Source organism: Pseudomonas petrae, from assembly GCF_021728295.1.
GTDB lineage: Bacteria > Pseudomonadota > Gammaproteobacteria > Pseudomonadales > Pseudomonadaceae > Aquipseudomonas > Aquipseudomonas petrae.
In genome coordinates this window covers 115,343-172,491 of sequence record NZ_JAKJXE010000008.1, presented here as the reverse complement: position 1 = coordinate 172,491, position 57,149 = coordinate 115,343, and the positions used below count along the sequence as shown (strand labels likewise).

Genomic DNA, 57,149 nt, shown 5'->3' with positions numbered 1-57,149 from the left:
TGCAACACGTCGTGGGCGTAGTCCGGCAAACCGTAAGCCGATCCCGGCGGGCGGTGATCGGAGTGGCCATGCCCGGCCATGTCCAGCGCCAGTATCCGCAGCCCTTCAAGCTTGGGCGCCAGCCGCGCGAAACTGTTGGCGTTGTCCAGCCAGCCATGCAGGGCGATCACCGGAATGCCGTCCTGCGGACCGAACAGATGAGCGGCCAGCTCGATATGGGGCAGACTCAGGCGGATTTCTTCCACCGAGCAGGTCATGCGCGGGCTCTTTGAAGCGCGGCGTCAGCGGTCGCGCCGTCAGCTCTGGCCGTCCAGCGGGAAAACAGCGTTATGAGCATGTGGGCGGTGTCCTCGGGATGTTCGAGCGGGAACATATGCCCACCGGGCACAGAAAGATACTCGCCTTCACGCATGCTTTTGACCGACAGCGCATGGTGGCGCCGCACCACATCGCTGCTCTCGCCGCGCACCATCGCCAACGGCACCCGCAAATGACGGGCAAGGCCAGGGCTGGTGTGGGGCACGCTGCGGTAGATGCTGATTTCGGTCGCAGGATCGAAACGCAAGCGCAACCCGTCGCCATCGGCTTGCAGCCCGTGAAGCAGATACGCTTCGAAGCACTCGGGATCGAAACGCCGGAACAGCGACTTGCCGGCAAAGTAATCCCGCGCCGCCTCGACGCTGCTGAACACCTCACGACGCCCAAGCGTCCGGCCTGCTGGCGTGATGCGATCAATGAAACCGAAGCGCTTGGCCGCACGAATCATCCACTGATCGAACCGCGTCAGCACCGGCGAATCAAGCATGACAACGCCCCGGTACAACTCCGGATGACGCAACGCCGCGTGATAATGCAGCACGCCGCCCAGCGAATGCCCGACGCCCCATACCGGTTGGGATTGCTCGCGCAGATGATGAATCAACTCATCCACCAGCTCCGGCCAGTTGTCCGTCACCGGAAATTGCGGGTCATGGGCATGCTGCTCCAGATGGCGAATCTCGAACTCAGGCCCAAGCGCCGCGAACAACTTGCCGTACGTGCCCGACGGAAAGCCATTGGCGTGAGCGAAAAACAGAAGTTGAGCCATGCCGACGCATCCAGAGCAACCAGAACAAGCCGCGATTGTGCGCACCGCCCGACCGGGCGGCAATGACCGGAACTGCCATCGATGAGGCCACTCCGGTCATGGGGGTGTTTATCTGAGCGGGTGAGAGCCTACGACGGGGACGCGGAGCGTGGGAACGATCAGTCCCATTAGATCTCGGTTGCTCAAACCGGCCTCTTCCCGGCTAAAGCCGGTCCCACGAAACGCAGCGCGTGCAGTCCGAGAGCGTAGCGGTAACGCTGACCGTAGGACCGGCTTTAGCCGGGAAGCCCTTGATCTGCTTTAAAAGCGCTTTTGATCTTCAAACACAAAAAGTCCAGACACCGCCAAACGCGACTTGGGTGCAGGCTGAACGCAGGTCTCGCGGAGTGGGCCGAGCCGCATGGATGCGGCGAGAGCGCCGTCAGGACATGGATGTCCGTTCGGCGCGGGCTCACGGAGCGGGACCGGAGTGAAGGGACCCCGAGGAACGAGGGGCCAAGCCAGGAGCAAGCACCCTTGGTTACTTGGGGTGCTTTTCCAAGTAACTCGCCGAAGGCGAAACCCGAGGCCGTTAGGCCGACGCTCTTGATCTTCGCTCAACGCCCGGGCGGCTGCTCCCCATGAGGAACGACCGCCACCGTCAACCGGGAAATACAGCAGGCCTTGCCCTCCTCCGTCGTCAGACGAATATCCCAGACATGTGTCGTACGCCCGATGTGCACCGGGTGCGCCACCGCCGTCACCCGCCCACTGCGCACGCCGCGCAAATGGTTCGCGTTGACCTCGATCCCCACACAAAAAAACCGATCGTTATTGATCACCAGATAACTGGCCGTAGACCCCACCGTCTCCGCCAGCACCACCGACGCGCCGCCGTGCAACAAACCGTAAGGCTGATGAGTACGCTCATCCACCGCCATGCTCGCCGTCAGAGAATGATCGTCGACCGCTTCAAACCGAATATCCAGCACCTCACCGATGGTGTTCTTCTGCTTCGCATTAAGCGCGTCAAGGTCCGGAGGGCTACGCCATACACTCATGGTTCTTCCTTGTTATTGGAGGTTTGCACTGCATCTCACACTCAACAGCGGGGAGCTCAGAAACCGCTCACCGCCCCATCATTCAGCGTGCCGAACATCCACCAGTTCCATCGCGCCGGCAAGGGGCAAATCCGCCTCAAGCTGAGCGAGACTGGCGGTGTGCATCGGTTGCGCCTGCTGCAAGGAACCATGCGCCGCCAGCCCTATCAACGTGCCCACCAAAGGTTGATGACTGACCAGCAACACATTCTCCGCGCGGAACGCATCCAGCTGCTCCAGCACCTTGTGCGGGTTGCAGTCCGGCGTCAGCCACGGGACGGTCACAATGGCATCTGTAAACCCAAGCGCTTGACGGACCAGCTCGGCAGTCTGCTGAGCACGCACATACGGGCTGGCGATGATCCGCTGCAGCGGTTGACCCATCAAGTGAGCGGCGCTGCGCAGGACCTCTGCGCGGCCCTTGGCGGTCAGTTCCCGCTCGGCGTCCGTGGGCGCCTGAGGTTTCGCCTCGCCGTGGCGCAGAATCCAGACCTTCACGGTTTCGGCTCCTCGTCGGGCGGGGACGCCGGCCTAACCGGTGCAGATGGCGGTATGCCGGCAACCGCGTGCGACGTGTCGGAAACCACCGGCGGCGTTTCGGAAACCGGTTGCGTCGTCGCGGGAACCGGGGGCGGAGTGACAGGCGCCGGTTGCGGCGTGACGGGAGCCGGTTGCGACGCGGCAGGCGCCGGTTGCGGCTTAACAGTCACAACATGCGGCGCCTCGCCCTCAGGCGCACGCGGCGTTGGCCAATCGGCGAACGGCCATGGCTTCTGATCGGTGTGGAAGGTGCCGAAGCGGCCGATCTGCGCCAGGTACTGGCTCAGGCTGTCGCCGAACGACATCACGCTGAGGCTCGGCGCGCCGTTGAACAGGCGGTAAACCAGCTGCACCAGGACAGCCACCGCCAGCACCACTTCCGCCACTTGCCAGACCAGCACAAACAGCACCATCCACAAGATGCGCAGCAGGATCGATTCGTGTTGCTTGAGGTTTGATTCGTTCAAGAGCTTCTCCGTGTGAGGATCAGTTGAAATCACTGGTTGAAATGAAATCGACGTCGGTCTTGGGCTCGGCGCGCATCAGCAGCTCGATGACCTGCGCCAGGGTGCGGCCCTCGAACAGAATGGCGTGAAGCCCGGCCACCAGGGGCATGTAAACCTGCAATTCCTGCGCCTTGGCCTTCAGCACCTTGAGCGTGTTGACGCCCTCCGCGACTTCGCCCAGTCGGGTGACCGCTTCGTCCAGGCTCAGGCCCTGACCCAGAGCAAAACCGACCTGGTAATTGCGGCTCTTCGGCGAAGAACAGGTGACGATCAGATCGCCGACACCGGCCAGCCCCAGGAAGGTCATCGGATTGGCACCCTGACTGACCGCGAAACGGGTCATCTCCGCCAGCGCGCGAGTGATCAGCATGCTCTTGGTGTTCTCGCCCATGTTCAGCGCCACCGCCATGCCGGCGATGATGGCGTAGACGTTTTTCAGCGCGCCTCCCAGCTCGACGCCAAAACGGTCGGCGCTGGCGTACACGCGGAAGGTGCGACCATGCAGCGCGGCCTGAACCTGCTGACAGAGGTCCTCATCTTCGCTGGCGACGACCGTGGCGGTCAGGGCGTGTTCGGCGATTTCGCGGGCCAGGTTCGGGCCGGACAGCACGCCAATCCGCGCGGCAGGTGCGATGTCCTGAAGGATCTCGCTCATGAGCTTGAAGGTGTCGGCTTCGATGCCCTTGGTCAGGCTGACCAGCATCTTCCCTGCGAGCAGGTCGACATGCGGAGTCAGTACGCCACGCAGCGCACTGGAAGGCAGGGCGACGAAGACCAGTTGACTGTCCTGCAAAGTGGCGTGCAGGTCGGTGACCGGCTCGACGCCCTCGAGCACCTTGATGCCCTTGAGATAGCGCGGGTTCTCGCGATTGACGCGAATCGCCTCGGCCTGCTCCGGATCGCGCATCCACTGCGTCACCCGATGACCGTTGCCGGCCAACAGGTTGGCGACCGCGGTCCCGAAGCTGCCGCCGCCAAGGACCGCTATTGGTTGCTGCTGGGTCATAAAACAATCCATTCAGGGCCATCACATCTGGCGATGCGGGCATTATACGGAGCGTCAGGCTCGCGGCCAGCGGCAAAAGGTGCCCCCACGAACTTATAGCCGATCCCCCACTCTTGCCGAGGAAAATGCCCACAGCTCGGTTAAGATGCGCTCCCGAGATGAAAATTCCTCAACGGCGCCGATGAGCTATCGTCAGGTCGCTCCCGAAGAGATCCGTGACATGACACCAAGCGTCCACTTCCCGTGCCCCGTCAGGTTCCGTCATGCCTGAACATCGGCATAACCTGCGGCCCCAGACACCCGGAACCGCCTCGTGACAGCTCAGCGCGGCTGGAACATCAGCACCCGGACGCAAATCCTCAGCCTGGGCCCGGCGTTACTGCTGACCTTGCTGCTGATCAGCTTCTTTACCGTGGTGCGCATTCAGGACCTGCGACAGGAACTCAATCACACCGGGCAACTTATCGCCAACCAACTGGCTCCCGCGTCGGAGTACGGCGTCATCGTCGGCAATAACGCCGTGCTTGAAAACCTCATGAACGCCACGATGAACACGCCCCATGTGCGTTTTCTCGAAGTGCGCAACAGTGCCGGCAAGGTGCTGGTTCATGTCGAGCCCGCCGAGGAACAAGGGCATTCGCGGCAGATGGAAGTGTTCCAGGCGCCCATCCGCCTGCAGCCAGACAGATCCGCGCCGCTGTTTGAAAATGCCGACGAGGCCGGTTCCGATAACAACCCCAGCGTGCCGGTCGAAGGTTATCTGGGGCGGGTGCTGGTGGGCATGTCCAGTGACGCTTTTAATCAGCGCGAGCAGGAGATACTGCTGAAAGCGGGTGTGCTGGCGATGTTCGCCCTGCTGTTTACCTACATTCTGGCGAGGCGACTGTCGCTGAGCCTGTCCCAGCCAATCAGCGCCATGAGCGCCGCAGTGAAGGCCATCCAGCAGGGTGACTATTCTGCTCCGCTGCCCGTTGCGGACGATGCCGAGCTGGGCGATCTGGCGCGGCACATCAACAATCTGGCCCTGGGCCTGGAGAAGGCCAGCCGCGAGCAGAAGCAGGCGATGGATGAACTCATACGGACCCGCGAAGCAGCCGAACGCGCCAACAACGCGAAGTCAGAATTCCTGGCGATGATGAGCCACGAATTGCGCACGCCCATGAATGGCGTGCTGGGCATGTTGCAGTTGATGGAAACCACCAAGATGACCGACGAGCAGGCCGAATATGCCGCGCTGGCCATGGAGTCCACTGAGCACCTGCTGCGCGTCATCAGCGACATTCTCGATTTCTCCCGCTTCGAGCGCGATGCGCTGGAACTAGAGAGCATTTCATTCAACCTCGCCGACCTCATCAGCACCTCGGTTCAGGCGTTTACCCACAACGCACAGCAGCGCGGTCTGGCACTGGAACTCGATTTGCCGCGTTCGATGGAGGCCTTGCAGGTAAAAGGCGACCCGACGCGCATCCGGCAGATTCTGGTCAACCTGATCGGCAATGCGTTGAAGTTCACCGAATTTGGCAGCGTGCGGGTCGAGGCAGGTTTTACCCTCGCCGACCCGCACCACGTTCTGTTTACCTGCGCGGTGCGCGACAGCGGCGTCGGGATTTCTCCGGATCTGCTGGAATCGATGTTCGACGCGTTTCAGCAAGCGGACAACTCCATTTCCCGCCGCTATGGCGGCACCGGCCTGGGCCTGCCCATTGCGCGCAATCTGGCCGAGCGCATGGGCGGGTCGCTGCAGGCGCAGAGCAGAGAAGGACTTGGCTCCGTTTTCCAACTGCAAATCTCTCTGCAGCGGGTTCAACAGCCGGTGATCGAACCCGCGTCCGGCGCTGTGGATGAATTGCCCCAGAGCCGCAACGCCTGTGTGTTGCTGGTCGAAGACAACCCCGTGAACCGCACGGTGGTCGAGGCGATGCTGCGCAGCCTGGGTTTGCAGGTGAGCGTGGCGGCGGACGGCGCTGAAGCGGTGAACATGGCCAGCCTGGAAAGCTTCGCGCTGATCCTGATGGACTGCCGACTGCCGGTCATGGACGGCTATGAGGCCACACGCCGTATCCGACTGCTGCCGGGGCTGGCGACGTTGCCCATCATTGCGTTGACCGCCAACGCCCAGCACGGCGACCGGGACATTTGTCTGCAAGCCGGAATGAACGATTACCTGGCCAAGCCGTTCAAACGTACTGATTTACAGCAGGTTTTGCAGCGATGGTTGACCATTAAGGCATCTGCGACTGGCGGTAAATGATAAATTGCGGCAGTCTTGTGTGCCGATTCGACCCACGCCAACGCGCGGACGAAAAATTTCAGTGCACAGGTGTACATTCATTTCACCCGTGCTGTGACTTTCACTACAACGCAATAGTCTATGAGTAGGCTGCCAGCAGAGGGATGACCCGCTGGCCATATTGGGTAAGTAACGCCACACCCTGCCGCACAGGATTATCGAGGAGCTCGCATGACCAAACAAAACGCCTTTACCCGGGAAGATCTGCTGCGCTGCAGTCGCGGCGAGCTGTTCGGCCCAGGTAACGCGCAATTGCCCGCCCCCAATATGCTGATGGTTGATCGCATCACCCATATCAGCGAAGAAGGCGGCAAGTACGGAAAAGGTGAATTGGTCGCCGAACTCGATATCAACCCGGACCTGTGGTTCTTCGCTTGTCACTTCGAAGGTGACCCGGTGATGCCGGGTTGTCTGGGCCTCGATGCCATGTGGCAACTGGTTGGCTTTTTCCTGGGCTGGCAAGGCCTGCCAGGCCGCGGTCGCGCACTGGGCTCGGGCGAAGTGAAATTCTTCGGTCAGGTCCTGCCAACCGCCAAGAAGGTCACCTACAACATCCAAATCAAACGCGTCCTCAAAGGCAAGCTGAACCTGGCGATCGCCGATGGTTCGGTCAGCGTGGACGGCCGCGAAATCTATACCGCTGAAGGCCTGCGTGTCGGCGTCTTCACTTCCACTGACAATTTCTAAGGGTATTCGCATGCGCCGCGTCGTTATCACTGGTCTGGGCATTGTTTCCTGCTTGGGCAATGACAAAGACACCGTTTCCGCCAATCTGCGTGCAAGTCGCCCTGGCATCCGTTTCAATCCGGAATACGCCGAAATGGGTCTGCGCAGCCAGGTCTCGGGCTCCATCGATCCAAACCTGCCGCTCAAGGAACTGGTCGACCGCAAGACCCTGCGCTTCGTCGGTCAGGCGGCGGCTTATGCCTACGTGGCCATGAAGAGCGCCGTGGAAGACTCCGGCCTGACTGAAGAGCAGGTATCCAACCCACGTACCGGCCTGATTGCCGGCTCTGGCGGTGCCTCGACCCTGAACCAGATGGAAGCGCTGGACATCCTGCGCGAGAAAGGCATCAAAAAGGTTCTCCCTTATTACGTCACCCGCACCATGAGCAGCACTGTGTCAGCGTGCCTGGCGACGCCATTCAAGATCAAGGGTCTGAACTACTCCATCGCCTCTGCCTGCGCCACCAGTGCTCACTGCATCGGTACCGCCATGGAACAGATTCAGATGGGCAAGCAGGACATCGTGTTTGCCGGCGGTGGCGAAGAGGAGCACTGGAGCCAGTCGTTCCTGTTCGACGCCATGGGCGCGCTGTCCAGCAAACGCAACGACACGCCGGAACAGGCTTCCCGTGCCTACGACGCTGATCGTGACGGTTTCGTGATCGCCGGCGGCGGCGGCATGGTGGTGGTCGAGGAGCTGGAACACGCTCTGGCCCGTGGCGCGAAGATCTACGCCGAACTGGTGGGCTACGGCGCAACGTCCGACGGTTATGACATGGTCGCGCCAAGCGGCGAAGGTGCCATCCGCTGCATGCAGCAGGCGCTGTCCACCGTTGATGGCACCATCGACTACCTGAACACCCACGGCACCTCCACCCCGGTCGGCGACGTCAAGGAAATGGAAGGCGTCCGTGAAGTGTTCGGCGACAAGGCGCCAGCGATCAGCTCCACCAAGAGCCTGTCGGGTCACTCTCTGGGCGCCGCCGGCGTTCACGAAGCGATCTATTGCATGCTGATGATGGAAGGCAACTTCATGGCCGGTTCGGCGAATATCGACGAGCTGGACCCAGCCGTTGCCGACATGCCGATCCTGACCAAGACCCGCGAAAACACCGAGCTGAATCTGGTGATGAGCAACAGCTTCGGCTTCGGCGGCACCAACGCCACGCTGGTGATGAAGCGCTGGACTGGCAAGTAATTAGTCAGTTGCAGACAAAAAAAGGCGCCCTCCGGGGCGCCTTTTTTATGGGCGGGTGAAATGCATCAGCTCGGACCCGATTTTTGTAGGACCGGCTTTAGCCGGGAAGGCGTCAGGCGTCACACCGCAAAATTTGATGGCGACCCCACCGGCCTCTTCCCGGCTGAAGCCGGTCCTACAAAAGCACCGCGTGCATTCATTGGGATTGATGGCGGCCAAACCGGCCCCTTCCCGGCTGAAGCCGGTCCTACAATAGCACCGCGTGCCTTCAGTGGGACTGGCTTTAGCCGGGAAGGCGTCGGGTGTCACACCGAGAATGCTGCAACCAAGCCGTTCAGGTCGGTTGCCAGTCGCGACAGCTCGTGGCTGGCCGCGCTGGTCTGGTTGGCGCCTGCCGAACTCTGCAGCGAGATGTCGCGGATGTTGGTGAGATTGCGGTCCACCTCGCGTGCAACCTGTGCCTGTTCCTCCGACGCGCTGGCGATGACCTCGTTGCGTTCGGTAATGAGTGTAATCGCCGCAGCGATGTCATCCAGCGCCACCCCGGCGGACTGCGCCAGCTCCAGGGTGGTCTGCGCGCGGCTGTTGCTGCCTTGCATGGCGGCCACGGCCTGATCGGTGCCCTGGCGGATGTCGCCCACCAGCTGCTCGATTTCCTGGGTCGATGACTGTGTCCGATGCGCCAGGGCGCGCACCTCATCCGCGACCACGGCAAAGCCGCGTCCCGCCTCCCCCGCCCGCGCGGCTTCAATCGCCGCGTTCAACGCCAGAAGATTGGTCTGCTCAGCCACGGAGCGAATCACGTCCAGCACCTTGCTGATGCCATACACCTTCTGCGCAAGGGTCTGGACCTGCTCGCCGGCGTCGGTCACGTCTTCGGCCAGATGAGCAATGGACGCCACGGTCTGCCGAACCTGCTGACGGCCGTGCTGGGCAATCCGGTCAGACTCCCCGGACGCCTCGGACGTGGCGACTGCGTTACGCGCCACTTCCTCGACAGCCGCCGTCATCTCGTTGACCGCCGTCGCTGCCTGATCGATCTCCAGGCTCTGCTGGTGAAGGCCGCGCGTTGCGTCCTCAGTGACGGTACTCAGCTCCTCGGAGGCAGACGCCAGTTGGTTCGAAGAATCGGCGATGCGCATGATCGTGCTACGCAAACTCTGCTGCATGGACTTGAGCGCTTCCAGCAATCGGGCCGGTTCATCACGCCCCTGCACAACGATCTCCCCGGTGAGATCCCCCGCCGCGACCACCTGAGCAATCCCCAACGCCTGAGTGATCGGTCTGACGATGCTGCGGGTCAATCCCCACGCCAAGAGCAACGTGATCAACGCCGTCAGGAGCATCATGCCAATGACCCAGCCGAACGAGCTCGAGAACACTGCCCGAGCCAGATCGCTCGCCTGCTCTGCACCCTCCTTGTTCAACGCCGTCAACTCGTTCAGGGCGACGGTCATCTTGTCGGCGTACTGGTTCATCTCGCCGTTGACCAGCTGCAGTGCGTCCTCCACCTGATTGGCTGCGGACAGCTCCATCACCCGGCTCTGTCGTTGGAAATAAGCCTGTTGCGCGGCTGCAAACGCTTCGTACAACTCACGCTCGCGGGGGGTTCCGATCAGGGTGGCGTAGTTCTGCTGGGTGGTTTGCAGTCCCGCCTTGAGCTGATCGAGCTTGGCGGTGTTGTCACGCAGGGCATCCGCGCTGCGGTTGAGCATCAGTCGCAACGTCAGGGTACGTACCCGCATCAGGTCCTGCCCCATGCTGCCCAGCTCCATCACGCTGGGGAGCCATTTGTTTTCGACCTGATCCGACTCTTTGCGCATGCTCGACATCTGTATCAGTGCAAAGGCACCAAGACCGAAGACCAGCAAGGCGAGCACGCCGAAACCGAGGGCGGCCCGGGGTGCGATATTCATATTTCTCACGCTCATACCGAGTCCCTTTCCAAGACGCTGCGCTGAAAAGAGCAGTTGCTCTTGATGTCGGCTTCAGGATTACGTCCTGTAGGACAATTCTAAGGTACTTCGTAATAATTCATTACAAAGACCTCGTAGCACGACGCTTCCAGCCGACTGCGCGGGCTATCTATATGCTGTGTCTCATGTCCCAAGAGAGCGCCATCATGCTGACCATTATTCCCCGCGCCGAAGACGTCGAAGGCCAACCGATCCTGCGCCCCCTCCCCGCTGCGCAATGCCGGAGCGTGGGGCCTTTCGTTTTTTTCGATCACATGCTGGAAACCACCTACGCCCCCGGCACCGGCATGGACATCCGCCAGCACCCGCACATCGGCCTGTCGACGCTGACCTACCTCTTCGAAGGCGAAATCCGACACAAGGACAGCCTCGGGAGTGATCAGCACGTAAGACCCGGCGAGGTCAGCTGGATGACCGCCGGCAGCGCCATCGCACACATCGAGCGCACTCCCGAAGCCTTGCACGCCAGCGGCTCTCGCCTGCATGGCCTGCAAGTCTGGCTGGCGTCGCCCAAATCCCATGAGCAAGGCGAAGGTCATTACAGCCATCACCCCGCCGCCACACTGCCGGTCAGCGACGGCATGGGCATTCGGATCCGCGTGATTGCCGGCGAAGGCTTTTGCCTGAAGTCGCCGGTGCCGGTGCTCTCGCCTACGCTCTACGCCGAACTGAACCTGCAAACCGCGACGACGTTGCGAATCCCGGCCGAGCACGAACAGCGCGCGCTGTACGTTATCGAAGGCGATTTACTGCTGGATGGCGAGCCGGTACAGCCGCGCAGTCTGGTGGTGCTGGATGCAGGCAGCGAGCCAACGCTCTGTGCGCAGAGCGAATGCCACGCGGTACTGATTGGCGGTGCGCCACTGGATGGACCGAGAAGGATGAACTGGAATTTCGTGGCCAGCGATCCGGCGCTGATTGAACAGGCCAGGGCGAAATGGGCGACCGGAGACTGGCCGACCGTGCCGGGGGAAGTGGAACGGATTGAGTTGCCGATGGCGCGAAGATAGCCGCTCGGTCACATACTCTGTAGGAGCCCGCTTGCTGGCGAAGCTTTCAGGCGAGGCAACTGCTGACAGTGGAAGTCCAAGCGAGTCAGCAGCCACCTGCTTCAGCTGATCAACCCGCAAACACCTCGTCCAGCAGGTTGTGCATCGAGGTAAACGCGCGCTTCGAAACGGTCGGGTTGTACATCTGTACGCCCGGGTTGTTCGCGTGCGGGTCGGTGAACGAATGGAACGCCCCGCCGTAGCTCAGCAGTTGCCAGTCGACGTTGGCAGCGTTCATCTCGGCTTCGAACGCCGGCAGTTGCTCTTTCGGCACCAGAGGATCGGACGCGCCGTGCATCACCAGCACTTTGCCCTTGATGTTGTTGGCGTCAGCCGGGTTCGGCGTGTCGAGCGTACCGTGAAAGGACACCGCAGCCTTCAACGGCGCACCGGTGCGCGCCAGTTCCAGTGCGCAGCAACCGCCAAAGCAGAAGCCAAACGCCGCCAGCCGGGACGTGTCGACGGTGGCTATAGTCTGCGTGGTCAGGTGATCCAGTGCGGCCTTCATGCGCTTGTTCAACAGCACACGATCATTCTTCAACGGCATCATGGCAGCCGCCGCTTCATCGCCATTGGACGGGCGCACGTGCTGGCCATAGAGATCCGCCAGCAACACCACATAGCCCTTCTCCGCCACATCCTTGGCAATCTGCTCGGCGTCTACGCTCACACCCATCCAGTTAGGCGCCATCACCAGACCCGGTGCGGCCTGACCGCCTTCGCTGAAGGCCAGACGACTCTCGTAGCTCACGCCGTCGATTTCATACACGACGGACTGCACGGTCACATTGCTCATAGCGAACTCCTGCTGATAAGGATGGAGGGAGATTAAATGACAAAACCCGCCGGAGCGGGTTCTGCCGTGACGCGGATGTTAAACCGAGAGCTCGACCAACAACTTGTTCAAACGGCGCACGTAGGCAGCCGGATCTTTCAAGCTGTCACCGGCCGCCAGCGCAGCCTGGTCGAACAGGATGTGCGACAGATCACCGAAGCGGTCTTCATTCTGCTCGTTGTCCAGCTTGCCGATCAGTGGGTGCGACGGGTTGAATTCGAAGATCGGCTTGGAGTCCGGCACCTTCTGACCGCTCGCTTCCAGGATCTGACGCATCTGCAGACCCAGGTCCTGCTCGCCAATCGCCAGAATCGCAGGCGAATCGGTCAGACGGTGGGAAACTCGCACTTCACTGACGGCATCGCCCAGCGCCGTTTTCAGGCGCTCGATCAGGCCTTCCTTGTCCTTGGCGACTTCTTCCTGGGCCTTCTTGTCCTCTTCGGAATCAAGCTTGCCCAGGTCCAGATCACCGCGCGCCACGTCGACAAAACCCTTGCCGTCGAAGTCGCTCAGGTAGCTCATCAGCCACTCGTCGATACGGTCGGTCAGCAGCAGCACTTCAATGCCTTTCTTGCGGAAGACTTCGAGGTGCGGGCTGTTCTTGACCTGCGCGTGGCTTTCGCCGGTGAGGAAGTAGATCTTGTCCTGACCTTCCTTGGCGCGCGACAGATAGTCGGCCAACGAAACACTCTGCTCGCCGCTGTCGTCGGAGGTCGATGCGAAGCGCAGGAGACCGCCGATCTTTTCCTTGTTGGCGAAGTCTTCGGCCGGGCCTTCTTTCAGCACCTGACCGAAGTTTTTCCAGAAGCCCTTGTATTCTTCCGGCTGGTTTTTCGCCAGCTTCTCCAGCATGTCCAGCACGCGCTTGGTCAGCGCGGACTTCATCGAATCGATGATCGGGTCTTTCTGCAGGATTTCACGGGATACGTTCAGCGACAGGTCGTTGGAATCGACCACGCCCTTGATGAAGCGCAGGTACAGCGGCAGGAACGATTCGGCCTGGTCCATGACGAACACGCGCTGCACGTACAGCTTGAGGCCGCGTGGTGCTTCGCGCTGATACAGATCGAACGGCGCGCGGGCCGGCACGTACAGCAGCGAACTGTATTCCAGCTTGCCTTCAACCTTGTTGTGGCTCCAGCTCAACGGGTTTTCGAAATCGTGGGCGATGTGCTTGTAGAACTCCTGGTATTCCTCGTCCTTGACCTCTGTACGCGGACGGGTCCACAGCGCGCTGGCGCGGTTGACGGTTTCCCACTCTTCAACCGGCTCGGCATCACCTTCGACCGGCGCTTGTTCTTTCGGCAGCTCGATCGGCAGGCCGATGTGGTCGGAATACTTCTTGATGATGTTGCGCAGACGATAGCCGTCAGCGAACTCGTCTTCGGCGCTCTTGAGGTGCAGCACGATGCGCGTACCGCGATCGGCTTTCTCAAGGGTAGCGACTTCGAACTCGCCCTCGCCCTTCGAGGACCAGTGCACACCTTCGCTGGCGGGCAAGCCGGCGCGACGGGTGAACACTTCGACCTGATCGGCAACGATGAACGCGGAGTAGAAACCGACGCCGAACTGACCGATCAGGTGGGAATCTTTCTTCTGATCACCGGACAGGTTCTTCATGAAGTCGGCCGTGCCGGACTTGGCGATGGTGCCCAGGTGAGTGATGACATCTTCGCGGCTCATGCCGATGCCGTTGTCTTCCAGGGTGACGGTCTTGGCGTCCTTGTCGTAGCTGACACGGATCTTCAGCTCGGCGCCGCCTTCCAGCAGCTCAGGCTTGGACAGTGCCTCGAAGCGCAGCTTGTCCACCGCGTCGGACGCGTTGGAGATCAGCTCGCGAAGGAAAATTTCCTTGTTCGAGTACAGCGAATGGATCATGAGGTGCAGCAGCTGCTTCACCTCGGTCTGGAAGCCCAGGGTTTCCTTTTGAGTTTCCACACTCATGGTCATCAAACTCCAATTAGTCCACACAAATAGGGGTAGCTGCGCGAAACGCCGAGGGCGGCTCCGAGCAACGCGTTGTCAACAAGGTGGGGGCTGGGGAGACGATTTCAAGGGACAGGCGTGCTGCCGGTGAAGAATCTTCACCTCGGAAAATCTTCAAGCCGCCGATCTGTTGATCTGACGACGGCAGATAAACGATTAACCACCTCAGCCCGGCTGAGGTGTTACACCGCTGAGACGCTTATGTATTTATCCCGCCGGAACATGGAACTAACTTTATAACCGAATGCTCGAAGGCACGTTGATGACCAATAAGGAGAAACACCCCATGCGTAAATCTTTAGCTATTGCCCTCATGCTTTCTGCCACTCTGGGCCTCGCCGCCTGTGACAAAAAATCCGAAGATAAACAGCAAGATGCAAACAAGGCTGCCGAGCAGTCGCAAGAATCGATGCAAAAAGCGCAAGACAAAGTGAACGACGCTGCCAAAGAAAGTCAGGAAGCCGCTCAAAAGAACGCTGAAGCCGCTCAAGAGCGCGCTAAAGAAGCGAACCAGGCAGCACCTGCAACTAAGCAGTAAGTTTCCAGAGTTTCAAAAAGCAAAGCCCGCATTTAGCGGGCTTTGCTTTGTGTATCAAAAAATCAGTTCTGCTTCAGAATGATCGGCGCAGTGATCTCACGGCGCGCCGACCTCCCCCCTCAGGCCAGCGCTTCGCTGCGCTTGCCCAGCATGCGATCCACCACGAACGCGACGAACAGCGTGATCAGCGACGGGGTCAGCCAGGCCAGGCCTTGCTCGCTCAACGGCAGGTGAGCCAGCGAATCCGGCAGGTACACACCCAGCGCAGACCCCTTGACCGCGTCCACCGCACCGATCAGGAACGCCACCGCCATGACCGGCGCGACGATCCGCCCCTGCTCATGCCAGAAATCCTTGCAGAAGCTCAACGTCACCAGTGCAATGCACGGCGGGTAGATGGCGGTCAGCACCGGGATCGAGAACTGGATCAGCTTGGTCAGGCCCAGGTTGGACACCAGCAGCGAAAACGCCGCCAGCAGGATCACCAGCGTCTTGTAGGACAGCGGCAGAACACGGCTGAAGTATTCGGCGCAGGCGCAGGTCAGGCCAACCGCGGTCACCAGGCAGGCCAGCGAGATCAGCACGGCGAGGAAGCTGCTGCCCAAGGTGCCGAAGGTGTGCTGGACGTAGGCGTGCAACACGGCGGCGCCATTGGTTGCACCGGCGGCAACGGCATGGCTGTCCGAGCCCAGACGGAACAGGCTGATGTAGACCAGCGCCAGACCGACACCGGCGATCAGGCCGGCGATGATGGCGTAGCGAGTGATCAACCGAGGCGACTCGACACCGCGGGAGCGAATCGCGTTGACGATGACGATGCCGAAAACCAGCGCGCCCAGGGTGTCCATGGTCAGGTAACCGTTGATGAACCCTTGGGAAAACGGCGCCGCGACGTAGGCAGGTTCTGCGATACCGACCTCACCCGCTGGCAGGACAAACGCGGCGATCCCGAGGATGGCCAGGGCGATGATCTTCAGCGGCGCGAGGAACCGGCCCACGGTGTCGAGCAATCGACCCGGGTAAAGGGAGATCCAGAACACCAGCACGAAATAAACCAGGCTATAGAGAAACAGCGCGAGCGGGCTTTCACCGGTCAGCGGCGCCAGACCGACTTCAAACGACACCGTCGCTGTGCGCGGCGTGGCGAACAGCGGACCCACGGACAAGTAGCAGACGGCGGCGAGAAGGGTGCCGGCGACCTTGCCGATCGGACTGCTCAACGCGTCCATCGCGCCGCCGACCTTGGCGAGCGCAATCACGGTCACCACCGGAAGGCCGACCGCCGTGACCAGAAAGCCCAGGGCGGCCATCCATACGTTGGGGCCGGCCTGGAGGCCTACGATCGGGGGGAAGATGATATTGCCAGCGCCTACGAACAGCGCAAACGTCATGAAACCCAGTGCCAGAATGTCCTGGCCTTTCAACACTTTCATTAAGGAAACCACACTGCTGAATCGGAATTAAGAAGAGGATTTCCCTGAGGGTGGGGGAAATGCTGCCCGCCCTTTTAAGACAGACCCTGAGCGTGCCGCCGCTCCTTGTGGGAGCCGACTGCACAAAACGGCGGCTAGCCTACCCTATTTGGCGCACCGATACAGGGCGCTGCGACCGCTGAATGCATGTTCGTGTCGCATATCAGAAATGTCTTACAGAATCGCGGCCGGGCATCAGGCAAATCGAAACGCCAGAAACGCAAAAGCCACCCGAAGGTGGCTTCTGTTGATCAGGCAGTGAGACGAGGGCGATTAAGCCTTCTTCACTTCCCAACCGGTCAGCTCAGCCAGGGCTTTGCCGATGTCTGCCAGCGAACGCACGGTTTTGACGCCTGCGTCTTGCAGTGCAGCGAATTTCTCGTCTGCAGTGCCTTTGCCGCCAGAGATGATCGCGCCCGCATGGCCCATGCGCTTGCCCGGAGGAGCAGTCACACCCGCGATGTAGGAAACGACTGGCTTGGTCACGTGTGCCTTGATGTAGGCAGCCGCTTCTTCTTCAGCCGAACCGCCGATCTCGCCGATCATGACGATCGCTTCGGTCTGCGGGTCTTCCTGGAACAGCTTCAGGATGTCGATGAAGTTCGAACCCGGGATCGGGTCACCACCGATACCGACGCAAGTCGACTGACCGAAACCGGCGTCAGTGGTCTGCTTCACAGCTTCGTAAGTCAGGGTGCCGGAACGCGACACGATACCGACTTTGCCTGGCAAGTGAATGTGACCTGGCATGATGCCGATCTTGCACTCGCCTGGTGTGATGACGCCTGGGCAGTTAGGGCCGATCAGGACCACACCCAGTTCGTCGCACTTGACCTTGGCTTCGAGCATGTCGATGGTCGGGATGCCTTCGGTGATGCAGACGATCAGCTTGATGCCGCCGAACGCTGCTTCAAGGATGGAATCCTTGCAGAACGGAGCTGGAACGTAGATGACCGAAGCGGTGGCGCCGGTTTTTTCTACTGCTTCGGACACGGTGTTGAACACTGGCAGGTTCAGGTGCGTGGTGCCGCCCTTGCCTGGGGTCACGCCGCCAACCATTTTGGTGCCGTAGGCAATGGCTTGCTCGGAGTGGAAGGTACCCTGGGAGCCGGTGAAGCCCTGGCAGATAACCTTGGTGTCTTTATTGATCAGGACGCTCATTATTTGCCCTCCGCAGCTTTGACGACTTGTTGAGCAGCGTCGGTCAGGCTGGTAGCTGCGATGATGTTCAAGCCGCTTTCTGCCAATACTTTAGCGCCCAGCTCAGCGTTGTTGCCTTCAAGGCGAACAACAACCGGGATTTTCACGCCGACTTCTTTCACGGCGCCAATGATGCCTTCGGCAATCATGTCGCAACGAACGATGCCGCCGAAGATGTTGACCAGTACTGCTGCGACGTTGGTGTCGGACAGGATGATCTTGAACGCTTCGGTAACGCGTTCCTTGGTTGCACCGCCGCCTACGTCGAGGAAGTTGGCTGGCTTGCCGCCGTGCAGGTTGACGATGTCCATGGTGCCCATGGCCAGACCAGCACCGTTGACCATACAGCCGATGTTGCCTTCCAGTGCCACGTAGTTCAGTTCGAACTTGGCAGCGTGGGCTTCACGTGGGTCATCTTGCGATGGGTCGTGGAAAGCCTTCAGCTTGGGCTGACGGTACATGGCGTTGGCGTCGATGTTGATCTTGGCGTCGAGGCAGTGCAGATCGCCGTCAGCCTTGATCACCAGCGGGTTCACTTCCAGCAGTGCCAGGTCATGGTCCTGGAACAGCTTGGCCAGACCGGTGAAGATCTTGGCGAACTGAGTGACCTGCTTGCCTTCCAGACCCAGCTGGAATGCCAGATCGCGACCCTGGAATGGCTGAGCGCCAACCAGTGGATCGATGGTGGCTTTGAGAATCTTCTCAGGCGTGTCGTGCGCGATTTTCTCGATGTCCACGCCACCTTCGGTGGAAGCCATGAACACGATACGACGGCTCGAACGATCGACTACAGCGCCCAGGTACAGCTCTTTGGCGATGTCAGTGCACGATTCAACCAGGATCTTGGTGACTGGCTGACCGTTGGCATCAGTCTGGTAAGTGACCAGACGCTTGCCCAACCACTGTTGAGCGAACGCAGCTGCGTCTTCCTTGCTGCGAACCAGCTTGACGCCGCCCGCTTTACCGCGACCGCCTGCGTGAACCTGGGCTTTGACAACCCACTCGGTTCCGCCGATCTTGTCGCACGCTTCTGCTGCTGCTTCCGGGGTGTCTACTGCATAGCCCTTGGATACTGGCAGGCCGTATTCAGCAAACAGCTGCTTACCCTGATACTCGTGAAGATTCATGCTTATTACCGTCTTCGTTAGGTACTGCGCATTCGGTGCTGCTCGTCAAAGCGTGCCGCACCACCTGTGACCGCTTCTCCCGGAGAGCGCAAGCCAAGCATCAAGCCTGTCCTTCGCTGCCGGGAGTTCGAGTCCAACGGACCTTCCGCGGTAAGCCCTGCGAGCAGGACCTACGACGGGCGGACCGTCGTGGTTATTTTCAGCGTTTTTTCTTGTTCTGGATGTGGATGGCGCCGCCATTCACAGCCAGTGCCGCTTCGTGCAGCGCTTCGGACAGCGTCGGGTGGGAGAAGACCATCATGCCGATGTCTTCGGCACTGGTGCCGAACTCCATACCGATCGCGCCCTGCTGTACCAGCTCTGCAGCGCCAGGGCCAATGACGTGTACACCCAGTACACGGTCGGTCTTGGCATCAGCGATGACCTTGACGAAACCGCCGGTGTCATTCGCTGCCATTGCACGGCCGCTGGCCGCGAACGGGAACTGACCGACGTTGACTTCAACGCCTTCAGCCTTCAGCGTCTGCTCGGTTTTGCCGACCCAGGCGATTTCCGGGTGAGTGTAGATAACCGACGGGATCAGGTCGTAGTTCATCTGGGTCTTGTGACCCTTGATGCGCTCGACAACCATGATGCCTTCTTCGGATGCTTTGTGCGCCAGCATCAGACCACGAACCACGTCACCGATCGCGTACACGCCAGGAACGCTGGTCTCGCACTGCTCGTTGACGAAGATGAAACCGCGCTCGTCGATGTCGACGCCGCTATCGGCAGCCAGCAGCTCGGTGGTCACCGGGCGACGGCCAACGGCCACGATCACGCGGTCGAAGGTGATGTTCTGCTCGCCGTCCTTGTCGGTGTAGGTCACGACGACTTCGTCGCCATTGACCTTGGAACCGGTCACGCGAGCGCCCAGCTTGATGTCCAGACCCTGCTTGGTGAAGGTCTTCTGCGCTTCCTTGGCAACGGCTTCGTCAGCGGCCGGCAGGAATTTCTCCAGCGCTTCGAGAACCGTCACCTTGGCACCCAGGCGAGCCCAGACCGAACCCAGTTCCAGACCGATAACACCGGCGCCAATGACGCACAGGCGCTCAGGCACTGCCGGGAATTCCAGGGCGCCTGTCGAATCGACGATGGTGACCTGATTGACCGGAGCCGGCGGAATGTCGATGGGACGCGAACCGGACGCCAGAATGATGTTCTCGGCTTCGATGACTTCGGTGGTGCCGTCAGGCTTGGTCAGCTCGACTTTCTTGCCGGCCAGCAGCTTGCCGTGGCCTTGCAGGGAAGTGACGCCGTTAGCCTTGAACAGGCTGGCAACGCCGCCGGTCAGGCCTTTGACGATCTGCGCCTTACGGCTGATCATCGCAGCAATGTCCATTTTCAGGTCGCTGAGCGAGATACCGTGAACGCCGAACTGGTTCTTGGCTTCGTAGAATTTCCAGGAGCTGTCCAGCAGCGCCTTGGAGGGGATGCAGCCCACGTTCAGGCAGGTACCGCCGAGGGCCAGCTTGCCCTCTTTATCCTGATACTTCTCGATGCAGGCAGTCGTGAGACCGAGCTGCGCGGCCTTGATAGCGGCCACATAGCCGCCAGGGCCAGCGCCAATCACTACCACGTCGAATTTCTGGGACATAGAAAAGAGTTCCTCTTTAGCTGCGAGCTTTAAGCCACAAGCTGCAAGCTGATCCGTGATGCTTTACAGACGAGTTGCAGCCTGTTCATTAGGATGTTGCGACGACCCAAGCGTCGGCGCCAGGCTGCTGTAACTTGCAGCTTGACGCTTGCGGCTTGCAGCTGTCCTTGAATCAGATGTCCAGCAACAGACGCGCCGGGTCTTCCAGCAGGTTCTTGATGGTCACCAGGAACGTCACGGCTTCTTTACCGTCGATCAGGCGGTGATCGTAAGACAGCGCCAGATACATCATCGGACGGATAACGACCTGGCCGTTGATCGCCATAGGACGCTGCAGAATGTTGTGCATGCCCAGGATGGCCGCTTGCGGCGGGTTGACGATCGGGGTCGACATCATCGAACCGAAAGTACCACCGTTGGTGATGGTGAAGGTACCGCCAGTCATCTCGTCGATGGACAGTTTGCCGTCACGGGCTTTCTTGCCGAAGGTGGCGATGCCGCCTTCGATTTCAGCCAGGCTCATCTGCTCGGCGTTGCGCAGCACCGGAACCACCAGACCGCGATCGCTCGACACGGCAACGCCGACGTCGGCATAACCGTGGTAGACGATGTCGGTGCCGTCGATCGAAGCGTTGACGGCCGGGTAGCGTTTCAGCGCTTCGGTCGCAGCCTTGACGAAGAACGACATGAAGCCCAGGCGTACGCCGTTATGGGACTTCTCGAACAGGTCCTTGTACTTCGAACGCAGCGCCATGACTTCGGTCATGTCGACTTCGTTGAAGGTGGTCAGCATCGCCATGTTCGACTGAGCTTCAACCAGACGCTCTGCAACCTTGGCGCGCAGACGGGTCATCGGCACGCGCTTCTCGGTGCGATCGCCGACGGCAGCCACAGGAGCAGCGGCAGCAGCAGGCTTGGCGGCAGGTGCGGCGGCCGGAGCGGATTTCTTCGCTTCGATGGCAGCAACGACGTCTTCCTTGGTGACGCGGCCATCTTTGCCTGTGCCTTTGACGCTGGACAGGTTGATACCGTTTTCCTCAGCCAGCTTGCGGGCAGCCGGAGCGCCGATGGCGTCTTCGTCACCGGAAGCGGCGGCAGGTGCAGCGGCAGCCTGGGCAGGCGCAGCGGCAGCAGCCGGGGCCGATGCAGCAGCGGCTGGGGCGGCAGCAGCGCCGCCCGCTTCGATCGAGCCCAGCAACTGGTTCGACAGGACGGTAGCGCCCTCTTCGGCAACGATTGCGCCCAGCACGCCGTCAGCTTCGGCCAATACTTCCAGCACGACCTTGTCGGTTTCGATATCAACGATCAGGTCGTCACGCTTGACGGCGTCGCCCGGTTTCTTGTGCCAGGTAGCAACGGTGCCGTCGGCAACGGATTCCGGGAAAGAGGGGGCTTTGATCTCAATAGCCATTATCTGTAATTCCTTTAATTCGGTTTCTAGTGCGCGAAGGCGTTAAACGGAAAACGCGTCTTTCAGCAGTTTTTCCTGCTGTTCGGCGTGCATCGAAGCGTATCCACAAGCAGGAGCAGCGGAAGCATCACGGCCGGCATACTCGAGGACGAGGTTGCGGTTGTGATTGCCGATGCTGCGGCGCAGGTGGTGCTGACTGCTGTACCAGGCGCCCTGGTTCATCGGTTCTTCCTGACACCAGACCACGTTGGTCAGATTGGTGTAAGACGCGATCGCGTCCATCAGGTCGTCTTCCGGGAACGGATAGAGCTGCTCGAGACGCACGATGGCGATGTCTTCGCGGCCTTCGGCACGGCGTTTTTCCAGCAGGTCGTAGTAGACCTTGCCGCTGCACAGCACCAGACGCGTCACTTTCGCGGCATCGAGGGTGTCGATCTCCGCAATGACAGTCTGGAACGAGCCATGGGCCAGATCTTCCAGGGTCGACACGGCCAGCTTGTGGCGCAGCAACGACTTCGGCGTCAACACGATCAGCGGTTTGCGCAGCGGACGGATCACCTGACGGCGCAGCAGATGGTAGATCTGAGCCGGAGTGGTCGGTACGCAGACCTGAATGTTGTGCTCGGCGCACAATTGCAGGTAGCGCTCAAGACGTGCCGAAGAGTGCTCCGGGCCCTGCCCTTCGTAGCCATGGGGCAACAGCATGGTCAGACCGCACAGACGGCCCCATTTGTGCTCGCCGCTGGTGATGAACTGGTCGATCACGACCTGTGCACCGTTGGCAAAGTCACCGAACTGGGCTTCCCAGATCACCAGCGCATTTGGCTGAGTGGTCGAGTAACCGTATTCGAACGCCAGCACGGCTTCTTCCGACAGGAACGAATCGTACAGGTCAAAACGAGGCTGACCGGCGTACAGGTTCTGCAGAGGCACGTAGGTCGCGCCGTCTTTCTGGTTGTGCAGCACGGCGTGGCGGTGCGAGAACGTACCGCGACCGACGTCCTGCCCGGTGATGCGCACCTGATGACCTTCGAACGCCAGCGTGGCGTAGGCCATGGTTTCGGCGTAGCCCCAGTTGATCGGAAGGCCACCGACTTGCATCTTCTGGCGGTCTTCGTAGATTTTCTGGACCTGACGCTGAACCACGAAACCTTCCGGCACCTCCATCAGCTTGGCTGACAGCTCCTGCAGGGTCTTGAGGTCGAAACTGGTGTCGTGACGTGCGGTCCACGCGTGACCCAGGTACGGCCGCCAGTCAACGAACAATTCCTTGTTCGGCTCCTTGACCAGGCTTTTGACAACGTGCATGCCGTTGTCCAGCGCGTTACGGTACTCGTCGACCTTGGCCTGAGCGGCTTCAGCGTTGAGAATGCCGGCGGTGGCCAGCGAATCGGCGTACAGCTCACGGGTGGTGCGCTGCTTGGCGATCTGCTGGTACATCAGCGGCTGGGTGCCACTCGGCTCATCGGCTTCGTTGTGGCCGCGACGACGGTAGCAGACCAGATCGATGACCACGTCACGCTTGAACTGCATGCGGTAGTCGATCGCCAGCTGGGTCACGAACAACACGGCTTCCGGATCATCGCCATTCACATGGAGGATCGGCGCCTGAATCATCTTGGCAACGTCGGTCGCGTACTCGGTGGAGCGCGAGTCTTCCTGCTTGCTGATGGTGAAGCCAACCTGGTTGTTGATCACGATGTGGATCGTGCCGCCCGTCTTGAAGCCACGGGTCTGCGACATCTGGAAAGTTTCCAGCACCACACCTTGACCTGCGAACGCGGCGTCGCCGTGAATCGAGATCGGCAGCACTTTCTCGCCAGTGGCGTCGTTACGACGGTCCTGACGGGCGCGCACCGAACCTTCGACCACAGGCGAAACGATTTCCAGGTGGGACGGGTTGAACGCCATCGCCAGGTGGACTTCGCCGCCGGTGGTCATCACGTTGGACGAGAAGCCCTGGTGATACTTGACGTCACCTGAACCCAGCTCGACCTTCTTCTTGCCTTCGAACTCGTCGAACAGGTCGCGCGGGTTCTTGCCGAAGGTGTTGACCAGCACGTTGAGACGGCCACGGTGGGCCATGCCGATGACCACTTCCTTGGTGCCGTAGGAACCGGAGCGCTGAATCAGCTCGTCGAGCATCGGAATCAGGCTTTCGCCGCCTTCCAGACCGAAACGCTTGGTGCCAGGGTATTTGGTGCCCAGGTACTTTTCCAGACCCTCGCCGGCCGTCACACGCTCGAGCAGGTGGCTCTTGATGTCGGCGGAATAGGCAGGACGGCCACGCACGCTTTCGAGGCGCTGCATGAACCAGTTGCGCTGGTTGGAATCGACGATGTGCGTGAACTCGGCGCCGATGGTGCGGCAATATGTCTGCTGCAACGCCTCGACGATTTCACGTAGGCTCGCTTCTTCCTTGCCGATGAACAGGTCGCCGGCGCGGAATGTGGTATCGAGGTCAGCGTTGGTCAAACCGTAATGGTTAATCGACAGGTCAGCTGGCGCAGTACGCTTCCACAGACCCAGAGGATCGAGTTGCGCGCCCTGATGGCCGCGCATACGGAATGCCTGGATAAGTCGCAGCACTTCAACTTGCTTCTTTTCATGCTCGCTGCTCACGCTGCCGGCAGAGACCGGTTGGGCGCGGCGCTGGTTTTTCCCCAGCAACACAAAATGATCGCGAACCGTCGAGTGCGATACATCGGTGGCAGTGCTGCCGTCAGCCGGCAACGTCTGAAAATAGGTGCGCCACTCTTCTGGCACAGCGTTAGGGTCGTGCAGGTAGAGCTCGTAGAGCTCTTCCACATAGGCAGCGTTACCACCGGAAAGGTGGGCGCTGTTCCACATGCGCTGCATCACGCTTTCTTGCATGCTTGGTCACCCTCGGTTAGGGGACACCATCGGCGTCGATGCCAGCGCAAACTTGAAAAGTCCATGTGCAGCGACTTCAAGTCACTAGGAATCACGCAGATAGTCCGGGTACCAGCCCGGATGCCCCTGCTGGTTTCATTTCTTCAAAATAAGAGCTGAAGCCATACGACAACTGCTCAGGTTAAAACTACGGCGCCGGTTGAAGCCTGCGCCGCAGCGTTTACGGGTGCTGCAGTAGCGGGTGCTGCGGTGTTACAGATGCGGCAAACTCAGACACCGCTTTTGAGCAGCATGTTGCGCACGTGACCGATAGCCTTGGTTGGGTTCAGGCCTTTCGGGCAAACGTTGACGCAATTCATGATGCCGCGGCAGCGGAATACGCTGAACGGATCGTCCATCGACGCCAGACGCTCTTGCGTCCGGGTGTCGCGGCTGTCAGCCAGGAAACGATAGGCTTGCAGGATCGCAGCAGGACCCAGGAACTTGTCGGGGTTCCACCAGAAGGACGGGCAGGACGTCGAGCAGCAAGCGCACAGAATGCACTCGTACAGGCCGTCGAGCTTTTCCCGCTCTTCCGGGCTCTGCAGGCGCTCGATGGCCGGAGCAGGCGTGTCGTTCTGCAGGAATGGCTTCACCTTCTCGTACTGCTTGTAGAAGATGCTCATGTCGACGGCGAGGTCACGGATGACCGGCAGGCCAGGCAGTGGACGCACCACCAGCTTGTTGCCCTTGACCACCGCCGAGAGCGGAGTAACGCAGGCCAGGCCGTTCTTGCCGTTGATGTTCATGCCATCGGAGCCGCAAACACCCTCGCGGCAAGAGCGACGATAGGAGAAACCTTCGTCCTGCTCTTTGATCAGGGCCAGCACGTCCAGCACCATCAGGTCTTTACCGTTGGTATTGACCTGAAAGTCCTGCATGAACGGTGCTGCGTCCTGATCCGGGTTGTAGCGATAAACACTGACTTGCAACATATCGGCCACCCTTAGTAAGTCCGAATCATGGGTTCGAAAGTCGGAACAGTCTTCGGTGAGAAGTTCACGGCACGCTTGGCCACGCGCTTTTCACCCGGGAAATACAGGGTGTGGCACAGCCAGTTGATGTCGTCGCGATCTTCGAAGTCTTCACGGGCGTGAGCGCCACGGGATTCCTTGCGATGCTCGGCGGCGATCGCCGTGGCCTCAGCCACTTCCAGCAGGTTTTGCAGCTCCAGCGCTTCGATCCGGGCAGTGTTGAATGCCTGGCTCTTGTCGTTGATCTTGACGTTGGCGATGCGCTCGCGCAGGTTTGCCAGCTGGGCAATACCCTTCTGCATGTATTCGCCGGTACGGAACACACCGAAGTAGTTCTGCATGCAGCTTTGCAGCTCTTTGCGCAGGGTCGCGACGTCTTCGCCATCGGTACGCGAGTTCAGCCCGTTGAGGCGAGCCAGCGCGACATCGATGTCGGTTTCGGAAGCGCGACGGTAGTCGACGCCTTCGTTGAGCGCCTGCTCCAGGTGCAGACCGGCAGCACGACCGAACACCACCAGATCGAGCAGCGAGTTGCCGCCCAGACGGTTGGCACCGTGAACCGATACGCACGCCACTTCACCGACCGCGAACAGGCCCGGGATGATGGCGTCGACGCCCGCGGCGTCCTGGGTGATCGCCTGACCATGAATGTTGGTGGCAACGCCGCCCATCATGTAGTGGCAGGTCGGCACGACAGGGATTGGCGCAACGGCCGGATCCACGTGTGCGAAGGTTTTGGACAGTTCCATGATCCCTGGCAGACGGCTGTGCAGCACTTCCTCACCAAGGTGATCGAGTTTGAGCATCACGTGGTCGCCGTCAGGACCGCAACCGTTGCCGGCGATGATCTCTTTAACCATCGACCGAGCCACAACGTCGCGACCGGCCAGGTCCTTGGCGTTTGGCGCGTAGCGCTCCATGAAACGCTCGCCGTGCTTGTTGATCAGGTAACCGCCTTCACCACGGCAGCCTTCGGTGACCAGTACACCTGCGCCGGCAATGCCGGTCGGGTGGAACTGCCACATTTCGATGTCCTGAACCGGTACACCGGCACGCAACGCCATGCCCACGCCGTCGCCGGTGTTGATAAGGGCGTTGGTGGTGGAGGAGTAGATGCGGCCGGCACCGCCGGTGGCCAGTACAGTCGCGTCGGCGCGAATGTAAGAGGTTTCACCGGTTTCGATGCAGATGGCGATGATCCCGACAAACGCGCCGTCCTGGTTCTTCACCAGATCGACTGCGTAGTACTCGTTAAGGAATACGGTGCCGGCTTTAAGGTTGGCCTGATACAGGGTGTGCAACAGCGCGTGACCGGTACGGTCGGCGGCAGCACAGGTACGTGCAGCCTGACCGCCCTTGCCGAAGTCTTTCGACTGGCCGCCGAACGGACGCTGATAGATGCGGCCCTGCTCGGTACGGGAGAACGGCAGACCCATGTGTTCGAGCTCGAACACGGCTTCAGGACCCACGGAACACATGTATTCGATAGCGTCCTGGTCACCGATGTAGTCGGAGCCCTTGACGGTATCGTACATGTGCCAGCGCCAGTCATCGTTCGGATCGGCCGAAGCGATTGCGCAGGTGATGCCACCCTGAGCGGAAACGGTGTGGGAACGAGTCGGAAAGACCTTGGTGACTACAGCGGTCTTGTGGCCGCCCTGAGCCAGTTGCAGTGCGGCACGCATGCCCGCGCCGCCGCCGCCAATGATGATGGCGTCGAATGAAAGCGAATTGATGTTAGCCATGGATCAGATACCCCAAAGAATCTGCACACCCCAGACGAAGTAAGCGAACATCGCAATGCCGCACACCGCCTGGAACAGGAAACGCACCGCCGTCGCGGACTTGCCCAGCGCCATCGGCGTCAGGTAGTCAGTCGCGATGGTCCACATGCCAACCCAGGTGTGAGCCGCCAGGGCAACGAGGGCCAACAAACTGAAGATGCGCATTGCGTTATGGGAGAACAGCGCGTGCCACGTGGCGTATTCAAGGCCAGGGTGCGCGATCAGGTACCCGATCAGGAAAATGAAATAAGCCGCGAGTACGACGGCGGAAACGCGTTGCGCCATCCAGTCATACAGGCCCGAACGAGAAAGGTTGGTGACGTTGGTTACCATATCCACACTCCTGCCAGAACGATCACCACCACAGACACGGCGATAACGATTTTAGAGCCCAGCTTGCCGCCTTCCAGCGTTTCGCCGATGCCCGAGTCCATGATGAGATGACGGACGCCCGCCACCAGGTGATACAGCAGTGCGGACAGAAGAGCCCAGATCACAAACTTGGCCAGCGGACTGGTCAGTCCCGCTTTCACCGACGCGAAGCCTTCCTCGGAGTCGAGCGACAGGTCCAATGCATAAAGCATGATGGCAATGCCGACGAAGAGGATGACACCGGAAATACGGTGAAGGATGGACGTGTAAGCAGTGATAGGGAGTTTGATGGTCCTTAGGTCTAGGTTTACAGGTCGTTGGCTTTTCACGGCTTTTTTTCACACTGAAGAGCCCTAACACTCAGGGCAAGTTGTTGGGAAGTGTACTGGTCAGGTACCCACTACCCAGGAAGTGACCAACCCCGTTTAATCAGGCCTGAAAGCCCCTGGCGGTCGGACGCCGAGTATAGACAGTTAGCCAACTAATGACAACGCGCAGACCCTGTCCCAAGGGTGGATTGCTTTAGCCCGATAATTGGCGTAAATGGCCCGCAATTTCGACGAAAACCCCACGTTAAAGCCTTCTGCTACAAGACTTTTGGCAAATTGACTTTAGAATTTATCTCACTATAGTGATGCGGGCCCTGCGTGGGGGGTCTGTCTGATGATTTGAAGCATAATTAGGAGGCCACATGGCTGATAAAAAAGCGCAGTTGATCATCGAGGGCGCAGCCCCCGTCGAGCTGCCCATTCTGACCGGCACCGTTGGTCCCGATGTTATCGACGTACGCGGCCTGACTGCCACCGGACGCTTCACATTCGACCCAGGCTTCATGTCCACGGCCTCATGTGAATCGAAAATCACCTACATCGATGGTGACAACGGCATTCTCCTGCATCGCGGCTACCCGATCGAACAGTTGGCCGAGCAATCGGACTACCTGGAAACCTGCTACCTGCTGCTTAACGGCGAACTGCCAACCGCCGAGCAAAAAGCCGAATTCGTCGTCACCGTGAAGAATCACACCATGGTGCACGAGCAACTGAAAACCTTCTTCAACGGTTTCCGTCGTGACGCCCACCCGATGGCCGTCATGTGCGGCGTGGTCGGCGCCCTTTCGGCGTTCTACCACGACTCCCTGGACATCAATAATCCGCAGCACCGGGAAATCTCTGCGATCCGTCTGGTCGCCAAGATGCCGACCCTCGCCGCGATGGTTTACAAGTACTCCATGGGTCAACCCATGATGTACCCGCGCAACGACCTCAGCTACGCGGAAAACTTCCTGCACATGATGTTCAACACGCCGTGCGAGATCAAACCGATCAGCCCGACGCTGGCCAAGGCCATGGACCGGATCTTCATCCTCCACGCCGACCACGAACAGAATGCCTCGACGTCCACCGTGCGCATGGCAGGCTCGTCGGGCGCCAACCCGTTTGCCTGTATCGCAGCCGGTATCGCCGCACTCTGGGGCCCTGCCCACGGTGGCGCGAACGAAGCGGTGCTGACCATGCTCGATGAGATCGGCGATGTGTCCAACATCGACACCTACATCGCCAAGGCCAAGGACAAGAACGATCCGTTCAAGCTGATGGGCTTCGGCCACCGCGTTTACAAGAACCGCGACCCGCGCGCCACCGTGATGAAACAGACCTGCGACGAAGTCCTGCGCGAGCTGGGCATCACCAACGACCCGCAGCTCGAGCTGGCCATGCGTCTCGAAGAGATCGCCCTGACCGACCCGTACTTCATCGAGCGCTCGCTGTACCCGAACGTTGACTTCTACTCGGGCATCATCCTCAAGGCGATCGGCATCCCGACCAGCATGTTCACCGTGATTTTCGCCCTGGCGCGAACCGTCGGCTGGATTTCCCACTGGAAGGAAATGCTGTCGAGCCCTTACAAGATCGGCCGTCCACGCCAGCTGTACACCGGCGAAGTGTCACGCGACATCGTCCCGCTGGCCGAGCGCAAGTAACTCGGCAGCGCCCACGAAGACACAAAAAGGCTGCCCTCGGGCAGCCTTTTTCGTTTGTAGCTTTAGCGTTGCAAGCGAACCGATCAGTCCTTCTCTGCCCGGTCCTTGAGCGCCTTGAGCGTGTTGAACGGCGCATCCACCACGAACTTGTTCGCCAGCCAGGATGGCACGCTGCCACCAGGCTCGGTGTGCACCTGATAGGTGACCTCGGTCAGGTTGTCGCCCTTGGGCACAAACTTCCAGAACCCCTCAACCTGCGCCACCCGTACAAAGCCCTTCTCTTCCGGGATGTACTTGGGATCGCCTTCCAGCTCGCGGGTCACGCTGCCATCGGCGCCTTCAACGGTCGTCACCTTCAGCACCGAATCCCGGGGAGTGACCGGCCACGGCGTGTTGAACTGGGAGTAGGTCCAGGTTTTGTCGCCATCGTGCTTGATGATCTTCTGCAGCTTGCACTCGTGAATCCAGGCGCACGCGGCGGCCACGTCTTCCTGCAACGCTCTGAGCTTGCCGATGCCCGCCTTGATGGTTGTTACGCCTTGATAGGCCTTGTACTGCGAACCGGGCACTTCGCTGAGGGAGACTTTGATGCCCTCCTCGTTCTTCGCGACTTTCCACTCCTCAGCCTGCGCTGAAGCTGCCACCCATACAGTCAGTCCCAACCCGAAAGCAATGCGGTACAGCGAACTCATATGTTGTTCCTTATTGTTGAAGTTCAGTCGTGCCTCGGCCGTGCTTCACGCCACCGATGTCATCTTTTCCCACCAGCCGATCAGACGGATCGCGTCCTCAGGACCGGTGCCACACACCTCAGGCTCCGCCGCAAACTGACCACACACCGCCGGCCTCCCCGGCTGCCCGAAGATGCCGCAGAGCATGTCCAGCGACAGGTGCAGGCAGCGCATGCCCGCAGGTTTGCCGTCGGGCATGCCGGGAATCGGTGAAGTAATGGACGGCGCAATGCAGCACGCGCCGCAGCCTGGTCGGCATTCCATGAAAAGAACCTGTGTGACAGTGAGGACGATGGCCGGATCTTACGCCCTAAAACACACGTTTGAAATCGGACGTGCTTGCACTGCCGGCCAACGTCACTGTTTGAATTTGAAATCCAGCGCAGCGCCTTCCACGTCCTTGCGCGCCTCATTGCGCAACTGCAGGTCCATCTCGTTGCTCAACAGACGGCCTTGCATCTGGAAGTCAGGGTCAGCGTTTGCATCAGGGAACATTTTCGGTAGCAGCGGCTTGGCACCCGAGGATGGGGCTTTAGCCTTCGACGCGGAGGTGATGACGTTAGACGGCGGGGTCAGCTGTTTTACCATCTCGGGCGGCAGGCTGAGATCCAGCGGGACTTTGTTCAGCCGCGTTTCCTTCACCACCTGGGAGGCCGATTTGCTTTTGCTGGCAACCGGGGCACGCCGCGCGACTTCGGCGTTATCCGCTTTAACCTTGGCGGATTTGGCGTTGGCGCCTGCAGGCTTATTGTCAGCCGTGTTGGTGATCGTTCGCGGCGCTTCAGCCGACGCCTTGCCCGACGCAACAACCGGCACGGTCGTGATATTCGGCGCAAGGGAATGGACCGCTGGCGCGTCCGCTACAGGCTTGTCCGCCGATGCAGGCGCAGGCGCAGACTCAGATTCAGCGACGGGCTTCGCTGCCTTGGCAGCCTCGGCCGGCGCATCAACACGCGCGGCCGGCGCCGAAGCGGTGGCTTTCGCCGGTGGAGCGGGCGCTTTATCGGCATCACAGGCGCTCAGCAACACCAACAACATCACACTTATACAACGCAGTGATTTCATAGTCTGAACGGCAGTAAGTAAGACAGGGGCCATATGCTGGCCCTTTGCACGGCGGCTGACAAGTTGACCTGTCCGCCTCCCCCGATAGTATGGAAAGCTGGCAACCCTACGAGTTCACCAGGATTGCCCGGCATCCTGGCACAACTGCTTGGCCAGCATGCCCACCGTCATTAACGCCCTCTCCGCTTCACGGTTCCACGGCAGCCCGCAGTTCAGGCGAATGCAGTGGTTGAACTGCTCCGTGTTACTGAAAATCAGGCCCGGCGCGATGCTGATGCCCTGCTCCAGCGCGCGCACGTGCAGCTCCTGAGTGTTCACCCGTCCCGGCAGACTGATCCACAGAATGAACCCGCCCGCAGGCCGGCTGATCTGCGTGCCTTCGGGAAACATCTGTTGCACCGCCAGCTGAAACGCGCTGAGATTTTTGCGGTGCTCCTGGCGGATAAAGCGTAAGTGCCGGTCATACCCGCCGTTTTCAAGGTAGGACGCCACCGCCATCTGCGTCACGCTGCACGCTGAATGGGTGCTGAAGGTTTGCAGGCGCTGGATTTCCGCCTGGTATTTCCCGGCGATCATCCAACCGATCCGCACCCCAGGCGACAGGGTCTTGGAGAAGCTGGAGCAGTAGATGACATGGCCCAGCCGGTCGAAGGCCTTCAACGCCTTGGTCTTGTTCTGCTCGTACATCAACTCGCCGTAGATGTCGTCTTCGATGATTTGAATGTCGAAGTCCGACGCCAGGCGCAGGAGGTGTTTCTGCCGCTCTTCCGGCATGGTGCTGCCCAACGGATTGCTCAGTCGCGACGTCATCACCAGCGCCTTGATCGACCATTGGTTGGCCGCCAGCTGCAGCGCTTCCAGGCTGATCCCGGTGTTTGGGTCGCTGGGGATTTCGATGACTTTCAGGCCGAGCAGATCGGCCAGTTGCAGCAGGCCGTAATAGGTCGGGGATTCTGCCGCGATCAGGTCGCCCGGGCTGGTCAGCACCCGCAGCGACATTTGCAGCGCATCGACGCAGCCGTGGGTGATCACCACTTCAGAGGGGTCGATCACCACGCCGGCGTCACGCATGCGAATCGCCACCTGACGACGCAGCGGCTCGAAGCCGGGGCTGAACATGTAATTGAACGCCCGAGGGCTCTGAAAGCGGGTGACCTTGGCCAGTTGCTGATGCAACGCGCGCAGCGGCAGGTAATCGATATGCGGGACAGCAGCGCCAAACGCGAACACCCCTTCCCGCCGGGCTTCGACCAGTACCTGTTGAATGATGCTGGCGCGGGTGACCAGACCGGGGCGCTCCACTCGCGCAATATCGGGGGTCGCCGCCGTGAGGGCCGGGGTTTGATGGACGTAATAACCGGACTGCGGCCGGGCACGGATCAAACCCTGGTCTTCAAGGTTGGCGTAGGCCTGCAGGACGGTGGCATGACTGACGTTGAGCTGGGAGCTCATCTTGCGCACCGAGGGCACGCGCTCGCCCGGCTGATACACGCCCCGGCGAATGTCCTCGGCCAGCTGCTGGGCGATGCGTTGGTAAAGCAACAGACTGGTCATTTCGCGTCCCTCGATCCCGTGCTTTGATCATGCGTGCGGCAATCAGAAGAGAAGGATCACCGGAACAGTTCGGAAGTGTACGGTGACAGTTCCTGTTCCGGCTAGAGGGCGCGATGTTTGAATCGCCTGAATGATGCCGATTCCCTGTCCCTCAACGAGGCGCGCTGAGATGGCCCTTGTCGTCCGAGAAGACGATTTCGACACGGCGGTTCTGGGCACGGCCGCTCTCAGAGGTGTTTGCGTCCACCGGGTATTGGTCGCCGTAGCCTTCGACCTGAATGCGGTCTTCCTCGATGCCCAGATCAGACAGCACGTCCGCGACGGCCTGTGCCCGGTCTTTCGACAGCGCGAGGTTTTCCTGAGCGTCGCCGGTGCCGTCGGTGTAGCCCTCGATGCGCACCACACGCTTGGGATTGAATTGCAGGAACTGCACGACCTTCAGCACCGTGCGGTTGGCGGAGCTTTTCAGTTCGGCTCGGCCGGTATCGAAGAGCATATCGCCGAGGGTCATCACCAGCCCGCGTTCGTTCTGCTGCGTCGACAGGCTGATCACTTGATCTTCCGCCCACTTGCCCTGTTGCTGCGCGCCGGCCAGCTTGGCTTCACGCAAGGCCAGTTGCAGGCGTTGACGTTCCAGCTCCAGTCGCGCGAGCTTTTCCTGGTTCAGCAGCAGCTTGCTGTGCTCACGGGCGATCGCGCTGTAACGGCTGCTCAGGTACGCGTAATGACTGACGTCGTCAGCGCTGCCGGTGTAGCTCGACAGGCGCTCTGCCCGGCCCAGCAATTCGCCGGCGCGGATGACGTCCTTTGGCGCGCTGCGCAGGACGTTGGTGTCTTCCTTGACCTTCTGGTAATCGGCAATGGCGCCCTGCAGCGCCTGCTCACTGTTCTGGTGACCGGCACAGCCCGCAAGACCGGCACTGGCCAGCAAGAGGCCGAGGCTGAGGCTTCGCGCAACGGCATTCATTGGCTGGCCCCCAACTGCTTGCGCAGACGCTCGAGTCGGGTGTTGACCTGGGCCACCTGCGCTTCGCTCTTCTGCGTCAGCACCCGGGCCTCGGCCAGACGCGCGTCGAGTTCGGCCTGTTCAGCCTGCATGCGCGCGTTCTTATAGGACTTGTCCGCCATGTCGGCGCGCGCCTGGGTCAGCTTCGTCTGCGCTGTCACCAGGTCCGGCTCTTCATCCGTAGCGCCGACCGCGGTGGCCTGGGCGACAGCCTGTTCGGTGAGCTTGAGTTGTTCGGTGGGCGCCGGGTCATTGGCACAGCCGACGAGCGCGGCGAGCACGAAAGCGGCGAATACAGGCTGGATTTTCAAAAGAAAGCTCAAAACACATTCCTACTGATGGAGGGCGCTGCCGGACTGCTGCAACTGGATTTTCCACAGGTCCAGATTGCGCGTGACGGCTTCACTGGAGCGACCGGAAGCGGCCAATTCTGTCATTTTTTTCGCCAGCTGTCCGCGCAGCCATGGATCGTTGCAAGCGGAGTTGAACGACAGCGCCAGATAAAAGCCCGGGCGATCGAGGGGCATGGGCTGGGTATGCAGGTCTTTGTCGATGTCCAGCGCCTGGGTCACGGCCATCCCTGCATAGCGGCCGGCAAGGACGAATTCGACTTGCCCCGCCGCCAGCTTCTGAAAGGCCTGGGGAAGACTGGCCTGCTTCTCCAGCGTCAGGCGCGCCTTGATCGCCTCATCGAATCCGGCGGTCACCCGGGTCTTTTCAGACATGGCGCCGGGATGCCCCTGCAGATCCGCGAGCGAATTGAACGGCTGCTCATGGCCCAAGCGCGTCCAGACCATGATTTCGTTCTGGGCGATGGGCGGATGGATGAAATCGAGGGATTCCAGCTCGGCGCTGTTGAGTGGCGTGTCGGCCAGCATGTCCATGCGTCCGCTTCGCACTTCTTCACGTGCCTGGCTGCGCTTGCCGCCATACAGCAGTTCGACCTTGACGCCGATCTGTTGCGCGACCTCCTTGAGCAGGTCGGCATTGGCGCCCATCAGGTGTTTCGGGTCCTGCGGGTCGCGCCACAGGTACGGCGGCGCGTCCGGGCTGCCGGTGACGATCAGCCGGTCACACTTGCCCGCAGACCAGGCCAGCGACGGCAGCAACAGCAACCCGCCCAGCAGTGAAGCCAGCGTCTGCTTTGGCGACAACATGACGACGTCCTTCTTTGAGCCCATAAAAAAACCCGTCAGCTCCGACTGCCTGGGCGCTTGATCATTGAGTGAACGATGATCGACGCTGGCGGCAGCCCGAACGAACGGGTTCTCTTTATAAGTCAGGGAAGTGGATTAAACCAGCTTCTCCAACTCGGGGATCGCTTCGAACAGATCCGCCACGAGGCCGTAGTCGGCAACCTGGAAGATCGGCGCTTCTTCGTCCTTGTTGATCGCGACGATCACTTTGGAGTCCTTCATGCCCGCCAGATGCTGGATCGCGCCGGAGATGCCGACCGCGATGTACAGCTGCGGCGCGACGATCTTGCCGGTCTGGCCGACCTGCATGTCGTTGGGCACAAAGCCTGCGTCGACGGCCGCGCGGGAAGCGCCGACCGCTGCACCCAGCTTGTCAGCCAGGGTGTACAGGTGCTTGAAGTTGTCGCCGTTCTGCATGCCACGACCGCCGGAAACGACGATCTTGGCAGCGGTCAGCTCGGGACGGTCGGACTTGGCCAGCTCTTCGCTGACGAAGGACGACTTGCCCGCGTCATGGGCCGCGCTGACGGCTTCAACCGAAGCAGAACCGCCCTCGGCTGCCACCGCGTCAAAGCCAGTCGCACGCACGGTGATGACTTTCACCGCTGCCGACGACTGAACGGTCGAAATAGCGTTACCGGCATAGATCGGGCGCTTGAAGGTGTCAGCGCTTTCGACCGAGATGATCTCGGAGATCTGATCGACGTCCAGGTGCGCCGCGACGCGCGGCAGGATGTTCTTGCCATTGGAGGTTGCAGCGGCCAGCACGTGGCTGTAGGCCGAAGCCAGCTCGACGACCAGCGGGGCGACGTTTTCCGGCAGTTGGTGCTCGTAGGCGGCGTTGTCAGCCACGAGGACCTTGGACACGCCTGCGATTTTTGCAGCTGCTTCGCCGACGGCAGCGACGTTCTGACCCGCGACCAGAACGTGGACGTCACCACCGATTTTGGTGGCAGCGGCAACGGTATTCAGGGTGGCGGGAGCGATCGCGCCGTTTTCGTGCTCAGCGATAACCAGGGTCGTCATCAGATCACCTTCGCTTCGTTTTTCAGTTTATCAACCAGTTCGGCAACCGACTTGACCTTGATGCCTGCGCTGCGGGCAGCCGGGGCTTCAACTTTCAGGGTCTTGTTGGTGGACACAGTCGAAACACCCAACGCATCAGGCGTCAGCACTTCGAGCGGCTTTTTCTTGGCCTTCATGATGTTCGGCAGCGACGCGTAGCGCGGCTCGTTCAAACGCAGGTCGGTGGTGACGATGGCCGGCAGCTTGAGGGAAACGGTCTGCGCGCCGGCGTCGATTTCACGGGTGACGTTGACGCTGTCGCCGGACACTTCGACTTTCGAGGCGAAGGTGCCCTGTGGGTAGCCGCTCAGCGCAGCCAGCATCTGGCCGGTCTGATTGTTGTCGCTGTCGATCGCCTGCTTACCGAGAATGACCAGCTGCGGCTGCTCTTTGTCAACAACGGCCTTGAGCAACTTGGCCACGGCCAGGGACGTCAGTTCGTCAGCGGATTCCACGAGGATGGCGCGATCGGCACCCAGTGCCAACGCGGTACGCAGTTGCTCCTGAGCGGTGGTCGGGCCGATGGAAACGACGACGATCTCGGTCGCAACGCCTTTCTCTTTCAGGCGGACGGCTTCTTCTACAGCGATTTCGCAGAAGGGGTTCATCGACATTTTAACGTTGGCGAGATCGACGCCGGAGTTGTCCGCCTTGACGCGAACCTTGACGTTGTAGTCGACCACTCGTTTGACAGCTACAAGAACCTTCATGGATTCCTCGTTTCTCTCCGGTGAAAAGAAATCGCCAGGCCTTGCCCGGCGATGGGTACTCGTCAGTGTAAAGAACACCTGTGAAAACAACGTATTCGCGGTTGCTGAATGCGGATGTCAGCAAAAGCGGCCACGCCAGGGCGGCAATCCAAGCCAGACGTTGATCGCCCGTGTAAACTGCAGCGCGCCGCCGGCCTGGGGCTGACGGTTGCGCGGGGGCGATGCTCACGTTGCTTTTACCGGTGTTCTGCTACCGACGGTCTGTACGCTGCTGTAAAAATTCCGGGGCTGACGAACAACCCGGAACGAGCGCAAAACCGCCCGTATCTTGAACGCAACGCCGGGTCGGGTCAATACGACATAAACGCCAGTCACAAGCCGTCTCACCATGATTTATCAGGGTTTCGGCCGATTCAAACAAACGTTTGTATTGGACCTGCGAGGTGGTGTAGATATAATGCGCGCCTTCAAGATGACACCCGGGCCAACGACCTGCCCGGTGTCGGTTTTAGCCATCTATAAAAATACGCCTAAAAAATACGCCGTTGAGCCTTGAGTAGGAGATAGCCTGTGGAACGCGAATTTATGGAATTCGACGTCGTCATCGTCGGAGCCGGGCCCGCCGGGCTGTCTGCCGCTTGCCGCCTGAAACAGAGAGCCGCTGACGCCGGTCAGGAAATCAGCGTCTGCGTGGTGGAAAAAGGCTCCGAAGTCGGCGCTCACATCCTCTCCGGCGCCGTGTTCGAACCCCGCGCCCTCAACGAGCTGTTCCCCGACTGGAAAGCCCTCGGCGCCCCGCTCAACACCCCGGTTAAAAGTGACGATATCTATGTCCTGACCGGTGCCGACGCCAGCCAGAAAGTGCCGGGCGCGTTCGTGCCCAAGACCATGCACAACGAAGGCAACTACATTATTTCCCTGGGCAACCTGTGTCGCTGGCTGGCGCAGCAGGCCGAGAACCTGGGCGTCGAAATCTACCCCGGCTTTGCGGCTCAGGAAGCGCTGATCGATGAGAACGGCGTGGTGCGCGGGATTCTCACTGGTGATCTGGGCGTGGACCGTGAAGGCAATCCGAAAGAAGGCCTGTACACCCCCGGCATGGAACTGCGTGGCAAGTACACGCTGTTCGCCGAAGGCTGCCGTGGCCACATCGGCAAGCAGCTGATCAACCGCTTCAACCTCGACAGTGAAGCCGACGCCCAGCATTACGGCATCGGCCTGAAGGAAATCTGGGAAGTCGATCCGGCCAAACATCAACCCGGTCTGGTGGTGCACACCGCCGGCTGGCCGCTGGACATCATGGGCACCGAAAACACCGGTGGGTCGTTCCTTTACCACTTGGAAAACAATCAGGTTGTGGTCGGGCTGATCGTCGACCTGTCCTACGCCAACCCTTACCTGTCGCCGTTCGATGAATTCCAGCGGCTCAAGCACCACCCGGTCCTGAAGCAGTACCTGGAAGGCGGCAAGCGCATCAGCTACGGCGCGCGGGCCATCTGCAAGGGTGGCCTGAATTCGCTGCCAAAGATGGTCTTCCCCGGCGGCGCGCTGATCGGTTGCGACCTGGGCACGCTGAACTTCGCCAAGATCAAGGGCAGCCACACCGCCATGAAGTCCGGCATGCTCGCCGCTGAAGCGGTGGCGGATGCGCTGTTCGCCGGCAATGAGGGTGGCGACGCGCTCAACGGCTACGTCGAGGGTTTCAAGGCCAGCTGGCTGCACGAAGAACTGTTCGCCAGCCGCAACTTCGGGCCCGCTGTCCACAAGTTCGGCGCGATCTTCGGTGGCGCGTTCAACTTCATCGACCAGAATCTGTTTGGCGGCAAGATCCCCTTCACCCTCCACGATACCAAGCCGGACTACGCGTGCATGAAGCTGGCGGCCGACTCGAAGAAGATCGACTACCCGAAACCCGACGGCAAGCTGAGCTTCGACAAGCTGAGTTCGGTGTTCATCTCCGGCACCAACCACGAAGAAGAGCAGCCTTGCCACTTGAAGCTGAAGGATCCGAGCATCCCGATCAGCGTCAACCTGCCCAAGTACGACGAGCCTGCTCAGCGTTACTGCCCGGCGGGGGTTTACGAGGTGGTGACCCAGGAAGACGGCGCGAAGCGCTTCCAGATCAACGCGCAGAACTGCGTCCACTGTAAAACCTGTGACATCAAGGATCCGTCGCAGAACATCACGTGGGTAACACCGGAAGGCGCAGGCGGCCCGACCTATCCCAATATGTAATGGATTCTGAGTAGGACCGGCTTTAGCCGGGAAGGCGTCAGCGGCCATAGCGCAAAATTGATGTTGCGCACACCGGCCTCTTCCCGGCTAAAGCCGGTCCCACAAAGACACCGCGTACCCTCTGTAGGACCGGCTTTAGCCGGGAAGGCGTCAGCGGCCATACCGCAAAATTGATGTTGCGCACACTGGCCTCTTCCCGGCTGAAGCCGGTCCTACTGCCGGGAAGCTCTTAAGGTTCAGCAACCACCCTCACGCTGATATCTTCAGCCGCTCGCCCTCTTCCCCCGGATTGCGCTCGAAGTAGCGTTTGTACTCGCGACTGAATTGCGACGTGCTCTGATACCCGACCTTGTGCGCCACTTGCGCCACCCCCATGCCCTCGCCAATCAGCATCTGCTGTGCCTTGAGCAGCCGCACGCGTTTGAGGTACTGAACCGGCGACAGCAAGGTGCTGCGTTTGAAATGTTCGTGGAAAGTCGAGGCGCTCATGTTGGCGCAGCGGGCCAGATCCTCGACGCTCAAGGCCTGATCGTAGTGGTCGCGCAGGTGCTGCAGCGACGCAGCGATGCGCGCGAAGTGGCCGGTCTGTTCGACCAATGCCCGAAGCACCCCGGCCTGGGGACCGCGCAACGCGGCATACACCACCTCTCGGACCCGAGCCTGGCCCATCACTTGCGCGTCCAGCGGATCGTGCAGACAGCGCAAAAGCCGCTCGACACTCTCACGCATCGGCGCATCCAGCTCGGCCGACGTCATGGACTCCGGCGTCTGCGCCTTGACCTTCACGTTCGGCGCCTCGCCCATGGCCTGCACCAGCTCGCCCAGCAGCGCGCGATCAATCGACACCGCGACGCCATACATCGGTGCATCCGCGGTAGCGAAGGTTTCGCACATGAACGGCACCGACAACGCCTGCACCAGATAATGACCAGCGCCGTATTCCAGCGTTCGCGGGCCCAGGCGCGCGAGCTTGCTGCCCTGGGCAATGATCACCAGGCTCGGTTCGTAGATTTGCGGGCTGCTGGCGACGTAGTAATCCCAGGACATCGCCTGCACGCCCGGCACACGGGTGTCGACGAAACCGGGGCGCGGCGCCAGCGGTTTGATGAGGGCGACCAACTGGGCGTTGGCGTCGGAATGGGAAAGAGGAGACATGGGCAGCCATACGGAGGATTTGACAACGCCATCATCGCAGATCAGCCGATGGCCGCCCTACTCGGAATGAGAAATCCGGAGGATCAGGCATGACAGGCGGAGGAATGACCATGGCCGGCGATGCCCTGCCTGCGGACAATGCACCGCCTCAACCGTCATCGTTTTTGCGAGGTTCTTCATGTACACAGCCATCGGTTACGCCGCCCAGTCCGCCACCGCTCCCCTGGCCCCCATGACGTTCAGCCGCCGCAGCCCGCGGCCGGACGACGTGGCCATCGAGATCCTCTACTGCGGCGTCTGCCACTCCGACATCCACCAGGCGCGCAACGAGTGGGGCATCGCCGTTTACCCGCTGATGCCGGGCCACGAGATCGTCGGCAAAGTCACGGAAGTCGGCGCCAACGTCAGCAAGCACAAAGTCGGTGACCTGGTCGGTGTCGGCTGCATGGTCGACTCCTGCCGTCAGTGCGAAGCCTGCGCCCGCGACCTTGAGCAGTATTGTCTCGAAGGCGCGACCATGACGTACGCCACCCCGGACCGCATCGACGGCAGCAACACCATGGGCGGCTATTCCAACAGCATCGTGGTCAGCGAGCACTTCGTCGTACGTATCCCGGAAAAACTCGACCCGGCCGCTGCCGCACCGATCCTGTGTGCCGGCATCACCACCTACTCGCCGCTCAAGCATTACGGCGTCAAGGCGGGCGACAAAGTGGGCGTGCTGGGCATGGGCGGTCTGGGCCACATGGGCATCAAGTTCGCCAAGGCCATGGGCGCGGAAGTGACGCTGTTCACCCGCTCGGCGAGCAAGGCCGAGGAAGGTCGTCGTCAGGGCGCCGATCACGTCATCGTCTCGACGGATGCCGAGCAGATGAAAGCCGCTGCCGGCCATTTCGACTTCCTGCTGGACACCATTCCGGTGCAGCACGATTTGAACCCCTACCTGGAAACCCTGCGTTTTGACGGCGTGCACATTCTTGTCGGCCTGATCGAACCCGTGGACCCGGCGCTGCATGCCGCCAATCTGGTGATGAAGCGTCGCGTACTGGCGGGCTCGCTGATTGGCGGCATCGCCGAGACCCAGGAAGTGCTGGATTTCTGCGCCGAGCACGGCATCACCTGCGATATCGAGATGCTCGATATCAAGCACATCAACGAGGCCTACAGCCGCATGATCGCCGGTGACGTGAAGTACCGTTTCGTGATTGATATGGCGACGCTGAAGGCCTGATCAAACAGTCGCCCCAGCAGAAGCTGCGCTTGCCCGCAATGGGAATATGTCTGCAACCCATGTGTTGCACGAGAAGACGCCATCGCGGGCAAGCGCGCTCCTACAGTTTGGGTTCCGCCGGACGCACTACCCGCCCAATTCCGCCGACAACCGTGCCGCCGCGTCCTTGATGACCGGCACCAGGTCGGCCATCTTTTCCAAAGGCATGTACGGCACGGTGCTGGCGATGCTGATGCCGGCGACAATCTGCTTGCTGGCATCACGCACTGGCGCCGCCACACAGCGGATCGACGGTTCGTTGTCTTCCAGATCAAACGCATAACCGCCTCGCACGTACTCGTGCATGCGCGCTTGCACCTGCTCCCAGGTCTGCTCTTCATGGGCCGGCCACAACGGGTTTTTACCGGTGGTCGGCACGCTGATTTCGTACAGCCTTTGCCATTCGCTTTCCGCGCTGTCCAGCAGCAACGCCTTGCCGATGCCGGTGCGCGCCAGCGGCATGCGATGGCCCACCCGCGAACGCATTTCCGGACCGTTGCGCCCGGGATTTTTATGCAGGTACAGCACCTCGTCGCCATCGCGCATCGCCAGGTGCACGGTGTCGCCGGTGAGCGCCGACAGTTCGTCGAGAAAGGGTTTGGCCAGCACCAGCAGCGGCACCTCTTCCTGGGCCTGAAACCCCAACTCGATCAACCGGGGCCCCAGCACATAACCCGTTTGCGGCAACACCCGCAGGTAACGCTCCTCCACCAGACAACTGGCGAGCCGGTGGGTGGTGCTGCGGGTGGTGCCGATCAGCCGGGCGATTTCCTTGAGGTCGCGAGCGCCGTTGGCGACCGCATGAATCACGCCCAGGCCGCGAATCAGCGTTTGCGTGCCGGTGGGTGCAGGGTCTTTGCCAGTGACGGCGGTGTCGGATGCATCTTGCATGGCGCGCCTTATCGAATCAGAAAACCGGCGACATTATCGTCGCCAGCCTTGAAGCCTGCCAGCGCTGCACAAAATCTGCTCAGCGTCTGCACAGCGTCATTACAACTCGATGCGTTCGACCTTGCCCACCAACAGGATGTAGGACAACGCCCCGAGCAACGCCAGAACGGCGATGTAGGTGATCGCTGGCGCAAAGGAATCACCCGACGCCAGGAAGCCAATGACGATCGGTGTGGCGATCGCCGCCAGATTGCCGATCAGGTTGAACGTGCCGCCGGTCAGCCCCAGCAGCCGCGCCGGGGCGAGGGTCGACACCAGCGACCAGGTGATCGACGCCAGACCGTTGCCGAAGAAGGCCAGCGCCAGGAAGGCGATCACCAATGGGGTCGAATCAACGTAGTTGGCGCCGATGATCGAGGTGGAGATCAGCAGCCCGGCGATGATCGGCGTCTTGCGCGCGAAACCCACGGTGTGACCGCGGCGGATCAACCAGTCGGAGAAGAACCCCGAGCAGAGCACGCCGACGAAGGCCGCGAGGAACGGCAGCGACGCCAACAGGCCCGACTTGATGAAGTCCATCCCGCGGTATTTGACCAGGTAGGTCGGGAACCAGGTGAGAAAGAACCACAGCGTCGAGTTCAAGCAGAACTGGCCCAGGTAGATGCCCCACAACTTGCGCTTGGTCAGCACGATGCCCAGGTCCTGCCAGCTGAAACCGCTCTTGCGTTTCGAGGCATCGGTCTGCATGTCGACCAGCCCGCCGCCGTCCTTGATCAGGTCGATCTCGTCTTGGTTGATGCCTTTGAAGTCACGCGGTTCGCGGTAGACCATGTACCAGATCGCCGCCCAGAGCACGCCGACGCCGCCGGTGGCCACGAACACCATGTGCCAGCCGTAACGGGTCTGCAGCCACGCGAGCACCGGGGTCAGGAACGCCAGGCCGACGAATTGGCCGGAGGTGTAAAAGCCTACGGCGGTGGCGCGTTCCTTTTCCGGGAACCAGGCGGTGACGACCCGGCTGTTGATCGGATAGGCCGGGGCCTCCAGCGCGCCGACGGCCATGCGCAGGACGAACAGGCCGATGAAGCTGCCAACGAATCCGAGGAAGATGGTCGCGATGGACCACAGCGCCAGCGCCACGGTGTAGAGGATACGCGGCGGAACGCGATCAACCAGCCAGCCGCCGGGCAGCTGCATGGCGGCGTATGTCCAGCCGAACGCGGAGAAGATCAGGCCGACGTGCACCGGGTCGATGCCCAGCTCGCTGGTCAGTGCGGGCGCGGCGATGGACAGGTTGCTGCGGTCGAGGTAGTTGATCACCACGGTGATGAACAGCAGCACCATGATGAAAAAGCGTTTGCGGGTCGGCGTGGCGGTGGTCGCCCGCGCCTGGGGAACAGTCTGTGTGCGCATGGGAAATGCCTCTTTTTATGGTTATCTGAGGTCTGGAGTTTCATAAATTGATTGTTCCCACGCTCTGCGTGGTAACACCGCTCTGGACGCTCTGCGTCCGGCAGTCGACGCGGAGCGTCGGGGGATGCATTCCCACGCAGAGCGTGGGAACGATCAGTTGGGCTCAATCCCAGGGATCAATCACCACTCGGCAAAGCTGCCGTCGGCGTGGCGCCAGATCGGGTTGCGCCAGCGGTGGCCGATGGCGGCGCGTTCCTTGACGTACTCTTCGTTGATCTCGATACCCAGGCCCGGGCCATTCGGGATCTTCACCATGCCCTTGTCGTAGTCGAAGACTTCGGGGTTCTTGATGTAGTCGAGCAGGTCGTTGCTTTCGTTGTAGTGAATGCCCAGGCTCTGCTCCTGAATGAACGCGTTGTAGCAAACGGCGTCCAGTTGCAGGCACGCCGCAAGCGCAATCGGGCCCAGCGGGCAATGCAGCGCGAGTGCCACGTCATAGGCTTCGGCCATGTTGGCGATCTTGCGGGTTTCGGTGATACCGCCGGCGTGGGAAGCATCCGGCTGGATGATGTCGACGTAGCCTTCGCTCAATACGCGTTTGAAATCCCAACGGGAGAACAGGCGCTCGCCCAGGGCGATCGGCGTGCTGGTCAACGGCGCCAGTTCCTTCAGCGCTTCGTAGTTCTCGCTGAGCACTGGTTCTTCGATGAACATCAGCTTGTACGGGTCCAGCTCTTTCATCAGCACTTTGGCCATCGGCTTGTGCACGCGACCGTGGAAATCGACGCCGATGCCCACGTTCGGTCCTACGGCATCACGCACAGCGGCGACGTTGGCCAGGGCCAGATCGACCTTGTCGAAGGTGTCGAGGAACTGCAGCTCCTCGGTACCGTTCATTTTCACCGCAGTGAAGCCACGCTCCACCGCTTCTTTTGCGGCACGCGCGGTGTCAGCCGGACGGTCGCCGCCGATCCACGAATACACCCGAATCTTGTCCCGCACCTGGCCACCGAGCAGGTCGCTGACCGACACGCCCAGCGCCTTGCCCTTGATGTCCCACAGCGCCTGATCGATGCCCGCCAGCGCGCTCATGTGAATGGCGCCGCCCCGGTAGAAGCCGCCGCGATACAGCACGGTCCAGATGTCTTCGATATTGCGTGGATCTTTGCCGATCAAATAGTCGGACAGTTCCTCAACCGCTGCAGCCACGGTGTGGGCGCGGCCTTCGACGACAGGCTCGCCCCAACCGGTGACGCCCTGGTCGGTCTCGACTTTCAGGAAGCACCAGCGCGGCGGAACGATGTAAGTCGTGAGTTTCGTGATTTTCATGTCTTGTCTCTCTTATTCAAAAACACATGCTGTTAGCGCACTTGCTCAAAAACACAGCCTCGATGGCGCAACGAGCAGGTGGGTCACTGTTTGTTTGCAGGCTTGTGCTGGTTCCAGGCATCCACGTAGGCCTTGGCGCTCTTGGCAACGTCATCGGCGCTCATGCCCGGCTTGAACAGACCCGAACCCAAGCCGAAACCGGACACGCCGGCGTCGAGGAAGACTTTCATGTTGTCCGGGGTGATGCCGCCGACCGGAATCAGCGCCGTGCCGGCCGGCAACACCGCCAGCCAGGCCTTGACCACCGCCGGGCCCATTTGCTCGGCTGGGAACATCTTCAGTACGTCGGCGCCTTCGGCCAGCGCCGCGAAGGCTTCGGTCGGTGTCGCCACGCCCGGGGACAGGAACAGGCCTTCGGCCTTGGCCGCGCGCAGCACCTTCGGGTCGCTGTGGGGCATGACGATGACCTGGCCGCCGGCTTCCTTGACCTGGCGCACTTGCTCCGGCGTCAGCACCGTGCCCGCACCGATCAGGCAATCGGCGGGCAAGCTCTGACGCAGCAGGCGGATACTGTCGTACGGCTGCGGGGAATTGAGCGGCACTTCGATGACGCGGAAACCGGCGGTGTACAGGACATCACCGATGGCCGGCGCTTCTTCAGGGCGCAGGCCGCGCAGAATCGCGACCAGACCGTTTTGCACGAGGGCTTGCTTGAGCATGTCAGTTCTCTACGTGAAGGGGCCGGGCAGCGGCCGAAGAGGAGGATTGAATCAGACCGGCCTGCACCGCGACCTGCCAGAGGCCACGCTCGGTAGCCTGCTGCGCCAGGATCACTTGGGCAAAGCCGTTGGCATCGAGGGCGCGCTGATAGCGTGCGATCAAAGCGTCACTGCCGATCAGGATCACGGCAGGCAGCTGCGCGTCGGCCTGGCGCAACAGTTGCGCCAGCGCGACGATTTCATGGCCGATCAACAGGCCGGACAAGTAATCGGATTGCGCGGTGCCGGACAACTCGCCGGTCAAGCCGAGCGTGCGGCAACTGAAGATGGTCGACAGCGGACCTGCCGCACCGTTGGCCGACCGCGACACCGCCACGCCTCGGTCAAACGCTTCAGCGTCGAAGGTCTCGCTGCGCTGCATCGTGCGGCCGAGAATGGTGTGGCTGGACAGCGCGGCGTAGACCTCGCCGGTCATGAAGGTATCGAAATGCTCGATCCGGCCGTCCACCGCCCTCACCCACTTCGAGTGGCTGCCGGGCAGACCGATCAACAAGGGCTTGGCGGCTTCGCTGGCGGGCAGCGAGTCGAGAATGCCGAGGACTTGGGTTTCTTCGCCACGCATCACATTGGGCAGCTCGGAGCGCTGCAGGATGCCGGGAATAATGTGAACGTCGACGCCGCGCACGCTGCGCACCGTGACCAACGCAGAACTGAGCGCTGCAACGCTGGCGGGCGTCTGCTGATAGACCGCTTCGCGCCAGCCCTGGGCGCTGCCGACCATGCCGCAGGCGATCACCGGCAGCGTCGGTTCGGCGTCGAGCCAGTCGCCGCAGGCTTCGTCAAAAGCCAGTTCGAATCCGTTGGAAACCTGCTGCCCGCCGATCGAACGGGGCGTCGATGGCAGCTGCATGATGCCCGCGCTGAGCGAGCGTTGTTCCAGTACCCGGCCGTGTTCGCCGAGTCGATACGCGCGAAGGGATGTCGTACCCCAGTCGAGCGCGATCAATTGCGCCTGCATGGCTTCACCTGATTGTTATTAATGAGTGAATGCGGAGCGGACTATAAACCTGTTGCACCCTTAATCTCAATATATAAAGTTCTATCCCATATATTGGGACGGGCCGTTGTGAGGCAGTGACATTTCGGCGATTGCCTGTTCCGGATGGCTTTACGGTTCGGGCATACTGCGGACCGTCGCTGGCAAAACTTTCACGAACCCCGTGCTAGCTTTTGGCTCCACCCAGCGATACGTCACCTTCTGTTTTTCACACTGCTTGCGCCACTCATCAGCCCAGCGCCGAAGGTGGTAACTTTCCTGTCATGCCCCACCCTTTCGCTCTCTGCCCTGCACGCCTGCTGGCGCCTGTTCGCGTGCCCGCACGCTTAACTCATCTGAAAAGGATCCGGAAGATGAAGCGATTCCTCGTGCTCGACAGCCTGCGCGGTCTCTGCGCCCTGACCCTGATTGTTCATCACTCGCACATCGAGCGAAGCATCACCGAGCTGTCGTTTTTCCGTAATGCCAGCCAGTTCGCCGGTTTGTTCTTCGCCCTGAGCGGGTTTCTGATTTACCGGCGCTACGTGGGCACGCTGAACACCTCGCGGCAGCTGGGCGACTTCATGATTGCCCGCGCCTGCCGGGTCATGCCGCTGCACATCGCGGTGCTGTTGTTCTTCATCGGTTTCGAGTGTTCGAAGCTGGTGTTGGAGCGCTACGGGCTGCTGTTGAATTTCCCGGCGTTCAGTGGTGACCGGGCGCCTGGTGAGATCCTGCCCAATCTGTTGCTGATTCAGGCGTGGTGGCCGGGCTTCAATGCGCTGTCGTTCAACTATCCCTCGTGGTGGGTCAGCGTCGCGTTTTATCTGTGGCTGATTTTCGGGCTGGTCTGCTACGCGCTGCCGGGGATGGCACGGATGATTTTTACGCTGCTGGGCGGTTTGGCGTTTGTCGGGTTGTTCGCGGATTCCGATCTGCTGACGCGTTATGTGTTGTGGGGCGCGGCCTGTTTTTTCGCGGGCACGGTGACGTATCGGCTGTACGCGAGGCTGCGGAATTTCGCGCCGGGGATCGTGCTGGCGAGTGTGCTTGAGGTGGGGGTATTGGCGACCATCGGCTGGCTGATGGTGGACGGCGACGCCCCACTGACGATTGAGCTGGCGCTGTTGTTTTGCCTGGGCATTCTGGTGTTCGCCTGGGAGGCCGGGGTGGTGTCGCGGCTGTTGCAGGTGCGGGTGTTTCCGGCGCTGGGCAAGTTGTGGCTGTCGATTTATCTGACCCATGCGGCGGTGATTTTCGTCATCGCGACCGGGCTGACACTGGCAGCGAAGTTTGGCGGTTATCCGTTGTTGGTGGATAAGCCGGGTGAGATTCCGGGGTCGCTGGTGCGGTATTTGAGCACGGGCAGTGCGTTGAACGACAATCTGTTGTTGCTGTTGGTGGTGGTGGCGGTTGTGGTGGTTTCGATGTTGGTTCACCGGTATGTCGAGATGCCGGGCATGCGGTTTCGGGCGGGGTTAAGATCAGGATCAAGATCAAGGGCGTCGGCCTAACGGCCTCGGGTTTCGCCTTCGGCGAGTTACTTGGAAAAGCACCCCAAGTAACCAAGGGTGCCTGCTCTCGGTTGGGCCCTTCCTTCGTCAGGGTTCCTTCACTCCGGTCTCGCTCCGTGGGCCCGCCGCCATCCGCCATCCATGGCGGGGGGCGGCTCTCGCGGCATCCATGCCGCTCGGCCCACTCCGCGAAACCTGCGTTCAGCCTGCACCCAAGTCGCGATTGGCGGTGTCTGGACTTCTTGTGTTGCAAGAGCAAAGGCAGATCAAGTGCAAGATCAAAAGCTTCCCGGCTGAAGCCGGTCCCACAGGTGTGCGCGGTGTTAGTAGGACTGGCTTTAGCCGGGAAAGCGTCAGTGGGCGCGCCGCGAAATTGATGGTGATTTGATCATTCCCACGCTCCGCGTGGGAATGCATCCTGTGACGCTCCGCGTCAGATCGGTGGTTTGATGCACATCTTCTGCAGGACGCGGAGCGTCCTAGGCGGCATTACCACGCGGAGCGTGGGAACGATCGGATAATCGATGGTGAATGAACCGGCGCCTTCCCGGCTAAAGCCAGTCCCACTAACAAACCGCGCGCACCTGTGGGACCGGCTTTAGCCGGGAAGCTTTTGATCTGCTTTAAACGCGCTTTTGATCTTGATCTCCGTGCACAAAAAGTCCAGACGACACAAATCGCGACTTGGGTGCAGGCTGAACGGAGGTTTCGCGGAGTGGGTCGAGCCGCATGGATGCGGCGAGAGCGCCGTCAGGGCATGGATGCCCGTTCGGCGCGGGCCCACGGAGCGGGACCGGAGTGAGGGTATTCCGACGAAGGAGGAACCAAACCAGGAGCAAGCACCCTTGGTTACTTGGGGTGCTTTTCCAAGTAACTCGCCGAAGGCGAAACGTCTGCCCTTAGGCAGACGCTCTTGATCTTGACGTACTAGGCCACGCCACAGATCCACCGGGTGATCAACGCTCTAAAAGAATCCGAAGCATCCGACGCAACGGCTCGGCCGCGCCCCACAACAACTGGTCGCCCACGGTAAACGCGCCCAGATACTGCGAACCCATGTTCAACTTACGCAAACGCCCCACCGGAATATTCAACGTCCCGGTCACCGACGTCGGGCTCAGCTCCTGAATGCTCGCTTCGCGATTATTCGGCACCAGCTTCACCCACGGGTTGTGCTGACTGATCATCCCCTCGATGTCGGCGATCGGCACATCCTTGTTCAGCTTGATCGTCAGCGCCTGACTGTGGCACCGCATCGCGCCGATGCGCACGCAGATGCCATCGACCGGAATCGGGCTCTTGAAACGACCCAGAATCTTGTTCGTCTCCGCCTGCCCTTTCCACTCCTCGCGGCTCTGACCGTTCGGCAGCTCCTTGTCGATCCACGGGATCAGACTGCCCGCCAGCGGCACCCCGAAATTCTCGGTCGGGAAGCCCTCGCCACGCATCGCGTCAGCAACCTTGCGGTCGATGTCCAGAATCGCGCTGGCAGGGTTCGCCAGCTCGTCGGCCACCGACGCATTGATCGCGCCCATCTGCTTGATCAGCTCACGCATGTTCTGCGCACCGGCGCCGGAAGCGGCCTGATACGTCATGACGTTCATCCACTCCACCAGACCGGCCTCGAACAGCCCGCCCAGGCCCATCAGCATCAGGCTGACGGTGCAGTTGCCGCCGATGTAATTCCGGGTGCCGGCATCCAGCTGCTGGTCGATGACCTTGCGGTTAACCGGGTCGAGGATGATCACCGCATCGTCCTGCATGCGCAGGGACGACGCCGCGTCGATCCAGTAACCCTGCCAGCCCGCTTCGCGCAGCTTGGGGAATACTTCGTTGGTGTAGTCGCCGCCCTGGCAGGTCAGCACCACGTCCAGAGTCTTGAGCTCGTCGATGCTGTAGGCATCTTTCAGCGGCGCGACGTCCTTGCCCACCGACGGGCCTTGGCCGCCGACGTTGGAGGTGGTGAAAAAAACCGGCTCAATGAGATCGAAATCCTGCTCTTCCAGCATGCGCTGCATGAGCACGGAACCGACCATCCCGCGCCAACCGACCAGACCTACACGTTTCATCGCAACTACACCTTAATTAAAAGTGGGGCCCCGACCGCAGAGAGCCACAGGGCTCAACCTGACAGTCGTGGGCCCGAGATATTACAGATTGCGCAGCGCGGCGACTACGGCGTCGCCCATTTCCTGCGTCCCGACACGGGCATTGCCTTCGGACCAGATGTCGCCGGTGCGCAAGCCTTGATCCAGCACCAGACTCACGGCCTTTTCGATGGCGTCGGCGGCGGTGTGTTCGTTGAAGCTGTAACGCAACATCATCGACACCGACAGAATCGTCGCCAGCGGGTTGGCCACGCCTTTGCCGGCGATGTCCGGCGCCGAACCGTGGCAAGGCTCGTACATGCCCTTGTTGTTCGAATCCAGCGACGCCGACGGCAGCATGCCGATGGAACCGGTGAGCATCGACGCTTCGTCGGAGAGGATGTCGCCGAACATGTTGTCGGTCACGATCACGTCGAACTGCTTCGGTGCGCGGACCAGCTGCATGGCGGCGTTGTCGACGTACATGTGGCTGAGTTCGACGTCCGGGTAATCCTTGGCGACCTGCTCGACGATTTCGCGCCACAACTGGCTGGACGCCAGCACATTGGCCTTGTCCACCGAGCAGAGCTTCTTGCCACGCACGCGCGCCATGTCAAAGCCGACACGGGCGATGCGGCGGATCTCGCTCTCGCTGTACGGCAACGTATCGTAGGACTGACGCTCGCCGTTTTCCAGCTCGCGGGTGCCACGCGGCGCGCCGAAGTAGATACCACCGGTCAGCTCACGGACGATGAGGATGTCCAGGCCGGCCACGATTTCAGGCTTGAGGCTCGACGCACCGGCCAGTTGCGGATAAAGAATCGCCGGGCGCAGGTTGGCGAACAGGCCCAGTTGCGAGCGGATTTTCAGCAAGCCGCGCTCCGGACGGATGTCGCGGTCGATGGCGTCCCATTTCGGGCCGCCCACGGCGCCGAGCAGCACCGCGTCAACCGAACGGGCGCGCTCAAGGGTCTCGTCTGCCAGTGGCACGCCGTGCTTGTCGATGGCCGCGCCGCCGATGACGTCGTGGCTCAGTTCGAAACCCAGCTGATATTTCTCACTGGCCAGTTCCAGCACCTTGACCGCCTCGGCCATGATTTCCGGACCGATGCCATCACCTGGGAGAATCAGAATCTGCTTGCTCATAACGTCCTCGTTTCAATAAGTGCATCGGCGCTTAAAAAGCGCCGATGATGTAAGCAGGTGCTATGCCGTCTGTAGGAGCCGACTTGCTGGCGAACAGGGGGTGTCAGCCTCATTTTCAAACCTGACCCAACAGGTTCGCCAGCAAGCCGGCTCCTACAGACCGTGTATCAATTAGGCATCCCTGAACAGCCAAGGCTGACTGGCGCGGTGCTTGCTCTCGAACGCGGCAATCGCCTCGCCGTCCACCAGGGTCAGGCCGATGTCGTCCAGGCCGTTGAGTAGGCAGTGCTTGCGGAAGGCGTCGATTTCAAAGCGGTACACCTTGCCATCTTCACGGGTCACGGTCTGCGCTTGCAGATCCACGTTCAACTGGTAACCCGGCGTCGCCTCGACCACCTTGAACAGCTCATCGACTTCGCTTTCGCTCAGGATGATTGGCAGCAGGCCGTTCTTGAAGCTGTTGTTGAAGAAGATGTCCGCGTAGCTCGGCGCGATGATGCTGCGAAAGCCGTACTCCTCCAGCGCCCACGGGGCGTGTTCGCGGCTCGAGCCGCAGCCGAAGTTTTCCCGAGCCAGCAAGACACTGGCGCCTTGGTAGCGCTCGGCGTTGAGCACGAAATCCGGGTTCAGCGGACGCTTGCTGTTGTCCTGATATGGCTGGCCCACGTCGAGGTAGCGCCACTCGTCAAACAGGTTCGGACCAAAGCCGGTACGGCGAATCGACTTCAGGAACTGCTTGGGGATGATCTGATCGGTGTCGACGTTGGCGCGATCCAGCGGAGCGACCAGACCGGTGTGTTGGGTAAAAGGCTTCATACGGGGCTCCTTATGCCTGGCTCATGGTGCGAACGTCGACGAAACGGCCGTTGACCGCTGCCGCTGCCGCCATCGCCGGGCTGACCAGGTGAGTACGTCCACCGGCGCCCTGACGGCCTTCGAAGTTGCGGTTGGAGGTCGACGCGCAGTGCTCGCCGCTCTCAAGGCGGTCCGGGTTCATCGCCAGGCACATCGAGCAGCCCGGCTCGCGCCATTCGAAACCGGCCTCGATGAAGACCTTGTCCAGCCCTTCCCGCTCTGCCTGTTCCTTCACCAGACCCGAGCCCGGCACAACGATCGCCTGCTTGATGGTAGACGCTACTTTGCGGCCTTTAGCGATTTCCGCTGCGGCGCGCAGGTCTTCGATCCGCGAGTTGGTGCACGAGCCAATGAACACGCGATCCAGTTGAATATCGGTAATCGCCTGATTGGCTTTAAGCCCCATGTACTTCAATGCGCGCTCAATGGAGCCACGCTTGACCAGATCGGTTTCCTGGGCCGGATCGGGCACATGCTGATCCACGGCCACGACCATTTCCGGCGAGGTGCCCCAGCTGACTTGCGGCTTGATCTGGGTCGCGTCGAGCTCAACCAGGGTGTCGAACACCGCGTCGTCGTCGGACACCAGGTCCTTCCAGGCTTCAACCGCTGCGTCCCACTGCTCGGCAGTCGGTGCGAAAGGACGACCCTTCACGTAGGCAATGGTCTTTTCATCGGTCGCCACCAGCCCTACCCGAGCGCCGGCTTCGATGGACATGTTGCAGATGGTCATGCGGCCTTCGACGGACAGATCGCGAATGGCGCTGCCGGCGAATTCGATGGCATGGCCGTTACCGCCGGCGGTGCCGATCTTGCCGATGATGGCCAGGACAATGTCCTTGGCCGTGACGCCGAACGGCAGCTTGCCTTCGACCTTCACTTGCATGTTCTTCATTTTCTTGGCGACCAGGCACTGGGTCGCGAGGACGTGTTCGACCTCGGAAGTGCCGATGCCGTGGGCCAGCGCGCCGAAAGCGCCGTGGGTCGAGGTGTGCGAATCGCCGCAGACCACGGTCATGCCCGGCAACGTCGCGCCCTGCTCAGGGCCGATGACGTGAACGATGCCCTGACGAATGTCGTTCATCTTGAATTCGGTGATGCCGTACTCGTCGCAGTTGTCATCCAGGGTCTTGACCTGCAAGCGCGACACCTGATCGACAATGGCGTCGACGCCGTCCTTGCGGTCCGGGGTGGTCGGCACGTTGTGGTCGACGGTCGCGACGTTGGCGTCGATGCGCCATGGTTTGCGTCGGGCCAGGCGCAAGCCTTCGAAAGCCTGAGGCGAAGTCACTTCGTGGATGATGTGACGGTCGATGTACAGCAGCGCGGAGCCATCGTCGCGCTGCTTGACCAAATGCGAATCCCAGAGCTTGTCGTAGAGCGTTTTGCCGGCCATCAGACGGTTCCTCATCAGCGTATTTCTATGCCCCGGCCGCCGATGTCGCAATGACACCGCAAAGACCCTTGGCTTGTGGGGATGATGCTATGGAATATGCTTAAATAACTCAAATTCATATTTTTCATGCTTTGCATAACCAACAGGAATCCGAGATGGATCTGGCTAATCTCAATGCCTTTATTGCCATCGCCGAGCTGGGCAGCTTCTCAGCGGCCGGTGAGCGCCTGCACCTGACTCAGCCAGCGGTCAGCAAGCGCATTGCCGGCCTGGAGCAACAGCTGGACGTGCGACTTTTTGATCGACTGGGTCGCGAAGTGAGCTTGACTGAAGCCGGACGCGCCCTGCTCCCCCGCGCTTATCAGATCCTCAATGTGCTGGACGACACCCGTCGTGCGCTGACCAACCTGACCGGGGAAGTCACCGGCCGCCTGACCCTGGCGACCAGTCACCACATCGGTCTGCACCGGTTGCCTACGTTATTGAGGGCGTTTACCAAGACCTATCCAGACGTTGCGCTGGACATTCAGTTTCTCGATTCCGAAGTGGCCTACGAAGAAATCCTCCATGGCCGTGCGGAACTGGCAGTGATCACCTTGGCGCCCGAGCCCCACGCGCTGGTGAAGGCAGTGAGGGTCTGGGACGACCCGCTGGACTTCGTCGCCGCGCCCGAGCACCCACTGGCAACCCAGGCCAACGTCAGCCTGGCCGACCTCGCCCGCTACCCGGCGGTGTTTCCGGGCGAGAACACGTTCACCCACCACATCGTCAGCGAGCTGTGCGAGGCCCAAGGCCTGAAGCCGAATATCGCCATGAGCACCAACTACATGGAGACGATCAAGATGATGGTGTCCATCGGACTGGCCTGGAGCGTGCTGCCCCGGACCATGCTCGACGAGCAGGTCACGCCCATCCCGTTGCCGGGTATCCAGTTGCGCCGCCGGCTGGGGTATATCGTCCACACGGAACGCACGCTCTCTAACGCGGCGCGGGCATTCATGGCGCTGCTCGATGCCCAGGCCGCCGGGCTGGAGCAATTGTAGAAGCGCGCTTGCTGGCGAACCCCGCTCGACCTCACCCATTCAGGCGACTGACAGACTGCATTCGCGGGCAAGCACGCTCCTACACCGGTTTTTCGGAAAATGATCAGTCGTGGCTGAGCGTGATATTCGCGCCCGTTTGCGGCGAATCAGGAATCGTGGCTGAGCGCGAAATCCGTAGGAGCCGGCTTGCTGGCGAACGCGGTGGGTCATTCTGCGCTGCTTCATCTGGATGATTGCATTCGCGGGCAAGCGCGCTCCTACAGGTTTTGCGGGGATCCGGAATTGGTTGGGTGTCAGGTTGAGCTTTTGATTCTGCCCGGAGGGCGTAGGAGCGCGCTTGCCCGCGATCGGCTGCGCAGCAGTCATGAATTCTGATCGGCGCCACACTCGCGATGGGCACGCGACAGAAATAAAAAAGGCGCCCAGGAGGGCGCCTTTTTACCTGGCTCGGAATTAATGAGTCAGGGTTTTCCGGGCATTGATTTCGATGCGTTTTGGCTTGGCCTCTTCAGGCACCAGGCGCAGCAGATCAATGTTCAGCAGGCCATTGGCCAAAGCAGCGTTCTTGACCTCGATGTGGTCAGCCAGGCGGAACGACAGCTTGAATGCACGCTGGGCGATCCCCTGGTGCAGGAAGGTCACGCCTTCCGCGGTGTTCTCGCGCTTGTTGCCAGTGACGGTCAATACGCCCTTCTCGACTTGCAGCTCCAGATCTTCCTCCTGGAAACCCGCCGCCGCGATGACGATGCGGTATTGGTCATCAGCGTGTTTCTCGACGTTGTAGGGAGGGTAGCTGCTGGCGGACTCGTTGCGCGCCGCCGACTCGAACAGGTCGTTGAAGCGGTCGAAGCCAACGGAGTGACGGAACAGTGGAGCCAGGGAAAATGCAGTAGTCATCTGAAAATCTCCTGATAAATCAGCAAGTGGTTATCGCCGCGACCCGCCTTCGGCATCGCGTAATCCCAAAATAGGGACGGCCATTTGCGTTTCAAGCCTCATCCAAAAAAATTTTCAGGCGGCTTCCGGCACGCTCACACCGAGCATCTGGCTGATCCGGTCGCAGTCGGTTTCGCGGCGCAGGGCATCAAACAGCAAGGTCGCTTCGGGGTAGCTTTTGGTCAGCAACACCACCCATTGCTTGAGCCGGCCCGGCGCCTGCACGCGGGTCATCTTGGCCATGGCCTGCAGCCAGAAATCGCGCAGAAGCGGCTGCAGCTCCGCCCAGGTCATGGGGATGACTTCACGCCCTGCTTGTGCGGCGGCGATCTGCCGACCCAGGTCCGGACGCGCCACCAGACCGCGGCCGATCATGATGTCGCGGGCCCCGCAGATTTCCCGGCAGCGGCGCCAGTCGTCGACGGTCCAGATCTCGCCGTTGGCAATGATCGGAATCTTCACCACGTCCTGAATCTTGCCGATCCACTCCCAGTGCGCCGGCGGCTTGTAGCCGTCGACCTTGGTGCGGGCGTGGACAACGATGTGTTCCGCCCCGCCCGCTTCCAGGGCCCGGGCGCAATCAAGGGCCGGCTCGGTGCTGTCGTAGCCCAGGCGCATCTTGGCGGTGACCGGAATGTGCGCCGGCACGGAGCGGCGCACATGGCTGAGGATGGTGTGCAGCAGCTCCGGCTCCTTGAGCAACACCGCCCCGCCCCGGGATTTGTTGACGGTCTTGGCCGGGCAGCCAAAATTCAAGTCGATGACCGGCGCGCCCAACTCGGCCGCGAAGGCAGCGTTCTCGGCCAGGCACACCGGGTCTGAACCCAGCAGCTGCACACGCAAGGGCACGCCGGCGCGGGTTTTCGAGCCCTGCAACAGTTCGGACGCGAGCTTGTGGAAGTAATGCTCCGGCAGCAAACGCTCGGTCACCCGGATGAATTCGGTTACGCACCAGTCGATGCCGCCGACTTGAGTCAGCACGTCGCGCAGGATGTCGTCGACCAGGCCTTCCATGGGCGCCAGGGCAATTTGCATGGGTCACACTCGAAAAAAAGTCCGGCAGTTTACGCAGAGACCGGCGGATTGGATACGGTTTACGCGCGCCGGACGT

49 protein-coding genes and 5 pseudogenes (2 of these 54 running past the window's edge) are annotated in these 57,149 nt (G+C 60.8%); 12 read left to right on the top strand and 42 right to left on the bottom strand.

What is annotated here, in order from left to right; translation table 11 throughout:
* From L4G42_RS15775 to L4G42_RS15750, 6 genes and pseudogenes are all read right to left on the bottom strand, one after another.
* A protein-coding gene (locus L4G42_RS15775) for an alpha/beta hydrolase (protein ID WP_237254156.1) crosses the window boundary here: on the bottom strand, positions 1 to 257 show its 5' portion. 598 nt of this gene lie to the left of the window's left edge; only the first 257 of its 855 coding nucleotides appear in the window; its start codon is at positions 255 to 257; its stop codon lies beyond the left edge, outside the window.
* On the bottom strand, positions 254 to 1,087 hold the full coding sequence (locus L4G42_RS15770) for an alpha/beta fold hydrolase (RefSeq protein WP_237254155.1): 834 nt from the start codon (positions 1,085 to 1,087) through the stop codon (positions 254 to 256). The genes L4G42_RS15775 and L4G42_RS15770 overlap by 4 nt, the downstream gene beginning before the upstream one ends.
* A gap of 596 nt (positions 1,088 to 1,683) precedes the next feature.
* Positions 1,684 to 2,127, bottom strand: coding sequence for a hotdog fold thioesterase (locus L4G42_RS15765; RefSeq protein WP_237254154.1), 444 nt, complete (start codon positions 2,125 to 2,127; stop codon positions 1,684 to 1,686).
* Positions 2,128 to 2,205: 78 nt separating this feature from the next.
* Positions 2,206 to 2,664 carry a phosphohistidine phosphatase SixA gene (gene sixA / locus L4G42_RS15760; protein WP_237254153.1) on the bottom strand — a complete coding sequence of 153 codons (459 nt, stop codon included), beginning with the start codon at positions 2,662 to 2,664 and terminating at the stop codon, positions 2,206 to 2,208.
* Between the two features lie 188 nt (positions 2,665 to 2,852).
* A pseudogene (locus tag L4G42_RS15755) lies at positions 2,853 to 3,173 on the bottom strand (DUF4389 domain-containing protein); the annotation flags it as partial.
* A gap of 19 nt (positions 3,174 to 3,192) precedes the next feature.
* Positions 3,193 to 4,218 (bottom strand): NAD(P)H-dependent glycerol-3-phosphate dehydrogenase, encoded by a 1,026-nt coding sequence (locus L4G42_RS15750; protein WP_237254152.1) that lies wholly within the window; start codon positions 4,216 to 4,218, stop codon positions 3,193 to 3,195.
* A gap of 313 nt (positions 4,219 to 4,531) precedes the next feature.
* On the opposite strand from L4G42_RS15750, the pseudogene L4G42_RS26375 reads away from it, so the two are divergent.
* The 4 genes and pseudogenes from L4G42_RS26375 to fabB form a co-directional block, all read left to right on the top strand.
* Positions 4,532 to 4,901 (top strand): annotated as a pseudogene (locus tag L4G42_RS26375) (hybrid sensor histidine kinase/response regulator); the annotation flags it as partial.
* Positions 4,902 to 4,969: 68 nt separating this feature from the next.
* A pseudogene (locus tag L4G42_RS15745) lies at positions 4,970 to 6,469 on the top strand (response regulator); the annotation flags it as partial.
* 210 nt (positions 6,470 to 6,679) lie between these two features.
* Positions 6,680 to 7,195 carry a 3-hydroxyacyl-[acyl-carrier-protein] dehydratase FabA gene (fabA, locus tag L4G42_RS15740; RefSeq protein WP_003172830.1) on the top strand — a complete coding sequence of 172 codons (516 nt, stop codon included), beginning with the start codon at positions 6,680 to 6,682 and terminating at the stop codon, positions 7,193 to 7,195.
* A gap of 10 nt (positions 7,196 to 7,205) precedes the next feature.
* Positions 7,206 to 8,432, top strand: a complete 1,227-nt coding sequence (fabB, locus tag L4G42_RS15735; protein ID WP_122538419.1) for a beta-ketoacyl-ACP synthase I — start codon at positions 7,206 to 7,208, stop codon at positions 8,430 to 8,432.
* Positions 8,433 to 8,737: 305 nt separating this feature from the next.
* Here the strand turns inward: fabB and L4G42_RS26370 are convergent.
* Positions 8,738 to 9,334: pseudogene (locus L4G42_RS26370) on the bottom strand (methyl-accepting chemotaxis protein); the annotation flags it as partial.
* Positions 9,335 to 9,595: 261 nt separating this feature from the next.
* Positions 9,596 to 10,348 (bottom strand): annotated as a pseudogene (locus tag L4G42_RS26365) (MCP four helix bundle domain-containing protein); the annotation flags it as partial.
* A 206-nt stretch (positions 10,349 to 10,554) separates the two neighbouring features.
* Between L4G42_RS26365 and L4G42_RS15725 the strand changes: the two are divergent.
* Complete coding sequence (locus tag L4G42_RS15725) at positions 10,555 to 11,418, top strand: pirin family protein (protein WP_237254149.1); 864 nt, start codon at positions 10,555 to 10,557, stop codon at positions 11,416 to 11,418.
* A gap of 109 nt (positions 11,419 to 11,527) precedes the next feature.
* Here the strand turns inward: L4G42_RS15725 and L4G42_RS15720 are convergent, their stop codons facing one another.
* Both L4G42_RS15720 and htpG read right to left on the bottom strand, forming a co-directional pair.
* Complete coding sequence (locus tag L4G42_RS15720) at positions 11,528 to 12,253, bottom strand: dienelactone hydrolase family protein (protein WP_237254148.1); 726 nt, start codon at positions 12,251 to 12,253, stop codon at positions 11,528 to 11,530.
* Positions 12,254 to 12,331: 78 nt separating this feature from the next.
* Positions 12,332 to 14,236 carry a molecular chaperone HtpG gene (htpG, locus tag L4G42_RS15715; protein WP_237260933.1) on the bottom strand — a complete coding sequence of 635 codons (1,905 nt, stop codon included), beginning with the start codon at positions 14,234 to 14,236 and terminating at the stop codon, positions 12,332 to 12,334.
* A gap of 328 nt (positions 14,237 to 14,564) precedes the next feature.
* Here htpG and L4G42_RS15710 point away from each other — a divergent pair, with 328 nt between their 5' ends.
* Entirely contained in the window at positions 14,565 to 14,816 is a 252-nt protein-coding gene (locus tag L4G42_RS15710; RefSeq protein WP_065986299.1) for a hypothetical protein, read from the top strand.
* Positions 14,817 to 14,935: 119 nt separating this feature from the next.
* On the opposite strand, the gene brnQ is transcribed toward L4G42_RS15710, so the two are convergent.
* The 10 genes from brnQ to sdhC form a co-directional block, all read right to left on the bottom strand.
* Positions 14,936 to 16,249, bottom strand: a complete 1,314-nt coding sequence (gene brnQ, locus L4G42_RS15705; protein WP_237254146.1) for a branched-chain amino acid transport system II carrier protein — start codon at positions 16,247 to 16,249, stop codon at positions 14,936 to 14,938.
* Positions 16,250 to 16,561: 312 nt separating this feature from the next.
* The gene (gene sucD / locus L4G42_RS15700; RefSeq protein WP_237254145.1) at positions 16,562 to 17,449 is read right to left on the bottom strand and encodes a succinate--CoA ligase subunit alpha; all 888 of its coding nucleotides are present in this window, start codon (positions 17,447 to 17,449) and stop codon (positions 16,562 to 16,564) included.
* A complete protein-coding gene (gene sucC / locus L4G42_RS15695; RefSeq protein ID WP_004882574.1) occupies positions 17,449 to 18,615 on the bottom strand; it encodes an ADP-forming succinate--CoA ligase subunit beta in 1,167 nt (388 codons plus the stop codon). The genes sucD and sucC overlap by 1 nt, the downstream gene beginning before the upstream one ends.
* Positions 18,616 to 18,814: 199 nt before the next feature.
* Complete coding sequence (gene lpdA, locus L4G42_RS15690) at positions 18,815 to 20,251, bottom strand: dihydrolipoyl dehydrogenase (RefSeq protein ID WP_237254144.1); 1,437 nt, start codon at positions 20,249 to 20,251, stop codon at positions 18,815 to 18,817.
* 172 nt (positions 20,252 to 20,423) lie between these two features.
* Positions 20,424 to 21,662, bottom strand: a complete 1,239-nt coding sequence (odhB, locus tag L4G42_RS15685; RefSeq protein WP_237254143.1) for a 2-oxoglutarate dehydrogenase complex dihydrolipoyllysine-residue succinyltransferase — start codon at positions 21,660 to 21,662, stop codon at positions 20,424 to 20,426.
* A 42-nt stretch (positions 21,663 to 21,704) separates the two neighbouring features.
* Complete coding sequence (locus L4G42_RS15680) at positions 21,705 to 24,536, bottom strand: 2-oxoglutarate dehydrogenase E1 component (RefSeq protein ID WP_237260931.1); 2,832 nt, start codon at positions 24,534 to 24,536, stop codon at positions 21,705 to 21,707.
* Positions 24,537 to 24,805: 269 nt separating this feature from the next.
* Positions 24,806 to 25,510, bottom strand: coding sequence for a succinate dehydrogenase iron-sulfur subunit (locus L4G42_RS15675; RefSeq protein ID WP_237254141.1), 705 nt, complete (start codon positions 25,508 to 25,510; stop codon positions 24,806 to 24,808).
* 11 nt (positions 25,511 to 25,521) lie between these two features.
* Positions 25,522 to 27,294 carry a succinate dehydrogenase flavoprotein subunit gene (gene sdhA / locus L4G42_RS15670; protein WP_237254140.1) on the bottom strand — a complete coding sequence of 591 codons (1,773 nt, stop codon included), beginning with the start codon at positions 27,292 to 27,294 and terminating at the stop codon, positions 25,522 to 25,524.
* 3 nt (positions 27,295 to 27,297) lie between these two features.
* Entirely contained in the window at positions 27,298 to 27,666 is a 369-nt protein-coding gene (gene sdhD / locus L4G42_RS15665) for a succinate dehydrogenase, hydrophobic membrane anchor protein (protein WP_133771632.1), read from the bottom strand.
* Complete coding sequence (gene sdhC / locus L4G42_RS15660) at positions 27,660 to 28,034, bottom strand: succinate dehydrogenase, cytochrome b556 subunit (RefSeq protein WP_133771634.1); 375 nt, start codon at positions 28,032 to 28,034, stop codon at positions 27,660 to 27,662. Before sdhC ends, sdhD begins: the two co-directional genes overlap by 7 nt.
* Positions 28,035 to 28,396: 362 nt before the next feature.
* Between sdhC and gltA the strand changes: the two genes are divergently transcribed.
* Entirely contained in the window at positions 28,397 to 29,686 is a 1,290-nt protein-coding gene (gltA, locus tag L4G42_RS15655; protein WP_037009384.1) for a citrate synthase, read from the top strand.
* A gap of 83 nt (positions 29,687 to 29,769) precedes the next feature.
* Here gltA and L4G42_RS15650 read toward each other — a convergent pair whose 3' ends face one another.
* The 9 genes from L4G42_RS15650 to L4G42_RS15610 all read right to left on the bottom strand — a co-directional run bounded on the left by L4G42_RS15650 (position 29,770) and on the right by L4G42_RS15610 (position 37,013).
* The gene (locus L4G42_RS15650) at positions 29,770 to 30,378 is read right to left on the bottom strand and encodes an START domain-containing protein (RefSeq protein ID WP_237254139.1); all 609 of its coding nucleotides are present in this window, start codon (positions 30,376 to 30,378) and stop codon (positions 29,770 to 29,772) included.
* A gap of 45 nt (positions 30,379 to 30,423) precedes the next feature.
* Positions 30,424 to 30,681 carry a YkgJ family cysteine cluster protein gene (locus L4G42_RS15645; protein WP_237254138.1) on the bottom strand — a complete coding sequence of 86 codons (258 nt, stop codon included), beginning with the start codon at positions 30,679 to 30,681 and terminating at the stop codon, positions 30,424 to 30,426.
* 93 nt (positions 30,682 to 30,774) lie between these two features.
* On the bottom strand, positions 30,775 to 31,455 hold the full coding sequence (locus tag L4G42_RS15640) for a translation initiation factor 2 (RefSeq protein WP_237254137.1): 681 nt from the start codon (positions 31,453 to 31,455) through the stop codon (positions 30,775 to 30,777).
* A gap of 141 nt (positions 31,456 to 31,596) precedes the next feature.
* Positions 31,597 to 33,036 carry an aminotransferase-like domain-containing protein gene (locus tag L4G42_RS15635; RefSeq protein ID WP_122538388.1) on the bottom strand — a complete coding sequence of 480 codons (1,440 nt, stop codon included), beginning with the start codon at positions 33,034 to 33,036 and terminating at the stop codon, positions 31,597 to 31,599.
* Positions 33,037 to 33,187: 151 nt separating this feature from the next.
* Positions 33,188 to 34,003, bottom strand: coding sequence for an OmpA family protein (locus L4G42_RS15630; protein ID WP_237254136.1), 816 nt, complete (start codon positions 34,001 to 34,003; stop codon positions 33,188 to 33,190).
* Positions 34,000 to 34,353 (bottom strand): DUF4398 domain-containing protein, encoded by a 354-nt coding sequence (locus tag L4G42_RS15625; protein WP_237254163.1) that lies wholly within the window; start codon positions 34,351 to 34,353, stop codon positions 34,000 to 34,002. The genes L4G42_RS15630 and L4G42_RS15625 overlap by 4 nt, the downstream gene beginning before the upstream one ends.
* A gap of 21 nt (positions 34,354 to 34,374) precedes the next feature.
* Positions 34,375 to 35,196, bottom strand: coding sequence for a substrate-binding periplasmic protein (locus L4G42_RS15620; protein WP_419789378.1), 822 nt, complete (start codon positions 35,194 to 35,196; stop codon positions 34,375 to 34,377).
* A gap of 138 nt (positions 35,197 to 35,334) precedes the next feature.
* A complete protein-coding gene (locus L4G42_RS15615; RefSeq protein ID WP_237254134.1) occupies positions 35,335 to 36,264 on the bottom strand; it encodes an electron transfer flavoprotein subunit alpha/FixB family protein in 930 nt (309 codons plus the stop codon).
* Positions 36,264 to 37,013, bottom strand: coding sequence for an electron transfer flavoprotein subunit beta/FixA family protein (locus L4G42_RS15610; RefSeq protein ID WP_237254133.1), 750 nt, complete (start codon positions 37,011 to 37,013; stop codon positions 36,264 to 36,266). Before L4G42_RS15610 ends, L4G42_RS15615 begins: the two co-directional genes overlap by 1 nt.
* Between L4G42_RS15610 and L4G42_RS15605 the strand changes: the two genes are divergently transcribed.
* Positions 37,012 to 37,218, top strand: a complete 207-nt coding sequence (locus L4G42_RS15605; RefSeq protein WP_237254132.1) for a hypothetical protein — start codon at positions 37,012 to 37,014, stop codon at positions 37,216 to 37,218. The two genes, L4G42_RS15610 and L4G42_RS15605, sit on opposite strands and share 2 nt — an antisense overlap.
* 365 nt (positions 37,219 to 37,583) lie before the next feature.
* Positions 37,584 to 39,248, top strand: coding sequence for an electron transfer flavoprotein-ubiquinone oxidoreductase (locus tag L4G42_RS15600; RefSeq protein WP_237259483.1), 1,665 nt, complete (start codon positions 37,584 to 37,586; stop codon positions 39,246 to 39,248).
* A gap of 249 nt (positions 39,249 to 39,497) precedes the next feature.
* Here the strand turns inward: L4G42_RS15600 and L4G42_RS15595 are convergent, their stop codons facing one another.
* Positions 39,498 to 40,403 (bottom strand): AraC family transcriptional regulator, encoded by a 906-nt coding sequence (locus L4G42_RS15595; protein ID WP_237254130.1) that lies wholly within the window; start codon positions 40,401 to 40,403, stop codon positions 39,498 to 39,500.
* A gap of 178 nt (positions 40,404 to 40,581) precedes the next feature.
* On the opposite strand from L4G42_RS15595, the gene L4G42_RS15590 reads away from it, so the two are divergent.
* Complete coding sequence (locus L4G42_RS15590) at positions 40,582 to 41,634, top strand: NAD(P)-dependent alcohol dehydrogenase (protein WP_237254129.1); 1,053 nt, start codon at positions 40,582 to 40,584, stop codon at positions 41,632 to 41,634.
* 126 nt (positions 41,635 to 41,760) lie between these two features.
* On the opposite strand, the gene L4G42_RS15585 is transcribed toward L4G42_RS15590, so the two are convergent.
* From L4G42_RS15585 to L4G42_RS15565, 5 genes are all read right to left on the bottom strand, one after another.
* A complete protein-coding gene (locus L4G42_RS15585; RefSeq protein ID WP_237254128.1) occupies positions 41,761 to 42,564 on the bottom strand; it encodes an IclR family transcriptional regulator in 804 nt (267 codons plus the stop codon).
* A gap of 99 nt (positions 42,565 to 42,663) precedes the next feature.
* Positions 42,664 to 43,977 (bottom strand): MFS transporter, encoded by a 1,314-nt coding sequence (locus tag L4G42_RS15580; protein WP_237254127.1) that lies wholly within the window; start codon positions 43,975 to 43,977, stop codon positions 42,664 to 42,666.
* Between the two features lie 180 nt (positions 43,978 to 44,157).
* Positions 44,158 to 45,306 (bottom strand): galactonate dehydratase, encoded by a 1,149-nt coding sequence (gene dgoD / locus L4G42_RS15575; protein WP_065986272.1) that lies wholly within the window; start codon positions 45,304 to 45,306, stop codon positions 44,158 to 44,160.
* Positions 45,307 to 45,389: 83 nt separating this feature from the next.
* Positions 45,390 to 46,025, bottom strand: coding sequence for a 2-dehydro-3-deoxy-6-phosphogalactonate aldolase (locus tag L4G42_RS15570; RefSeq protein WP_237254126.1), 636 nt, complete (start codon positions 46,023 to 46,025; stop codon positions 45,390 to 45,392).
* A 1-nt stretch (position 46,026) separates the two neighbouring features.
* A complete protein-coding gene (locus L4G42_RS15565; protein ID WP_237254125.1) occupies positions 46,027 to 47,043 on the bottom strand; it encodes a 2-dehydro-3-deoxygalactonokinase in 1,017 nt (338 codons plus the stop codon).
* A gap of 392 nt (positions 47,044 to 47,435) precedes the next feature.
* Here L4G42_RS15565 and L4G42_RS15560 point away from each other — a divergent pair, with 392 nt between their 5' ends.
* A complete protein-coding gene (locus L4G42_RS15560; RefSeq protein ID WP_237254124.1) occupies positions 47,436 to 48,575 on the top strand; it encodes an acyltransferase family protein in 1,140 nt (379 codons plus the stop codon).
* Between the two features lie 956 nt (positions 48,576 to 49,531).
* Here the strand turns inward: L4G42_RS15560 and asd are convergent.
* The 4 genes from asd to leuC form a co-directional block, all read right to left on the bottom strand.
* Positions 49,532 to 50,644: an aspartate-semialdehyde dehydrogenase gene (gene asd, locus L4G42_RS15555; protein WP_237254834.1), complete on the bottom strand. Its 1,113-nt coding sequence runs from the start codon at positions 50,642 to 50,644 to the stop codon at positions 49,532 to 49,534.
* An 81-nt stretch (positions 50,645 to 50,725) separates the two neighbouring features.
* Complete coding sequence (gene leuB, locus L4G42_RS15550) at positions 50,726 to 51,808, bottom strand: 3-isopropylmalate dehydrogenase (protein WP_237254833.1); 1,083 nt, start codon at positions 51,806 to 51,808, stop codon at positions 50,726 to 50,728.
* 171 nt (positions 51,809 to 51,979) lie between these two features.
* Positions 51,980 to 52,624 (bottom strand): 3-isopropylmalate dehydratase small subunit, encoded by a 645-nt coding sequence (gene leuD / locus L4G42_RS15545; protein ID WP_237254832.1) that lies wholly within the window; start codon positions 52,622 to 52,624, stop codon positions 51,980 to 51,982.
* Positions 52,625 to 52,634: 10 nt separating this feature from the next.
* The gene (gene leuC, locus L4G42_RS15540; RefSeq protein ID WP_237254831.1) at positions 52,635 to 54,059 is read right to left on the bottom strand and encodes a 3-isopropylmalate dehydratase large subunit; all 1,425 of its coding nucleotides are present in this window, start codon (positions 54,057 to 54,059) and stop codon (positions 52,635 to 52,637) included.
* A 155-nt stretch (positions 54,060 to 54,214) separates the two neighbouring features.
* Between leuC and L4G42_RS15535 the strand changes: the two genes are divergently transcribed.
* The gene (locus L4G42_RS15535; RefSeq protein ID WP_237254830.1) at positions 54,215 to 55,102 is read left to right on the top strand and encodes a LysR family transcriptional regulator; all 888 of its coding nucleotides are present in this window, start codon (positions 54,215 to 54,217) and stop codon (positions 55,100 to 55,102) included.
* A gap of 453 nt (positions 55,103 to 55,555) precedes the next feature.
* On the opposite strand, the gene L4G42_RS15530 is transcribed toward L4G42_RS15535, so the two are convergent.
* From L4G42_RS15530 to L4G42_RS15520, 3 genes are all read right to left on the bottom strand, one after another.
* Entirely contained in the window at positions 55,556 to 55,999 is a 444-nt protein-coding gene (locus L4G42_RS15530; protein WP_237254829.1) for an Hsp20 family protein, read from the bottom strand.
* A gap of 114 nt (positions 56,000 to 56,113) precedes the next feature.
* A complete protein-coding gene (locus tag L4G42_RS15525; RefSeq protein ID WP_237254828.1) occupies positions 56,114 to 57,073 on the bottom strand; it encodes a tRNA dihydrouridine synthase in 960 nt (319 codons plus the stop codon).
* 75 nt (positions 57,074 to 57,148) lie between these two features.
* Position 57,149 carries a 1-nt sliver of an acyl-CoA thioesterase gene (locus tag L4G42_RS15520; protein ID WP_237254836.1) on the bottom strand. Its footprint extends 440 nt past the window's final position, so a 1-nt sliver of its 441-nt coding sequence is all that appears in the window; the start codon falls outside the window, past its right edge; the stop codon is cut by the window's right edge — 1 of its three bases falls inside, at position 57,149.

Excerpts from the sequence above, each read along its gene's own strand:
- L4G42_RS15770 (WP_237254155.1), bottom strand. The coding sequence starts at position 1,087 with ATGGCTCAACTTCTGTTTTTCGCTCACGCCAATGGCTTTCCGTCGGGC.
- L4G42_RS15765 (WP_237254154.1), bottom strand. The coding sequence starts at position 2,127 with ATGAGTGTATGGCGTAGCCCTCCGGACCTTGACGCGCTTAATGCGAAG.
- L4G42_RS15750 (WP_237254152.1), bottom strand. The coding sequence starts at position 4,218 with ATGACCCAGCAGCAACCAATAGCGGTCCTTGGCGGCGGCAGCTTCGGG.
- fabA (WP_003172830.1), top strand. The coding sequence starts at position 6,680 with ATGACCAAACAAAACGCCTTTACCCGGGAAGATCTGCTGCGCTGCAGT.
- fabB (WP_122538419.1), top strand. The coding sequence starts at position 7,206 with ATGCGCCGCGTCGTTATCACTGGTCTGGGCATTGTTTCCTGCTTGGGC.
- L4G42_RS15725 (WP_237254149.1), top strand. The coding sequence starts at position 10,555 with ATGCTGACCATTATTCCCCGCGCCGAAGACGTCGAAGGCCAACCGATC.
- L4G42_RS15720 (WP_237254148.1), bottom strand. The coding sequence starts at position 12,253 with ATGAGCAATGTGACCGTGCAGTCCGTCGTGTATGAAATCGACGGCGTG.
- htpG (WP_237260933.1), bottom strand. The coding sequence starts at position 14,236 with ATGAGTGTGGAAACTCAAAAGGAAACCCTGGGCTTCCAGACCGAGGTG.
- L4G42_RS15710 (WP_065986299.1), top strand. The coding sequence starts at position 14,565 with ATGCGTAAATCTTTAGCTATTGCCCTCATGCTTTCTGCCACTCTGGGC.
- brnQ (WP_237254146.1), bottom strand. The coding sequence starts at position 16,249 with ATGAAAGTGTTGAAAGGCCAGGACATTCTGGCACTGGGTTTCATGACG.
- sucD (WP_237254145.1), bottom strand. The coding sequence starts at position 17,449 with ATGAGCGTCCTGATCAATAAAGACACCAAGGTTATCTGCCAGGGCTTC.
- sucC (WP_004882574.1), bottom strand. The coding sequence starts at position 18,615 with ATGAATCTTCACGAGTATCAGGGTAAGCAGCTGTTTGCTGAATACGGC.
- lpdA (WP_237254144.1), bottom strand. The coding sequence starts at position 20,251 with ATGTCCCAGAAATTCGACGTGGTAGTGATTGGCGCTGGCCCTGGCGGC.
- odhB (WP_237254143.1), bottom strand. The coding sequence starts at position 21,662 with ATGGCTATTGAGATCAAAGCCCCCTCTTTCCCGGAATCCGTTGCCGAC.
- L4G42_RS15680 (WP_237260931.1), bottom strand. The coding sequence starts at position 24,536 with ATGCAAGAAAGCGTGATGCAGCGCATGTGGAACAGCGCCCACCTTTCC.
- L4G42_RS15675 (WP_237254141.1), bottom strand. The coding sequence starts at position 25,510 with ATGTTGCAAGTCAGTGTTTATCGCTACAACCCGGATCAGGACGCAGCA.
- sdhA (WP_237254140.1), bottom strand. The coding sequence starts at position 27,294 with ATGGCTAACATCAATTCGCTTTCATTCGACGCCATCATCATTGGCGGC.
- sdhD (WP_133771632.1), bottom strand. The coding sequence starts at position 27,666 with ATGGTAACCAACGTCACCAACCTTTCTCGTTCGGGCCTGTATGACTGG.
- gltA (WP_037009384.1), top strand. The coding sequence starts at position 28,397 with ATGGCTGATAAAAAAGCGCAGTTGATCATCGAGGGCGCAGCCCCCGTC.
- L4G42_RS15650 (WP_237254139.1), bottom strand. The coding sequence starts at position 30,378 with ATGAGTTCGCTGTACCGCATTGCTTTCGGGTTGGGACTGACTGTATGG.
- L4G42_RS15645 (WP_237254138.1), bottom strand. The coding sequence starts at position 30,681 with ATGGAATGCCGACCAGGCTGCGGCGCGTGCTGCATTGCGCCGTCCATT.
- L4G42_RS15640 (WP_237254137.1), bottom strand. The coding sequence starts at position 31,455 with ATGTTGTTGGTGTTGCTGAGCGCCTGTGATGCCGATAAAGCGCCCGCT.
- L4G42_RS15635 (WP_122538388.1), bottom strand. The coding sequence starts at position 33,036 with ATGACCAGTCTGTTGCTTTACCAACGCATCGCCCAGCAGCTGGCCGAG.
- L4G42_RS15630 (WP_237254136.1), bottom strand. The coding sequence starts at position 34,003 with ATGAATGCCGTTGCGCGAAGCCTCAGCCTCGGCCTCTTGCTGGCCAGT.
- L4G42_RS15615 (WP_237254134.1), bottom strand. The coding sequence starts at position 36,264 with ATGACGACCCTGGTTATCGCTGAGCACGAAAACGGCGCGATCGCTCCC.
- L4G42_RS15605 (WP_237254132.1), top strand. The coding sequence starts at position 37,012 with ATGGATTCCTCGTTTCTCTCCGGTGAAAAGAAATCGCCAGGCCTTGCC.
- L4G42_RS15610 (WP_237254133.1), bottom strand. The coding sequence starts at position 37,013 with ATGAAGGTTCTTGTAGCTGTCAAACGAGTGGTCGACTACAACGTCAAG.
- L4G42_RS15595 (WP_237254130.1), bottom strand. The coding sequence starts at position 40,403 with ATGTCTCCTCTTTCCCATTCCGACGCCAACGCCCAGTTGGTCGCCCTC.
- L4G42_RS15590 (WP_237254129.1), top strand. The coding sequence starts at position 40,582 with ATGTACACAGCCATCGGTTACGCCGCCCAGTCCGCCACCGCTCCCCTG.
- L4G42_RS15585 (WP_237254128.1), bottom strand. The coding sequence starts at position 42,564 with ATGCAAGATGCATCCGACACCGCCGTCACTGGCAAAGACCCTGCACCC.
- L4G42_RS15580 (WP_237254127.1), bottom strand. The coding sequence starts at position 43,977 with ATGCGCACACAGACTGTTCCCCAGGCGCGGGCGACCACCGCCACGCCG.
- dgoD (WP_065986272.1), bottom strand. The coding sequence starts at position 45,306 with ATGAAAATCACGAAACTCACGACTTACATCGTTCCGCCGCGCTGGTGC.
- L4G42_RS15570 (WP_237254126.1), bottom strand. The coding sequence starts at position 46,025 with ATGCTCAAGCAAGCCCTCGTGCAAAACGGTCTGGTCGCGATTCTGCGC.
- L4G42_RS15565 (WP_237254125.1), bottom strand. The coding sequence starts at position 47,043 with ATGCAGGCGCAATTGATCGCGCTCGACTGGGGTACGACATCCCTTCGC.
- L4G42_RS15560 (WP_237254124.1), top strand. The coding sequence starts at position 47,436 with ATGAAGCGATTCCTCGTGCTCGACAGCCTGCGCGGTCTCTGCGCCCTG.
- asd (WP_237254834.1), bottom strand. The coding sequence starts at position 50,644 with ATGAAACGTGTAGGTCTGGTCGGTTGGCGCGGGATGGTCGGTTCCGTG.
- leuB (WP_237254833.1), bottom strand. The coding sequence starts at position 51,808 with ATGAGCAAGCAGATTCTGATTCTCCCAGGTGATGGCATCGGTCCGGAA.
- leuD (WP_237254832.1), bottom strand. The coding sequence starts at position 52,624 with ATGAAGCCTTTTACCCAACACACCGGTCTGGTCGCTCCGCTGGATCGC.
- leuC (WP_237254831.1), bottom strand. The coding sequence starts at position 54,059 with ATGGCCGGCAAAACGCTCTACGACAAGCTCTGGGATTCGCATTTGGTC.
- L4G42_RS15535 (WP_237254830.1), top strand. The coding sequence starts at position 54,215 with ATGGATCTGGCTAATCTCAATGCCTTTATTGCCATCGCCGAGCTGGGC.
- L4G42_RS15530 (WP_237254829.1), bottom strand. The coding sequence starts at position 55,999 with ATGACTACTGCATTTTCCCTGGCTCCACTGTTCCGTCACTCCGTTGGC.
- L4G42_RS15525 (WP_237254828.1), bottom strand. The coding sequence starts at position 57,073 with ATGCAAATTGCCCTGGCGCCCATGGAAGGCCTGGTCGACGACATCCTG.